The sequence below is a fragment of the Paenibacillus sp. J31P190 genome, assembly GCF_059692075.1.
Genome location: NZ_JCAUAS010000005.1, coordinates 57,672 through 115,342, shown reverse-complemented (window position 1 = coordinate 115,342; position 57,671 = coordinate 57,672). Strand labels below are relative to the sequence as shown.

47 protein-coding genes, 1 pseudogene and 1 riboswitch (2 of these 49 cut by a window edge) are annotated in these 57,671 nt (G+C 41.3%); of the genes and pseudogenes, 40 read left to right on the top strand and 8 right to left on the bottom strand.

Annotation, left to right across the window (positions count from 1 at the left end):
* From AC58U0_RS12145 to AC58U0_RS12120, 6 genes are all read left to right on the top strand, one after another.
* Window positions 1-662 carry the 3' portion of a VanW family protein gene (locus AC58U0_RS12145; RefSeq protein ID WP_497379287.1) on the top strand. Its footprint begins 142 nt before the window's first position, so only the last 662 of its 804 coding nucleotides appear in the window; its start codon lies off the left edge, out of view; it ends in the stop codon at window positions 660-662.
* A gap of 85 nt (window positions 663-747) precedes the next feature.
* Window positions 748-1,386, top strand: coding sequence for a DUF2238 domain-containing protein (locus AC58U0_RS12140; RefSeq protein ID WP_497379286.1), 639 nt, complete (start codon window positions 748-750; stop codon window positions 1,384-1,386).
* A gap of 166 nt (window positions 1,387-1,552) precedes the next feature.
* Window positions 1,553-2,638, top strand: coding sequence for a lactonase family protein (locus AC58U0_RS12135; protein WP_497379285.1), 1,086 nt, complete (start codon window positions 1,553-1,555; stop codon window positions 2,636-2,638).
* An 814-nt stretch (window positions 2,639-3,452) separates the two neighbouring features.
* Complete coding sequence (locus AC58U0_RS12130) at window positions 3,453-3,902, top strand: MarR family winged helix-turn-helix transcriptional regulator (protein ID WP_497379284.1); 450 nt, start codon at window positions 3,453-3,455, stop codon at window positions 3,900-3,902.
* Complete coding sequence (locus AC58U0_RS12125; protein ID WP_497379283.1) at window positions 3,899-5,167, top strand: MFS transporter; 1,269 nt, start codon at window positions 3,899-3,901, stop codon at window positions 5,165-5,167. Before AC58U0_RS12130 ends, AC58U0_RS12125 begins: the two co-directional genes overlap by 4 nt.
* A 115-nt stretch (window positions 5,168-5,282) precedes the next feature.
* Window positions 5,283-5,681: a hypothetical protein gene (locus tag AC58U0_RS12120; protein WP_056836124.1), complete on the top strand. Its 399-nt coding sequence runs from the start codon at window positions 5,283-5,285 to the stop codon at window positions 5,679-5,681.
* A 105-nt stretch (window positions 5,682-5,786) separates the two neighbouring features.
* Here the strand turns inward: AC58U0_RS12120 and AC58U0_RS12115 are convergent, their stop codons facing one another.
* From AC58U0_RS12115 to AC58U0_RS12105, 3 genes are all read right to left on the bottom strand, one after another.
* Window positions 5,787-6,149: a LytTR family transcriptional regulator DNA-binding domain-containing protein gene (locus AC58U0_RS12115; RefSeq protein ID WP_497379282.1), complete on the bottom strand. Its 363-nt coding sequence runs from the start codon at window positions 6,147-6,149 to the stop codon at window positions 5,787-5,789.
* Between the two features lie 181 nt (window positions 6,150-6,330).
* A complete protein-coding gene (locus AC58U0_RS12110) occupies window positions 6,331-7,755 on the bottom strand; it encodes an NAD(P)/FAD-dependent oxidoreductase (protein WP_497379281.1) in 1,425 nt (474 codons plus the stop codon).
* Window positions 7,756-7,812: 57 nt separating this feature from the next.
* Window positions 7,813-7,911: riboswitch (purine riboswitch) on the bottom strand.
* 74 nt (window positions 7,912-7,985) lie between these two features.
* Window positions 7,986-9,728: a sensor histidine kinase gene (locus AC58U0_RS12105; RefSeq protein WP_497379280.1), complete on the bottom strand. Its 1,743-nt coding sequence runs from the start codon at window positions 9,726-9,728 to the stop codon at window positions 7,986-7,988.
* An 86-nt stretch (window positions 9,729-9,814) separates the two neighbouring features.
* Between AC58U0_RS12105 and AC58U0_RS12100 the strand changes: the two genes are divergently transcribed.
* From AC58U0_RS12100 to AC58U0_RS12055, 10 genes and pseudogenes are all read left to right on the top strand, one after another.
* A complete protein-coding gene (locus tag AC58U0_RS12100; RefSeq protein WP_497379279.1) occupies window positions 9,815-10,549 on the top strand; it encodes an MBL fold metallo-hydrolase in 735 nt (244 codons plus the stop codon).
* Window positions 10,550-10,788: 239 nt separating this feature from the next.
* Window positions 10,789-11,448 (top strand): FusB/FusC family EF-G-binding protein, encoded by a 660-nt coding sequence (locus tag AC58U0_RS12095; RefSeq protein ID WP_497379278.1) that lies wholly within the window; start codon window positions 10,789-10,791, stop codon window positions 11,446-11,448.
* Between the two features lie 288 nt (window positions 11,449-11,736).
* Window positions 11,737-13,059 (top strand): ABC transporter substrate-binding protein, encoded by a 1,323-nt coding sequence (locus tag AC58U0_RS12090; protein ID WP_497379277.1) that lies wholly within the window; start codon window positions 11,737-11,739, stop codon window positions 13,057-13,059.
* Between the two features lie 69 nt (window positions 13,060-13,128).
* On the top strand, window positions 13,129-14,028 hold the full coding sequence (locus tag AC58U0_RS12085; RefSeq protein ID WP_497379276.1) for a carbohydrate ABC transporter permease: 900 nt from the start codon (window positions 13,129-13,131) through the stop codon (window positions 14,026-14,028).
* A gap of 6 nt (window positions 14,029-14,034) precedes the next feature.
* Window positions 14,035-14,865 (top strand): carbohydrate ABC transporter permease, encoded by an 831-nt coding sequence (locus tag AC58U0_RS12080; protein WP_497379275.1) that lies wholly within the window; start codon window positions 14,035-14,037, stop codon window positions 14,863-14,865.
* Window positions 14,866-14,894: 29 nt separating this feature from the next.
* On the top strand, window positions 14,895-15,941 hold the full coding sequence (locus AC58U0_RS12075; RefSeq protein WP_497379274.1) for a glycoside hydrolase family 43 protein: 1,047 nt from the start codon (window positions 14,895-14,897) through the stop codon (window positions 15,939-15,941).
* 360 nt (window positions 15,942-16,301) lie between these two features.
* Complete coding sequence (locus tag AC58U0_RS12070; RefSeq protein ID WP_497379273.1) at window positions 16,302-17,456, top strand: extracellular solute-binding protein; 1,155 nt, start codon at window positions 16,302-16,304, stop codon at window positions 17,454-17,456.
* The gene (locus AC58U0_RS12065) at window positions 17,398-19,236 is read left to right on the top strand and encodes a cache domain-containing sensor histidine kinase (RefSeq protein ID WP_497379271.1); all 1,839 of its coding nucleotides are present in this window, start codon (window positions 17,398-17,400) and stop codon (window positions 19,234-19,236) included. The genes AC58U0_RS12070 and AC58U0_RS12065 overlap by 59 nt, the downstream gene beginning before the upstream one ends.
* Window positions 19,229-20,830 carry a response regulator gene (locus AC58U0_RS12060; protein WP_497379269.1) on the top strand — a complete coding sequence of 534 codons (1,602 nt, stop codon included), beginning with the start codon at window positions 19,229-19,231 and terminating at the stop codon, window positions 20,828-20,830. The genes AC58U0_RS12065 and AC58U0_RS12060 overlap by 8 nt, the downstream gene beginning before the upstream one ends.
* 183 nt (window positions 20,831-21,013) lie before the next feature.
* Window positions 21,014-21,262, top strand: a pseudogene (locus tag AC58U0_RS12055) (RNA polymerase subunit sigma-70); the annotation flags it as partial.
* 228 nt (window positions 21,263-21,490) lie between these two features.
* Here the strand turns inward: AC58U0_RS12055 and AC58U0_RS12050 are convergent.
* A complete protein-coding gene (locus tag AC58U0_RS12050) occupies window positions 21,491-22,828 on the bottom strand; it encodes an IS1182 family transposase (RefSeq protein WP_497379493.1) in 1,338 nt (445 codons plus the stop codon).
* A 269-nt stretch (window positions 22,829-23,097) separates the two neighbouring features.
* Between AC58U0_RS12050 and AC58U0_RS12045 the strand changes: the two genes are divergently transcribed.
* The 4 genes from AC58U0_RS12045 to AC58U0_RS12030 all read left to right on the top strand — a co-directional run bounded on the left by AC58U0_RS12045 (window position 23,098) and on the right by AC58U0_RS12030 (window position 31,246).
* On the top strand, window positions 23,098-24,993 hold the full coding sequence (locus AC58U0_RS12045; RefSeq protein WP_497379267.1) for an ATP-binding protein: 1,896 nt from the start codon (window positions 23,098-23,100) through the stop codon (window positions 24,991-24,993).
* Between the two features lie 126 nt (window positions 24,994-25,119).
* The gene (locus AC58U0_RS12040; RefSeq protein WP_497379265.1) at window positions 25,120-29,079 is read left to right on the top strand and encodes a P-loop NTPase; all 3,960 of its coding nucleotides are present in this window, start codon (window positions 25,120-25,122) and stop codon (window positions 29,077-29,079) included.
* Between the two features lie 441 nt (window positions 29,080-29,520).
* The gene (locus tag AC58U0_RS12035) at window positions 29,521-30,171 is read left to right on the top strand and encodes a hypothetical protein (RefSeq protein ID WP_497379264.1); all 651 of its coding nucleotides are present in this window, start codon (window positions 29,521-29,523) and stop codon (window positions 30,169-30,171) included.
* 28 nt (window positions 30,172-30,199) lie between these two features.
* Window positions 30,200-31,246: a hypothetical protein gene (locus AC58U0_RS12030; RefSeq protein WP_497379263.1), complete on the top strand. Its 1,047-nt coding sequence runs from the start codon at window positions 30,200-30,202 to the stop codon at window positions 31,244-31,246.
* Window positions 31,247-31,972: 726 nt separating this feature from the next.
* On the opposite strand, the gene AC58U0_RS12025 is transcribed toward AC58U0_RS12030, so the two are convergent.
* From AC58U0_RS12025 to AC58U0_RS12015, 3 genes are read right to left on the bottom strand one after another with little or no spacing between them, the layout of a single operon-like run.
* Window positions 31,973-32,935, bottom strand: coding sequence for a tyrosine-type recombinase/integrase (locus AC58U0_RS12025; protein WP_497379262.1), 963 nt, complete (start codon window positions 32,933-32,935; stop codon window positions 31,973-31,975).
* A 4-nt stretch (window positions 32,936-32,939) separates the two neighbouring features.
* Window positions 32,940-34,001: a tyrosine-type recombinase/integrase gene (locus AC58U0_RS12020; RefSeq protein WP_497379261.1), complete on the bottom strand. Its 1,062-nt coding sequence runs from the start codon at window positions 33,999-34,001 to the stop codon at window positions 32,940-32,942.
* Window positions 34,002-34,003: 2 nt separating this feature from the next.
* Complete coding sequence (locus tag AC58U0_RS12015; RefSeq protein WP_497379260.1) at window positions 34,004-35,134, bottom strand: tyrosine-type recombinase/integrase; 1,131 nt, start codon at window positions 35,132-35,134, stop codon at window positions 34,004-34,006.
* A 942-nt stretch (window positions 35,135-36,076) separates the two neighbouring features.
* Here AC58U0_RS12015 and AC58U0_RS12010 point away from each other — a divergent pair.
* The 11 genes from AC58U0_RS12010 to AC58U0_RS11960 all read left to right on the top strand — a co-directional run bounded on the left by AC58U0_RS12010 (window position 36,077) and on the right by AC58U0_RS11960 (window position 44,918).
* A complete protein-coding gene (locus AC58U0_RS12010) occupies window positions 36,077-36,841 on the top strand; it encodes a hypothetical protein (protein ID WP_497379259.1) in 765 nt (254 codons plus the stop codon).
* 76 nt (window positions 36,842-36,917) lie between these two features.
* Complete coding sequence (locus AC58U0_RS12005) at window positions 36,918-37,052, top strand: hypothetical protein (RefSeq protein ID WP_497379258.1); 135 nt, start codon at window positions 36,918-36,920, stop codon at window positions 37,050-37,052.
* A 151-nt stretch (window positions 37,053-37,203) separates the two neighbouring features.
* Window positions 37,204-37,539 carry a hypothetical protein gene (locus AC58U0_RS12000; RefSeq protein WP_497379257.1) on the top strand — a complete coding sequence of 112 codons (336 nt, stop codon included), beginning with the start codon at window positions 37,204-37,206 and terminating at the stop codon, window positions 37,537-37,539.
* On the top strand, window positions 37,530-39,212 hold the full coding sequence (locus AC58U0_RS11995; RefSeq protein ID WP_497379256.1) for a recombinase family protein: 1,683 nt from the start codon (window positions 37,530-37,532) through the stop codon (window positions 39,210-39,212). Before AC58U0_RS12000 ends, AC58U0_RS11995 begins: the two co-directional genes overlap by 10 nt.
* An 8-nt stretch (window positions 39,213-39,220) precedes the next feature.
* A complete protein-coding gene (locus AC58U0_RS11990; protein WP_497379254.1) occupies window positions 39,221-40,069 on the top strand; it encodes a hypothetical protein in 849 nt (282 codons plus the stop codon).
* 110 nt (window positions 40,070-40,179) lie between these two features.
* The gene (sigK, locus tag AC58U0_RS11985; protein WP_497379252.1) at window positions 40,180-40,881 is read left to right on the top strand and encodes an RNA polymerase sporulation sigma factor SigK; all 702 of its coding nucleotides are present in this window, start codon (window positions 40,180-40,182) and stop codon (window positions 40,879-40,881) included.
* A gap of 60 nt (window positions 40,882-40,941) precedes the next feature.
* The gene (locus AC58U0_RS11980) at window positions 40,942-41,616 is read left to right on the top strand and encodes an ABC transporter ATP-binding protein (RefSeq protein WP_497379251.1); all 675 of its coding nucleotides are present in this window, start codon (window positions 40,942-40,944) and stop codon (window positions 41,614-41,616) included.
* Window positions 41,617-42,070: 454 nt separating this feature from the next.
* Window positions 42,071-42,259, top strand: a complete 189-nt coding sequence (locus tag AC58U0_RS11975; RefSeq protein WP_497379250.1) for a hypothetical protein — start codon at window positions 42,071-42,073, stop codon at window positions 42,257-42,259.
* A 429-nt stretch (window positions 42,260-42,688) separates the two neighbouring features.
* The gene (locus tag AC58U0_RS11970; RefSeq protein ID WP_497379249.1) at window positions 42,689-42,973 is read left to right on the top strand and encodes a Gfo/Idh/MocA family oxidoreductase; all 285 of its coding nucleotides are present in this window, start codon (window positions 42,689-42,691) and stop codon (window positions 42,971-42,973) included.
* Window positions 42,974-43,471: 498 nt separating this feature from the next.
* Window positions 43,472-43,852 carry a cupin domain-containing protein gene (locus AC58U0_RS11965; RefSeq protein WP_497379248.1) on the top strand — a complete coding sequence of 127 codons (381 nt, stop codon included), beginning with the start codon at window positions 43,472-43,474 and terminating at the stop codon, window positions 43,850-43,852.
* Window positions 43,853-43,865: 13 nt separating this feature from the next.
* On the top strand, window positions 43,866-44,918 hold the full coding sequence (locus AC58U0_RS11960) for a Gfo/Idh/MocA family protein (RefSeq protein ID WP_497379247.1): 1,053 nt from the start codon (window positions 43,866-43,868) through the stop codon (window positions 44,916-44,918).
* Between the two features lie 17 nt (window positions 44,919-44,935).
* Here AC58U0_RS11960 and AC58U0_RS11955 read toward each other — a convergent pair whose 3' ends face one another.
* Window positions 44,936-45,868: a helix-turn-helix transcriptional regulator gene (locus AC58U0_RS11955; RefSeq protein ID WP_497379246.1), complete on the bottom strand. Its 933-nt coding sequence runs from the start codon at window positions 45,866-45,868 to the stop codon at window positions 44,936-44,938.
* Here AC58U0_RS11955 and AC58U0_RS11950 point away from each other — a divergent pair.
* From AC58U0_RS11950 to AC58U0_RS11910, 9 genes are all read left to right on the top strand, one after another.
* A complete protein-coding gene (locus tag AC58U0_RS11950) occupies window positions 45,867-46,865 on the top strand; it encodes a Gfo/Idh/MocA family protein (RefSeq protein WP_497379245.1) in 999 nt (332 codons plus the stop codon). The two genes, AC58U0_RS11955 and AC58U0_RS11950, sit on opposite strands and share 2 nt — an antisense overlap.
* 107 nt (window positions 46,866-46,972) lie before the next feature.
* On the top strand, window positions 46,973-48,292 hold the full coding sequence (locus tag AC58U0_RS11945; RefSeq protein ID WP_497379244.1) for an ABC transporter substrate-binding protein: 1,320 nt from the start codon (window positions 46,973-46,975) through the stop codon (window positions 48,290-48,292).
* Between the two features lie 50 nt (window positions 48,293-48,342).
* Window positions 48,343-49,239, top strand: a complete 897-nt coding sequence (locus tag AC58U0_RS11940) for a carbohydrate ABC transporter permease (protein WP_497379243.1) — start codon at window positions 48,343-48,345, stop codon at window positions 49,237-49,239.
* A 2-nt stretch (window positions 49,240-49,241) separates the two neighbouring features.
* Complete coding sequence (locus tag AC58U0_RS11935; protein ID WP_497379241.1) at window positions 49,242-50,072, top strand: carbohydrate ABC transporter permease; 831 nt, start codon at window positions 49,242-49,244, stop codon at window positions 50,070-50,072.
* Between the two features lie 124 nt (window positions 50,073-50,196).
* The gene (locus AC58U0_RS11930; RefSeq protein WP_497379240.1) at window positions 50,197-52,473 is read left to right on the top strand and encodes a helix-turn-helix domain-containing protein; all 2,277 of its coding nucleotides are present in this window, start codon (window positions 50,197-50,199) and stop codon (window positions 52,471-52,473) included.
* A 394-nt stretch (window positions 52,474-52,867) separates the two neighbouring features.
* Window positions 52,868-53,725: an ABC transporter permease gene (locus tag AC58U0_RS11925; protein ID WP_497379492.1), complete on the top strand. Its 858-nt coding sequence runs from the start codon at window positions 52,868-52,870 to the stop codon at window positions 53,723-53,725.
* 30 nt (window positions 53,726-53,755) lie between these two features.
* Window positions 53,756-54,628 (top strand): carbohydrate ABC transporter permease, encoded by an 873-nt coding sequence (locus tag AC58U0_RS11920; protein ID WP_497379239.1) that lies wholly within the window; start codon window positions 53,756-53,758, stop codon window positions 54,626-54,628.
* Window positions 54,629-54,685: 57 nt separating this feature from the next.
* Window positions 54,686-56,182 (top strand): extracellular solute-binding protein, encoded by a 1,497-nt coding sequence (locus AC58U0_RS11915; RefSeq protein ID WP_497379238.1) that lies wholly within the window; start codon window positions 54,686-54,688, stop codon window positions 56,180-56,182.
* 27 nt (window positions 56,183-56,209) lie between these two features.
* Window positions 56,210-57,671 carry the 5' portion of a glycosyl hydrolase family 95 catalytic domain-containing protein gene (locus tag AC58U0_RS11910; protein ID WP_497379236.1) on the top strand. It continues 1,067 nt past the right edge of the window, so the window shows 1,462 of its 2,529 coding nt (coding positions 1-1,462); it begins with the start codon at window positions 56,210-56,212; its stop codon lies off the right edge, out of view.

Here is a 57,671-nt window from a genome sequence, read left to right as displayed (position 1 = left end):
GCAAAAAGCACCAATCCTTACTGCGAAGAAAGCTCGGTTCTTCCGATCCTATTTTACAAGAAAACAAAATTACAAATCTTCGGATCAGCGTTGGACGTATGGATGGCATTGTGATTCGACCGGGTGAAACCTTTTCCTTCTGGAAATTAGTTGGGAAAACAACGTCGGCTAAAGGCTACATCGAAGGCCTGCTGTTATCGCAAGGCGGTGTGAAGCGTGGTGTTGGAGGCGGGATATGCCAGTTGGGCAATTTGCTATTTTGGATGGCTTTGCATACCCCTCTTCAAGTCGTGGAGCGGCATCACCACAGCTTTGATCCATTTCCGGATGATCATCGGGTTCTGCCTTTTGGGAGCGGAGCGAGTGTATTTTACAATTATATCGACCTGCGTATTTATAATGCTACCCAGCATACTTTCCAGTTCCGGTTGTGGCTGACGGATGAGCATTTGAAAGGCTCTGTACATTGTGACGTGCTTTTACCGCATGCCTATCATATCGAGGAGAGAAACCACCGTTTTCTTGAGAAAGAGGGCCGGAACTATCGTGAAAATGAAATTTGGCGCAAGGTTGTTGATAAAAGAACTGGAAACATAACTGCGGAGGAGCAAATGATTCATAACTTCTCTGAAGTGAAGTATGACTTGTTCAATACGTCTTAAAAAGGTACTAGTTGAAGTTAGTACTTTTGGAAAAGATAGTGGCGAGGTAACCTGAGTTTATAGAAATAACAAGGGGGACTAAGCCATGCAAACCATTTCATTCACTAAAAATTGGTTTTTGCAAATGATGATCGTTCTGTATGTAGGGATATGGATTTGGCTGGCGGTGGAGCCTTACAGCAGGTATGACTGGGTTCTGGAAAATCTGCTGATATGGGCAGCGCTAATTGGACTTGTAAGTACGTATAAGTTTTTTTCATTTACAAATCTGTCTTATGCATGGATTGCTTTGTTCCTGTTGCTGCATACGTTTGGGGCTCATTATTCGTATAACGAGAATTGGGTGGATGTTTGGTTGAAGCTAATTCTTCATACGGAACGTGATCATTATGACCGTTTGGTGCATTTTAGCTTTGGACTGCTCCTTGCCTATCCGATTCGGGAAGCGATGAGTGCATGGACGCGTCTAGGCAGTAAATGGCTTTATGTGATTACCTGTGTCATCGTGTTGGCAATGGGGGCTTTTTATGAGCTTATTGAAATGTGGGTGGCCCTGCTTGTAGCCCCTGAAATTGGAACATTGTTCCTCGGAACACAAGGTGATCCCTGGGATACGCACCACGATATGGAGCTTGCTTTGTATGGGGCGGTGATTGCTATGGTGGTCACTGCGGTTTGGCGTAAGGTGCGGGTGGGTAGCAAAGTCAAGAAAGCAGGATTATGAGATTAAGTAGGGAAATAGGAGAGCAGGTTAATGAGAAAAGTAATGCGGGATTTATGAGATTAAATAAGAGATAGTAAAGCTGGATTTATGAGATCAAGTAAGAAATGAGTACAATAGAAGTGACACAATTTATAGTAGAAATCGCTATCGTGGAGGCTGGTTGCCAATGTCAGTAGGAGAACAGAAAGAATTGTTTGTCTATGTCGGTTCCTATACAGATGAGCGCAATGCAAAAGGGATTTCATTATATGCGTTCAATCCTCTGAGCGGAGAAATGAGGTTGGTGGAATCGTATACGGATCTGCCCAATGCCTCCTTCCTTGCTATGAATGAGGCACGGACGCTGTTGTATGCGGTGAGCGAGACCGAAACGTATAATGGTCGTTTCGGAGGCTCCGCGGCAGCTTATGCGATAGAAACCGGCACCGGGAGGCTGAAGAAGTTGAACCAGCAGCCTACGGACGGAGCTGCTCCTTGTTATATCAGCTTGGACCAGACTAACCGAACGGTGTATGTAGCGAATTACTCAAGCGGCAGTGTGACCGTTTATCCGGTAGAAACGGACGGGCGGCTTGGCGAGCATGCGCAGTTGGTGAAGCATGAAGGCCCATTGGGGCCGCGTGCGGATCGCCAAGAGGCTCCGCATGCGCACTCGATTGTTCCGGCACCGAACAATCGGTATGCGATTTCAGCCGATCTGGGCCTTGATCGGCTGGTGGTTAGCAGCATCGACGCGGAGAGCGGCTTGCTTCTGCCGCATGGCGATGCGGCGATGAAGCCGGGCGCAGGCCCGCGGCATTTGGTTTATAGCGCGGACAGTCGGTACGTGTACGCGATCAATGAGCTGGACAGCACGGTTACCGTGCTGGGCTATGAGGCCGACGCGGGAGTTCTGACCGCGCTCCAGAGCATTTCGACGCTGCCGGAAGGCTTCAGCGGCGAGAGCACATGCGCGGACATCCATCTCTCTGAGGATGGCCGCTATGTGTATGCATCTAACCGCGGACACGATAGTATCGCGGTTTATGAAGTTGACCGACAAAACGGCACGCTGTCGGTCGTGGGTTGGCAGGCGACGCTCGGGCGGACGCCGCGGAACTTTGCCCTGTCGCCGCAGGGGGAGTTCCTCCTCGCGGCGAACCAGGACTCGAACAGCATTACAGTATTCCGCATCGATGCGGAAACTGGAATGCTGCGTGAAACAGGGCAAACGGTAGCGGTATCGCGACCGGTTTGCATTAAGTTTCTTTAGGACATAAAGAGCAAACACCCACGCAGCGTAGGCTGTTGGGTGTTCGCTTTTTTTTTGTCTTGTTAGGCAGGTGGCCAATTCCTGCTTTGCTAGGGTTTTCGCATACGATAGGTTCGGAAAACGAGCCTATCTCAGTCAACGGTAGAATAGGCTCGTTTTCCGAGTTATTCTTGTTTGCTTCATTCCTTACTTCACTTCACTTCACTTCACTTCACTTCACTTCACTTCACTTCACTTCACTTCACTTCTCCTTCCTTAATACTGCCCTAAGCTTTAGGGATTGCTGAACGGCCAGGAGCGGGACTTCTCTACCTCACTGTAGCGATGATTTTCATCGCTACAGTGAGGTAGAAGACCAATTTTGCCCTCATAGTGATGAAAAACATCCTTAAAGATGGCGGTTTTACATCTTTTGACCAAAGAGATGGTCTGAGACGATGTTTTTCATCGTTAAATGCATGAAAAAATGAATTCAAGTCTTGTTAACGATGAAAAACATGCTTAATGCCACAGAAGTTCCTACTCCATCTAAAACTCACTGATATAGCAGCAAATTTAGTAAGCAGCCGCAGGGAAGTAGGCTGTATTTTTGTAGGTGTAGGTGTAGGTGTAGGTGTTAGGTGTAGGTGTTAGGTGTTAGGTGTTAGGTGTTAGGTCTTGCCCTTGCTCTTGCCCGTAATATCGCTCTTATCCTTGGTCATAAATTAGGCAAGAAAATTAGTTGCACATGCAACTAATCGGGCGTATGATAAAACAGTATCAAGTGCAACGATTCGGAAGATTACTACAGCTCAAACGAAGGAGACATGTTTTTATGATCGAAAATAGAAATTCGATACCAAGGTGGGTCTCACTCATTTACCGTTACGGGCAGATGTATATTGGTGAGCATTTGAAGAAATACGACATCGGCAGAGGGCAGCATATTTTCATCAACGCGCTGTATAAAGAAGATGGTCTTACGCAAGAAGAGTTGGCGGATTATTTGAAGATTGATAAAGGTACGACAGCAAAAGCGCTTAAAAAGTTAGAAGAGCAAGGCTACATAACCCGCACGGTCAGTAAAAAAGATAAGAGATGCAACGAAGTTCATCTAACGGAAAAGGCGCTGCTGATTAAGGGGGATGTGCGGAAGGTGCTAACAGATTGGCGAGAACGTCTTACGTATGGTTTAACGGATGAGGAGAAGCAACTGGCTTTGACGATTTTGGAGAGAATGGGAGATAATGCGTCCCGTTTCGCAGAGGAGCAGGTGAAGCCATGAATATGAAACTTGCAGGTTCACTGTTTGTTGATAAGCATTTTCATGCTTTAACGCATCGTAATTATCGGTATCTTTGGTTAGGTCAGTGTGTATCGCTCATTGGAACCTGGATGCAAAATATTGGGCAGTCTTGGCTCGTTCTGACGATCACTGGCTCGCCTCTTAAGCTTGGCATTGTTGCGGCATGTCAGTTCCTCCCCATCCTTTTATTTTCCTTGTTTGCAGGCATTATTGTCGATAAGTTTCCAAAGAAGAACATCTTGCTTGTTACCCAAACGGTCGCGATGATTCTAGCCTTTACGTTAGCTATACTCGTCTTGACGGATACGGTAAAGTACAGCTACATTATTGTGCTAGCGCTGCTGCTTGGACTTAATAACACGCTCGATATGCCAACAAGACAGTCTTTTAATATAGAAATTGTGGGAAAAGAAGATCTTATGAATGCCATAGCTCTTAATTCAACGACATTTAACATGGCAAGAATCGTTGGTCCTGCGATTGGTGCGGTGATGATGGCTTGGCTGGGTGCTGGTTGGTGTTTCTTGCTCAATGGGGTTAGCTTCCTAGCTGTTCTGTATGGATTGTTTCATATTCAAGCAGCACCTTATGTTAGGAAGAAGAACTCACGCGATGGAATAATGAAGGAAATTAAAGATGGAATTGTCTATATTGCGAGGGATCCTTTACTAGCACAGACTGTGCTTCTCGTAACGGTGATCGGCACCCTCGCTTTTAACTTTAATGTACTCATTCCGGTTTTTACTAAAAGTGTGCTGCACATGGGAGAGACAACGTATGGCACGTTAATGTCATGTCTGGGTGTGGGTTCTTTCGGGGGGGCTCTTACGATGTCATTTCGCAGTAAGCAAGGGCCAATGCTGAAATTAAGTATTGTAGCTAGCTTAGTGGTTGCGGTTTGTTTGGTCTTAAATGGACTAAGTACCTCCGTTTGGGTCTGTGGCGGATTGTTAGCTTTAACTGGATTTTTCAACATCATATTTGCAACAAATAGTAATTCTTCCCTTCAGATGCATGCCAAAGAAGAGTATCGCGCGCGCGTAATGAGTGTGTATTCACTTGTATTTGCGGGCTCCACGCCGATAGGAAGTATTTTTGCTGGTTTTGTTGCAGATCGATATGGTGCAAATGGGGCTTTCGTCTGTTGCGGAGTGTTAACTGGTGTGCTTTGTCTGATTATTATTTGGAATTATAGGAAGAAATCTCCTGGAAAATCACTAGGGGAGATAGGCACTGCGTCATAAAAAAAGAGGATATGTTATTTTTTATTGCAAAAATAACCATTTTTTGGATTGTCAATTGTTGGTGTATCCGCTACAATATGAGTTATATTCATGTCGTTATTGGGGAGGGAATCTTGTGCTGGGTTTTTTGAAAAAATGGATGCATACACCAAAGCAGGAACCTACGAACGCTGTGGATTATAAAACGATGGAAATCGACGTTGTTATCAAGTGCTTTGTGTCGGATAAAGACAAGCCGTTTCGTGTGATTTTTAAAGTGGAGAAACAAGGCTCATTCTTTTCCAAAGATATTTTCGTGAAAAATGTGGATATTAAGACACCCTACGAACTGGTTTATAACTTCTCCACACTTGGAATGAACTATGAAGAGCTGAAGAAGTACGAAAGCACAGATCATGCTGAGTACAGCTTCGCGACTTTGGAAGAAGCCAAAAAGGTGAAAGATACAACAGTCGACTACATACGCTTTCTTATCCGTGAGCATCAACAAGAAACACTCGCAAAAATTTCATAGGATTCGACCAAAAAGGAGCTAGCGAGGATTCTCGTTAGCTCCTTTTCTGTATAACCTCGCGGCCGCTGTAGTTTATTATAATGCTGCGCTTTAAGGAAGGTTTCTTTATTTTGCTGATTCACCTGCAGCTGCTTCCGTTTTGTGCTGCTGCACGATTTCTTTCAGTCGGAATTGGCGAAGCTTCGTAATCGATGCGAATTTGGAATCAGCACCCTTGATTTCGAAAAATACTTTGCCATCCTGAATCTGTAGAATTTTCCTTGTATTCACATAGCAATCCGTATTGACCTTGAAAAAGGAGCTATTTGTAGTAATTTCTTGAATTTGCTCAGTGGTCATGCGTTTTTTAATGTGATAGTTTTTCCCATGGAAAGAGACGAGCCCATGTTCTCCGACACGGAAGTACATAATATCCTTCTCCAGTGTGAAATCTTCATAGGTGTTTCTAGTTTCGAGCGCTACATTCATTTTGTAATCCCCCTTTTAAAATGATAACGCTTACATTGAGAACGTTTTCATCTTACCATATTTTAAAAGAGATTTAAAGTAGTTTTAAACGTAAAAATATCATTGTACCAAACTCTAATGAGTTAGGTACAATGGATAACTGCAGATTTTGACGAAAGAAATCGTATTTCCCCGGAAATAATTAGACGACTACGTTGCGTGCTACCCAGACACCTGCAGCCCCAGCTTGGGCCAAGCCTCTTGTAATTCCTGCCCCGTCACCGCCGCAGAACAAGCCTTGTATCTCGGTTTCGAAACTTGCACTAAGTTTAGGTCGAGCGGAATAGAATTTCGCTTCAACACCATAGAAAAGCGTATGCTCAGAAGCGATGCCTGGCGTTACCTTCTCAAGCGCTTGAATCATTTCAATTAGACTTTTCATTGTATTGTAAGGAAGAACAAGTCCTAGATCACCAGGAACAGCTTCTGATAATGTCGGCTCAAGGAAGCCTTCGCGAATCCGATCAGCCGTTGACCTGCGTCCGCGCATGATGTCTCCAAATTTCTGCACGATAACACCGCCGCTGGATAAGTCATTCGCATGTTTACATATTTCCCGCGCATATTCATTCGGCTTATCGAAAGGCTCAGTGAATTTATGAGAAACGAGCAGGGCGAAGTTCGTATTACTGGAACCTAGGGCTGGATCCTTGTAAGAGTGGCCGTTCGCTGCCATGACGCCGCTGTGATTCTCGACCACAACATGACCGGATGGATTGCTGCAAAATGTACGTACTCGTGTACCCACCGATGTATTATAAATGAACTTACCTTCATAAAGATGCTCGTTGATCTCGCGCATAACGACATCCGACGTTTCTACGCGGACACCTACGTCGACTTGATTGTTATACATTTTAAGTCGGCGCTTTTTAAGTACTTGGGTTAACCATGCAGAACCGTCTCTACCTGGAGCTAACATCACTTGTTTACTATGAATTTCAGTGCCATCCTTCATACGAATACCTTGGATGACATGCTTGTCTTCCCGTTTGAAAGTTAGGATATCTTCAACTTCAGCTTTGAACTGCATATCAATACGTGTTTTCAAATGTTCATAGATGGATTTCAAAATCATCAAGTTTTGCTCGGTTCCCAGGTGTCTAACCTGAGCGCGAAGCAGCTTTAAGCCTGCCGCATAGGAGCGCTGTTCTATATCTTTTACGGCCTCTGTCGTAGGATCCGTAATATTCTCGGTTGCACCATGCTGTAGATTAATGCCATCCACATAACGAATCAGATCGATCACTTTGGTTGGTGCCAAATAATCCGTCATCCAGCCGCCGAATTCGGTGGTGATGTTGAATTTGCCGTCGCTATAAGCGCCGGCGCCTCCGAAGCCAGCTGTGATGGAACAGGCAGGAAGACAGCCTGAGAAGTCCTTTTTGCCTGCTGGGGGAGGACACAGTTTGATTTTACTTTCCAGGATCGGACAACTGCGATGGTAAATATCATGGCCTTTGTCTACGAGCAATACTTTAGCGTTAGGGTGAAGCAGTGTCATTTCATAACAGGCGAAAATACCGGCAGGTCCTGCACCAACAACGATAAAATCATATGTTTTCATTGCAATCTCCTCTGGATCATTCTTTTTGGACACAAAAAAACCCAGCCACACGGGTATGCGAAAGCAAGTACCCGTCGTAGCTAGGAAGTTATGGCTCCCTCTAGAGACCCTTAAGCCAATCCTCAAGGATATACGAACGATTTATACGTATGTGGCTATTACTAACTGCCTTGACTATCATAATACGAACATTAAATGATGTCAAATAGATATTGTTCGTGTAATTTCAATTATACAACAATTGAAATCGTAAAGCAGGTTTCGGCTTCTGAACTGCTGACATGAACGGTTCCGTTATACTTGTCCACTAGTTTTTTGACAATGCTCAACCCTAAACCGGCGTGGAGGCCTGATTCTTGTTTCGTAGAGAAGCCAGGCTCGAATATACTTTCTAGACGATCGCTGGGGATTGGATCTCCGTTATTGATGACCTTGAATGTAAGTACATTTCCTTCCAAAATGCCAAGTAAACGGACTTCTTTGTCCTCTGCGTTTTTGGAAACAGTAACAGCATCAAACGCGTTATCGATTAAATTGCTGATGATTCGAACCAAATCTGTCGCTTTGACAGCTCCAAGGTTGATCTGATTTAAATTACCGACTTCATGAATGAATGTAATTTTGCGCTCGACGGCCTGTATAACCTTAGATTGTACAATCGCGCATAAAGCGGGCACGTTAATTTGAATAATGTCATTCAAAGCGGTTGTTTCACCAATAATCTCGGTGGTGTAACGATCTAATTCCGTATATTCTTTCAAATGAACGAGAGAATGTATCGTAGCCACATGATTATTGAAATCATGGCGCTGCTCTTTCATGGAACGGAACAGTGAACCGATATGATCCACATAAACTTCTTGGATGCTTTCCGCGGTCGCTTCACGATTCCGATTGATGAAGCGGATGCTCAGAATAACTAGGATGAATGCGATTACTGCGGTTGATCCGATCAGAATGAGCAGGTTCATTTGCTGTTGTTGAATTGACTGTTGTACGGTTTCGTAATCGGCTGTCAAACCGATAACAACAGGGGAATCCAGTTGAAGCGGAATGAACATTTTGAGATAAGTTTTTCCGTCGATCGTGGTGATAAGCTGCTTTGTTTGCTTTGATTGCATGACGGCTTGCACCATCTCTTGATCCCGATTATCTTTCATCGTATAGGAACCGAACAATATTTCCCGATCTGTGAACCAAGTGTAGCCTTCCTTTTTATACTGTTCCTGCTGCTTCAGGAAGATCGGTGGATTGTATACGGCAATTTCTTTGGCGCCATTGTTGGAATAGCCATGAATCATTTCATTAATAACAGCATCCACACCCGTTTCCCGTTGATAATCTCGGAAGAACGTATCATGCACGTAGGGATCGAGAATATAATTCGTGCGGCCATCGTAATAGTAGCCCCATTTGTCAACAAACTGAGGACTCGTCATGGATGTATTCATGGGTCCTGACCAATAATGAGGCAGCGCTTGGCCGCTTTGTACATTCGTTTCTTTGGTGTCTAGAAGCTGATTGAACGCTTGAAACCAATCTCGGCTCCAGGTTTTGGTACTCATATTAATTTCCTTGGGCTCAGAGGATTTGTAGCCAATAATGTCATCACCGCTGCGTTTCATTAGTGTAATATGATCGATCATTAACTCCTTACTGAGAACGGTAAGCTCTTCATTCGTTACTTTCTCAATGTCAGGATCGAGTCGGTATTGTGCTGCTAAGGAAGCTGTACGCAGATTTTGACCGATTAGAGTTTCAACATATTTCTCACCTGTTTTGGAATGTTTAATGGAGATGGCGACGTTATCGGCGATAAGCTGCAGCTTGGTTTCAAGCTCAGAGGTTAGTATTCTCTTCGTATAATAGTAGAATACGCTATCCGTAAGTAGTACAATTATTAAGGATATCATTAGGATAAAGATCGAGGAGCGAAGGTGGATTTTCGGTTTTGGTTTATGTGGTCTATTCATGTTATCCTCCTAAAAATGTCCATATATATCAACTATCATCATAGTATATAAATACATAGAATCACATACGAAAAATGGAGGTATTTATGAAAGTAACATTTCTGGGTTGCGGGGACGGTTTTAGTATCGAGCAAGGGCATAATAGTGCTCTTCTTACTTTTGCAGATACGAATTTATGTATAGATTTCCCTGAGTCTAATCATCTTGGGCTGCATCAATTGGGAATGAAGCTCAATCAGATCGAGCACATTTTTATCACTCATCTGCATGAGGATCACGTGAATGGCTTGCAGAAGCTCGGTTTGTATCATCGGGTCTATCCTGGAAGAGTGAAGCCGAAGCTTTATGTACCTACCGGTTTAAAAGACGATTTGTGGCAAATCTTGCGCCACGGATTGGAGCTGACAACGCGGGGCAAGCGCGTGTTTGAGGACTATTTTGACGTCGAATGTGTGGAAAATGAGTTTACGGTAGCGGGTGTGAAATTCGAACTTGTCTCTACCTTGCATGTACCAGACATGCTTAGTTACGGCCTCCTATGCAAGCCATACTTCTACTTTAGCGGGGATACTAGGTTGGATGAAAGCTGCATTCGGAGTATCGCTGATGAGGTGCAAACCATTTATCACGAATGTCATATGCAAAATGATCAGCTGCCGTCACATACGTCACTTGAGGAACTGCTGACGCTGCCAGAAAGCATTCAAGCGAAGATGATTCTAATGCATTACGTGGATGATTATGTGCAGACGGATCGGCGTAAGAAGTTTCATCAGGAGTATAAGTTTCGGCTGGCTGAGCCTTTGCTAGGGTATTCGTAATAGTCTATACCTTGCAGCTAATGAAGGACCTACCTTATAATAGTTCTTACAGGGGAGGCGGTAAATATGGCAAATCAATTTGCCGGAATAAGTAACGACTCATGCAAAGCCTTTCATTAGGGCGATCTTTGCATGGGGTGATTGGGAAGTCGTGATCGCCCAAGAAAGCTTAAATCGTTTCTAGTAATGGGGCTTTGCAACTTATTTTGTTTTTATCAAAAATAAGGGGCTGAAAAGCAATGAATCAACCATTCATTAGAAACCATCAATACAATGATATCAAGAAGCAGGTCTCTCTGCTGCAAAGTACTTGTAACTCCGTTTCCGATCGGAAAGTGGTAGAGTCGGTGCGATATAACGCGCAAACCAAACTGAACGAGGTGTTCCCGGATGCGAATGATCTGCAAAAGCAAGCACTGGGGAATATAACGTTACTGCAAACAGCAGAAGAGTTCCAGCGCTATTTGCGTTCCTTGGAGCCTTATTTGGCGGAATTTGCGCACGTGACGGAAAATCAGCTGAAGAAGCTTTTTCCCAAAATTAAAAAAATGAAGGTGCCCGACTTAACGGCCATCGACTATCGATACGTGACGTATCTCGGCTGGATCGATATCGCGACGAATAAATTGTTCCTCGTGTATTATCTGAACGGGAAGCTCGTTGGAATAGAAGGGAAATATACGCCGACGAATAAGAAAGGCGTTTGCTTCGTATGTAATCGGCATGAAGAGGTTGCGTTATTTACGGCGGTGACCAAATGGAAGCCGGCAAGCGCTACGCCTGATTACTACAGAGCAATCGGCAATTACTTGTGTGTGAACAGCGAGGCTTGCAATAAGAATATAACCGATGTTGCCGTGTTGGAGAAATTCATACAGGATGTATTGGTTGGTCCGTAATCGCCGCGCAATGTATAGATGAGGAAGGAATCAATAAAGGAGCTGCCCCGAAGGTCATCAGACCTGAGGGGCAGCTCCTTTTCTCATATGTGTGTCTTATCTGAAAATATGTCCAATGGTCCTTGAATATCGTCATGGTAACGTTTTCGCAAAGTTATTATAGTTAGGTTGTGGTAAACAATTGAGCAACGGGGTGATGAAGGATAAGCGATTGTAAGGTTAGCGTAAACGTTCTAGTGGTACGGGGAGTCCATTATTCTGTGTTCAAATTGAAGGGAGATTATATACATGGTTAAGATGAAAAGTTTTCAAATGATGGGTTTAGCTGGGCTATCCTTGGCAATGGTGCTATCAGGTTGTTCTTCAACGAAAACGGCAACTTCGTCTCCAGCTGCGGCAACACCAGCTGCTTCAGCGGCAGCTACCAAAGCGCCAGAACCTGCGAAAAGCGCGGAAAAAGTTACGGTAAACTTCTGGACGCCATTCTCAGGTAATGATGGTCCATTTATGAAAAAAATCGTCGACAATTACAATAAATCACAAGAAAAATATACTGTGAAAATGACGATTCAGCCCAATGCCGATTACTATAAACTGCTGGATACAGCGATCGCAACGAAAAAAGGAGTTCCTGATGTAGCGATCATGCATCTTGACCAAACACCTACTTATATTGCTAAAGATTTGCTGCAGCCATTGGACGAAGTAGCAAAATCCGTTGGTGTTGAAAAAAGTAATTTTCCTCCTGCGACCGTAGATTATGCAACAAAGGATGGCAAATGGTACAGCATTCCACTTGATGTTCATCCATTGATTATGTACTACAACAAAGATTTGTTCGCAGCTGCGGGAATTAAAGCGCCCCCAACAAACCGACAAGAATTTGTAGACGCTGCGAAAAAGCTAACGGACCCTTCCAAAGGTGTTTGGGGAGCTGCGATGCCGACCTTCTGGATTCAAAATTTCTTGTTCCCAACGATTCTTTTCCAAAATGGCGGAAGCTTTTTAGATGATAAAGGGAATATTGCTTATAACTCACCAGCAGGTGTAGAAGCCGTTACATTTATGAGAAGCTTAACGGAGATGAAAGTATCCCCTCCTACTGTTGCGCAAGATGGTGACTTTAACTTGTTCCAACAAGGGAAAAGCGCTATGCACTTCAATGGTCCTTGGTCCAAGGATGGTTTCGACAAAGCCAAGATCAACTATGGTGTTGCACCCGTTCCACAACTAGGAACCGTTAAACAAGCCGTTTTCGGCGGATCACATAACTTCGTCATTCCTAAATCAACTACTGATGCCAATGTTCTTGCCGGTGCAGGTGATTTCTTGAAATTCGTATCAGCCAATTCGATTGATTGGGCAGAGTCCGGTCAAGCGGTTGCTTCGAAAGTCGTACGTGACAGCGCTGCGTTTAAAGCAATGACACAACAACAAACAGAAGTTGCTAAGGAATTTGATTATGTTCAATTTGCTCCTAAAGTATTAAATTGGGGCCCAATTTCCGACAGTATTTGGACGGAGTTAGCGAATGCTTTGCAAGGTAAAAAGGATCCGAAAGGTGCGCTTGATGATGCAGCAGCCAAATCTACACAAGCGATGAAAAAGTAATTCATAGTGAAAGGAAGGAAGGCGGGTATCGTTTACCCGTCTTCAATTCTAAGTATAGGAGGGAATTCGTTGTCAACAACATCCAATTGGAAATCAAAGCTGACTTCAAGCTTATTCATATTGCCGTATTTTCTAGCCTTTTTAGCGTTTACGCTCTTTCCAATCATTTATGGCTTTATCATTAGTTTAAAGCAATATAATTTACTGGATCCTGTACATCCGTTTGTAGGATTAGACAATTATAAGCAAATTTTCACGAAGGGTACGCAACCTAATGACCTCTTCTTCATTGGGATGAAAGCGACTTTGAAGTTTGTCGTCTTTTCGGTTCCATTTTTAGTTATTGTAGGCTTAGGCTTTGCTTTGCTGCTAAATGCACTTCCCTCAAAACTTCGGTCACTTTTTCGGTCGATTTATTTTATTCCTTATGCGGTTTCGGCAACGGTAATGGCCGTAATTTGGAAGCGAATGTTCGATGTTACCGGCGGATTTATCAATATGTTTATAGCAAAGCTGGGAATTCGTGAGTTCGACCCGGTTCCATGGCTGCTGGATAGCCCCTTCGTATGGTTCGCATTGGTTGTTGCTACGCTTTGGTGGACCATTGGCTTCAATATGATTATCTTTGTAAATGCACTAAATGGTGTACCTGAGGATCTTTATGAAGCAGCAAAAATAGATGGAGCGAATGGCTGGGACAGACTTAAAAGCATTACAGTCCCGTTTATTAGACCCGTAATTATTTTTGTACTCATTACTTCGACCATTGCATCCTATAACGTCTTCGCCCAGCCCAATTTAATGATGGGGGATAAGGTTGAAGAGACGAAGGTTTTATTAATAGGTATTCTGCAAACGGCTTACACAGCCAGAGAGATTGGTTCAGCTTCTGCCATGGCTATTTTGATGGGATTAATGATTATGATTGTTTCTATTATTCAATTTAAAGTCACAAATAGAAAGGAGTAGAGGACGATGAAACCTTCGAAGATTTTTTATGTGCTGTTGGCTTCGCTGCTAGGCATTATTTTTATCCTTCCAATGCTATGGATGTTTTCAAATTCATTTAAAACAGATGCTGAAGTGATGGCGCCCGTGTTTCATTTGCTGCCTAAAGAATTTACATGGGATAATTTCCATACGATTTTTGTAGGCGGAGATGTTGAGGTTCCGATCTTTCGCTGGATTTTTAATTCATTTTTTGTAGGCTTTGCCGCAACGGTCTTGGTTCTATTTCTGGATACTATGGCCGCTTATGCGTTAACCAAGCTAGATATTCCTTTCAAAAAAACATTGTTTGCTTTATTCATTGGCTCATTAATGGTCCCAGGGATTATTTCATTCCTGCCTCAATATTTGAGTTTCAGTAATTTGAATTTGATCAATACGTATTATGTACTCATTTTGCCATATTCCGGCGGAGCTCTCGGTGTATTTTTGTTAATTCAGTTTTTTCAATCCTTTCCACATGAAATTATTGAAGCTGCTAGAATCGACGGGGCTAATAAATGGCATGTTTTCACGTCCGTACTGCTGCCTTCTTCCGTTTCAATTGTTACAACACTTGCTATTTTCACCTTTATGAATGTTTTTAATGATTACGTGTGGCCGTTCTTCACAGTTACAGACTTGGGAATGCGAACACTTACAGCGGGAGTTGCCGTTATGGCAACCGGAAGCTTTACAGCTTCCTATGGTAAATTAATGGCTTTAGCCACATTATCAACGATCCCAACACTAATTATTTTTATAATTGGTCAGAAGCAATTCATTCAATCTATTACAGCCACAGGAGTTAAACAGTAAAAAGGAACACTGTCAAAGGTGGTTTTCATATGCGCATGTTGATTACTTTACTAGGTTGTATCCTGCTATTGGCGGGATGTTCGAAAGGGGTTGTAGAGGAAGCTGTGAAGGAAACCAAAAGTACGGTATCGCCATCCAAGGAAGCGAAAACATTTACGAACCCTATACTGGACAACGGAGCCGATCCATGGGTCACTTCGAAGGATGGGACCTATTATTATACGCATACAACGGGAAACTCGATTCGAATTTGGAAGTCTCATACGTTAACAGGGCTTTCAAATGCTGAATATAAAGACGTCTGGTTTCCACCTGTTTCAGGACCTAATACTTCAAACATTTGGGCACCTGAATTACATTTTCTCAAAGGCAAATGGTATATCTACTATGCAGCAGATGACGGTCAGAATGAGAACCATCGGATGTTCGTGCTGGAATCGGAGACAGAGGATCCTCTAGGAAAATACATAGACAGGGGAATGATGGACACTTCTGGCAGATGGGCTATCGATGGAACAACGCTGCAAAAAGAAGATGGATCGTTATATTTCATTTGGTCGGGCTGGGAAGGTACGGTGAACGTGAGCCAACATTTGTACATTGCACCGATGAGCAATCCGTACACGATTAGCGGAAAACCAGTAGAAATCTCAAGACCCACCTATGACTGGGAGTTGGTCGGGAATCCTACGATTAATGAAGGTCCTCAGGTATTGATGCATAAGGATCAAATTTTTGTTATTTATTCGGCAAGCGGCAGCTGGACCGATGACTATTGTTTGGGGATGTTAAGTACACAGATGAAAAGTGACTTGTTGAATCCTGCCTCATGGAAAAAACATGAGAAAGCCGTATTTTCAAAAACAGATCAGGTATTCGGACCTGGTCATAACTCTTTTGCGAAATCACCAGATGGGAAAGAGGACTGGATTCTGTATCATGGTGCGAAAACGCAAGGCTCTGGCTGGAATCGCAACGTGCGTATGCAGCCTTTTGGGTGGAATCCTGATGGATCGCCTAATCTTGGGACTCCGATTGCGGAAGGCATTCCAATTGCGGTGCCTAGCGGTGAATAGAATTTGATAAAACAAGGCTGTCCTCAAGGTCTATGACCTTAGGGGATAGCTTTGTTTTTTTTCTGTTAAATGTGCGAAGATCTGCCCATGATATCTAAAAATATGTCCATTACTGGAGTAATTAGGTCATTGGATTCATCTGTCCTACTTTGTATAATTAAGAGATACTATATTATCAATCGGGGGATTCAAGTGAGCGGTAAGCAACGATCAAGATTAAGCGCCACATTACTCCTTATCCTAATGAGTTCATTCACAATAAGCTGCAGTCCACAACCGAACACCCATACCGAAGAAGCCAGCTCTAATAAGCTGAGAATCACCTTTTGGTCTCCGTTTAGTGGAGGCGATGGACAATTTATGGCAGAATTAATCCAGCAATATAATAATGAGAATAAAGATCACGTTAAAATAGAACAGATTAATAATAATTCAGGAGATTATTACCCCAAGCTCTCAACGGCAATCGTGACAGAAGAAGCGCCTGATATCGCGATTGTACACTCAGCCAAGTATTCCCAATATGCGCCAGCGGGCTTCCTGACAGATTTGAATGAACTGGCAGTCGAGGCTGGCGTTAATTGGAACGATTTTAATCCGACGATTTTGAAAAGCACGGTTGCCGAAGATAAGCATTTGGGCATTCCGCTAGATACGCATCTGGAAGTCATGTACTATAACAAAACTTGGCTGAAGCAAGCCGGCCTTCTAGATGAGAAAGAAAAGCCTATCTTATCCAATGGCGAAGAAGGGTTTATTCAATTTTTACAAAAAATCCGTGCGAGTGTACCGGAACATATATCTCCTCTGGCCGAGCCGAATGTACGAATTGACTCCTTCTGGTTATGGTATTCTTTCTATAATCAGATGAATATGGATGGTGGACGATTCTATACCGACGATGGAAAAGCGGCAGCCATTGATAATCCTTCTGCGCTGCAATCCTTGAAATTTGTGAATTCTCTTTATGCCAGTAAGCTCATCCATCCTAATATTAACGATACAGTTCAAACCTTTGCTAAAGGCAACGCAGCCATTTTAATTACAGGCGTATGGGCAACGGGTACTTTTGAAAAAGCTGCAGATTTGAATTTTGGTGTCACCAAAATACCTCAAATCTACGATCATCCAGCAGTATGGGGAGATTCTCACACGTTTTCTCTTCCCTATCATGAGAAGCCGGATAAGCAAAAGCAGCTCGCAGCCCTTAAATTTGCCAATTGGGTAGCGGCTCACGGTGCAAGCTGGGCGAAAGCCGGTCATATCCCGGCTGTTAAGAAAGCTGTAGAATCAAAGGAGTTTCAGCAGCTTAAATATCGTCCGGATTATGCCAGCTCGGCGGATGATGTGAAATATTTTCCGAATCAACCGCGACAGGGAACGATTAATGATGAACTTGTGCGTGAGTTTGAAAAGATGATGGTGGGACAGACAACACCACAAGAGGTGCTGCATAATGCGCAAAAGATCATTAATACCAATCTTCAGATTCAGCAGAATACAGCTCCGAAATAGAATGCAGTGGATCAAAAACCTGCCTATTGCTGCAAAGCTCATTGTTATTAGCTTTATTCTAATTGCTGTTCCGCTTGGTATTGCCAGCTATTTGACTTATACGAGCTATTCAGCATCGATTCAAAAAAACACCGGCAAATATCAAATGGACGTGGTGAAGGAATTAACAGCTAATATTGATACCTATATGAATGAACTCAATTTATTAACCTTGCTGCCTTACCAATCGCAGCAAATATTGAAATATATGGAAGCTGGCGGCTCGAATGCGAATCTTTCGTTTAACGAAAGGGTAACGATCGAGGATTTTACGAAGCGTGTCTTTGCTAATGGAAGAGTGGATATTTCAGGCCTAACCCTGTATAGAGTCTCTGGGGGTACATACACGGCCATGTTGGAGGAGCAAGCAAATTATTCGTTAAAACGTGTAGAAGATGAACCTTGGTATGAAAAAGTATCCAAGACGGGAAAAGTCGTTTATATCGGTACTTACAGCAAAAATGGTTTAGATACAAATAACCAGGTGTATTCCTTTGCCAGAAAAATACGCAGTGTAGACACGGGGAAGGTTTTAGGCTATTTGGTGCTGGATGTGGATAAAAACGTTATTCGCAACAAAATAGAAGCTATTTCCAACGATAAGAAGAACATTATGATCGTCGATAGCGAGGGATCGATGATCTATAAAAGCATGGAATATTGGATTGATTCCGATAAATTGCTGCCATATAAAGGTGCGGGAACTGTTGTTTATAAGCAAGACAAGGATACGGAGCTGTTATCCTACTATACTTCACCCTTTACGGGCTGGACGATGATCGAAATGGTACCGCTTGCCACTCTGCTTCAGGATACCGTTTATGTTAAGAACTATATTATCCTGATCGGAGCTGTTTGTTTGTTCCTTGCGTTCATCATTTTCACTATTTTCGCCTTGCGCATTACGAATCCGATTAGTGAATTGCGAAATTTAATGAAAAAGGTTGTTGTTGGAGACTTACATGTATCGATTCCCATCAGCAGCCGTGATGAGATTGGGCAGTTAAGTCAATCTTTTAATATCATGGTGTCAAAGCTCAGTGACTTAGGTTATCGTCTCTATGAATCGGAAATTAGAGAGAAGAATGCGCAAATATCTGCTTTGCAGAGCCAAATTAATCCGCATTTTTTGTATAATACGTTAGGTTCGATCAGCATGTACGCAGAAATACAAGGCAACCGCGAAGTGGTTAAAATGACCAATAACTTAAGCAAGCTGCTGCGCTACAGCATCAATAGTCACAAAAGCCAAGTGCCGCTTAATTTGGAACTAGACCATGTGAAAGGCTATATGGCTATCCAGCAAATACGTTTTGAGGATAAAATTCAGTTCCACATAAATATTGAGCCGGAGCTGCTCTCTTATTCTGTAATTCGGTTTATTTTACAGCCGATCGTTGAGAATAGTATTGTGCACGGCATTGATAAGGGGAATGGATATGGCAACATTATTCTTACAGGAAAGAAACAGGAAGATAATATGCTGATCACCATTCAAGATGATGGTGCAGGCATGAGCGCGGTTCAATTGCAACATTTACTTGATAAAAAATTCGATTTTGCCTCATCTGAGGAGGGCACAGGCGGTCATGGTTTAATGAATGTACACCGAAGAATTGCTTTGCGCTATGGCAATCAGTATGGCATTAAGATAGAGAGCAGCCTTAAACAAGGAACAACCATTTTCCTTACTTTACCGCTCATAGAAGACCATCTTGAAGGGGGTAAAATGGATGCCTAAAATACTAATCGTAGATGACGAAACGATTTTTCGTAAAGGTATTCGGCTAATGATTGCAGAGTTGCAATCTGAATGGATTGTTATTGCGGAAGCCATGGATGGCGTGGAAGCCTTGGAAAAAATAGAAGAACTGCAGCCCGATTTGATTATTACAGATATCAAAATGCCACGGATGGACGGTATCCAGCTGCAATATATTGTGAAAGAACGTTACCCGCAGATTGCTTGCGTTGTGATGAGCGGGTATAACGATTTCCAATATGCTCGTGAATCCCTAAGATTAGGGGCAAAAGACTACTTAATGAAACCTTTTGAAAGAGAAGAATTATATGATTTGCTTGGCAAGCTGCAGGAAGAGTTGGCGCTAGAAAAGCAGCAAAATAAAGTCAATGCCAAAGATAGACAAGTACAGAATCAAATGCGTCACCATGTATTAGCAGGTCTACTAACGGGGAGTATTCATCATGCAGAGACTGAGCTGCTTGAGAATGTAGGCATTCTATTTCCACATCCTAATACTAGCTGTTTAGTTGCTAAGCTTGATCGAGACTCAGTAACGGATGAGAGATATTACCAAATGAATCCATCTTTGTTTACCGTCTACATGCAGCAATTTATTCAGGAGAGCATCGACAAATCCTTCCTAGGGCATGTCTTTATTTTACATGATAACGAGGTTGTCGCTTTAATCAATCATGAGGAAGGAGAATCCTCGTATTCAGAAATAGAGAAATTAACGAACCGAATCCGCAAGGAAATTCGCGGGCAATCCAATTTTACAATCACCTTCGGCCTAGGCAGTCCTGCGAAGGACTTGGAATCGATCTCTAAATCCTACAAGGAAGCGGGATTAGCTTTATTGTACCGATTGGTTATTGGCGGAGATCGCTTGCTTTCTAGCGAGAACATCGCCGAGATGAAAATGGAGAAGCTCGAATGGCATTCCTCCGATTGGAACCTGCTCAATCAGTTTGTCCAAGAAGGCGATTTGGCTAATGTACAATACCAAGCAAGTCAATTCGTAACCAAGCTTTGCCAACAATGGCATGACCCCGAAATCATTCAACAGCAAATATGCAAAATGCTGCTTCACTTCTACGAACAGGCTGTCAATTTGGCAGTGGTTAAACAGTGGCTGCAGGCTACCGATGTGAAGCAGGTATTGATGGATATTTACTCCATTTCGTCCAGTAAAGAATTGATTGAACGCTGCCAGAAACTGTTAGGTGATTTAAGTGTTTGCATGGCGAATCGCAAGAAAAAGTTTGTAACCAGTCCAGTTGAATTGGTTGTGCGCTATGTCGAAGAACACTATGCAGAATCGATCACCCTAAACATGATGGCAGAAATCGTTTATCTGAGTCCGTCCTATCTAAGCAGCTTATTTAAAAGCAAGCAAGGTCAGTCTTTCATCGATTTTCTTACGGAAAAACGAATCGAAAAAGCGAAAACGATGCTGCTCTACTCGGATGAAAAAATTCAAGTGATTTCGGATTCAACGGGCTTTACGAATATTCGGCATTTCAATCGCGTGTTTAAAACGCTTACGAATCGAACCCCTTCAGAATACCGTGAGGGTAAGAATACGATATAACCTGAGCCATTCAAAGTCATTTAACTTTGAATGGCTTTTTCACTTTTTGAAGTATCGAAGTGAATAGGTAAACTTTTGTGTACGTGCACTTCTAGGCATTCCCCCACATAGACTAATAGTAATCTCTAAGCGGAGGCTACCGAAGCAGTCATGCTCCGCAATACGCTCAAGGGGGTAGCTGGAATGCCTGGATTGTTTGGTACAATTGCTTTATTGATCAAGCAGCTAACGCTACTTGTGTCCTACGTCAAAAATAATGCGTTTCCACAACCTCTCACAGAGGAAGAAGAAGAAAAGCACTTACGGTTAATGGCTGAGGGGAACGACAACTCCCGTAATAAGTTAATTGAACATAATTTAAGACTCGTTGCGCATATTGTTAAGGAGTTGTGGACACGAAACGATGTAATTTTTGTTGGACAAGCAGGGATATTTCTTCATTCGACACATGTGGAGTACTGTGTGTCGCTCGTGAGAACGCAGTGATGTAGAGACACATTTACCAATTTAAAAAACACAAGCGCTTTGTCGAGGCCACTGAAAAGCTTGTGTCTTCCTAAATCAAGTTAATGCTCTAAAGAAAAAGACGGCGTTTACCCCCATATTCTGGGGGTAAACGCCGTCTTTTTCCCTCTGTAAAGCTCTGTTCGGTCATGGTTTTTAGTCGTTCAGTTTCAGAATTCGCTTTAGATTCACTGCGAATATGGCCATTGCCCCTTGCAATTCCATACCTAATAGACCCGCGGAAGTGGCTACATCATACCCGTGCCTGTGCTTAAGTTCGCTATTCTTCGCTTCGATCTTGTAGCATCCTTCTTTGAACGGACATCGCTTGCATTTCTCTACATCAAAATAGTAGGTATCGGATTGGTTTTTCCCAAAGCCCTTTTTCCCTTGCCGCGCTTTTCTTATCGCCATATGACCGGCCTTACACACATACAAACCCGCGTCTTTGTTAAACTCAAACTCATCCTCTCGACTGCGTCCACCTTGCGTAATCTGTGGATGTAACTTCGACACTAGCTCGATGTTGTTTTCTTTGCTGTAACCAATGTTATCCTTCTCTGAATACGCCGTGTCACCAATAACGGTACTTACTTGCATACCTGCTGCCTTGCTCTTTTCGATCAATGTCTGCAATTGCTTCCCGTCATTCTTTTCTCCTGTTGTGACAATGGCCGCCGTAATGATTCGTTCCTTGCTCATCGCTAAATGTGTTTTGTAACCGAAAAACGCAGAGTCTGCACTTTTGTGACCCACTCTGGCATCTTGGTCTGCAGAGATACGAAGCTGCTCCAAGTCATCTTCAACCGTCTCTTTCAGCAAATTCAGTGGTTCCATGATCTTCGGCAATTGTGCAATCCCAGACTCCATTTCAAGAAAGTCGATGAGTTTTTGACAGTAGTCGATCTCGTTTTCAAGTTCATCGGTTGTGTTTTTCGCTGGGAACTTTGCTTTCATGGATTCATCGATGGCGTAGACGGCTTTTCTCAATTTCCGGGAACGATCTTGCAAGATTTCTCGTGGGGATTTCTGATTATAACGAGCTTTCGTATGCGTGGCATCTACGATGATCGCTGTGCTTTCGATAATATTTTTCTCGACGGCAATTTCTACCGTTTTCCCAATAAGCATGTCCAGTAGATTCAAATCTTTCAACCGCAGCTTGCGAAACTTTGTTAAGGAACTGGGATCGATGACTGAATCTTCAGGAGCCATGTCCAGCAAATATTTGAACGACATGTCGTATCTAGAGCGCTCAACAATATCCACGTCGGATAACTCAAAAATCGCTTTTAAGAGCAGGTATTTAAACATCCGAATCGGATCAATGGCAATTCTACCATTTTCCAGACAGTAACGTTCATTTAATTCTTCGTACACAAAAGAGAAGTTGACCAATTCATTGATTTGGCGCAACATGTTATCTTTAGGAATTATTAAATTATATAGTTCTATATATGGACTTAACATCGTGGACCGCTGTTGTTGAATCAACACACTCACCCACTCCAGATTAATATCCTAATCATACCGAAAAAAAGGTACAGCTTCCTCAATTTTTTTGAGTAGCTGTACCTTTTGATGCAATTAAGGAACTTTTTCAGTGGCCTCGCTTTGTCGCTTGTGTTTTTATTTTTTTAGTGTAAAAAATTTTTTATAGCTCTTTATATGTGGGGATAGGTATTTATGACTTCTCTGGAAGAAGGAAACAGGTCGCATTTTGGCGAATATTTACATTAATGTCTCATTTGGAGGTGTCCAACGTGAAGTTAAAGAGAGTCATTATAAAAAATTTTAGATCATATAAAGAAGAAATTCAAATTCCATTTGATAATTTTACAGCGTTTATAGGAAGGAATGATGTAGGTAAATCAACAATTTTAGAAGCCCTAGAAATATTCTTTAACAACAGCACTGTCAAGATTGAGCAATCTGATGCATGTGTTTACAGCACTACGAAAGAGGTTGTTATAGGTTGCGTCTTTTCAGATTTGCCTAGTCAGGTTGTCTTGGATTCGCAGACCCCTACTGATTTTGCTCAGGAAAACTTGCTTAATCAAAATGGAGAGCTTGAAATCCATAAGGTGTACAATTGTAATTTGAAAACTCCTAAAGAAATGGTGTTTTCTTTCGCTTTTCACCCTTCAACGAATGAAACAAAAGATCTGATAAAGTTAAAAAATGCTGAACTTAAAAGCCGTGCACAAGCACTTGGAATAGATCTAGGGAATATTGATCAGCGTTCTAACCCAACACTTCGTCAAGCAATTAGAAATCATGTGGGTAATTTGCAGTTAGAAGAACAGATGATTCCATTAAATGAAGAAAACGCTAAAGCTGTATGGGAAAGTATTGTGAAGTTCCTGCCACACTATGCACTATTTCAAGCTGATCGTCCGAGTAATGATGAAGATTCTGAAGTCCAGGATCCAATGAAATATGCAATAAGTGAGGCCATTAAGACAGTTGAAGCAGACCTACTACGGATAAAAGAAACTGTACATAGTCAGGTGCTTGCCGTCGCATCAAGAACACTTGATAAGTTGAGACAAATGGATCCAGCTTTGGCGAATGAGCTAGCTCCTCGTTTTAAATCAGAACCGAAATGGGAAGGATTATTCAAATTATCGTTGACAAGTGATGATCAGATACCCATAAATAAACGGGGGAGTGGTGTTCGAAGACTAATCTTACTAAACTTTTTTCGTGCTGAAATCGAACGCAAGCAGTTAGAATTAAGTTCTTCTGGAATCATTTACGCCATTGAGGAACCTGAAACAGCTCAACACCCGAATAATCAAAAAATGTTGGTAGAGGCGCTGACTCAACTTTCGCAAACTGATAATTGTCAGGTAATTGTTACAACTCATGTACCTGGTCTTGCTGGATTACTTAATGTAGAACAACTACGATACATAGAAGCTCTTACAGATGGAAATAGAAAAATCACATATGAAGATGCCGGTGTATATAAAAGGATTGCTGATCAATTAGGAGTATTGCCGGATAGTCGGATTAAAGTATTTATTTGTGTTGAAGGGCCACACGATGTTAGGTTTTTAAATATTATTAGTAAAATTCTGCACAAAGTTAATCCACTTTTTCCGGATATTGAGAATGATCCTAGAATTGCGATGTTTCATTTGGGCGGCAGCACACTAAAGGATTGGGTATCATCAAATTATTTAAGTGGGCTTGGGATACCAGAGATCCACATTTATGATCGGGATGAGGGTGCGCAGCCAAAATATTTAGAACAATGTAATATTGTCAATCGTAGGCGTAATCGTTCGAAAGCTTTTATTACCGAAAAAAGAGAGATGGAGAATTACCTTCATCCTGCCGCTATAAAGGAAGTGTATGAATTAGATATTTCTTTCTCCGAAATGGACGATGTTCCTACTTTAATAGCAAGAGCCCTGCAAGAGCAAGGTTCAGAGCAGCCATGGGAAGAACTTTCTGAAGAGAAAAAGAAAAAGAAAGTTTCAAGAGCAAAAGCCAGACTAAATACAGAAGTCGCTTCAAGGATGACCTATGAAAGGCTATGCGAGATGGATGCATGTAAGGAAGTTGAAACTTGGCTTGGGGCAATTAGTGTGCTTCTAACACTCCAAGATGCCCACGACATGGCGGCACCTGCAGGAGAGGAAGAGGTATAAATGAACCATTTTTTTGTTCTGATTTTGGAGTTATACTTGAGCTTTTTTTTGAACCGCTTTAAGAACACCGATTATCAGAACAAATTTTAAAGCCTGTGAAATTGTTATTTAAACGAGGGATAATTTATGGGGAAAAAGAAAACGTCAAAAAAGAAAAAAGAAGTCATAAATCCAATTAGAGCTTCTATCGAGGAATTAGAACAATCTCGTACTGGTGGACAAATTGCTCTTTCAGGATTTAGCTATCAATTTTTGTATTCTTGCTACTTAATTTTGTCGGAATCTAATGAAAACACAACTTTTCACCTTGAAGGAATAGAGGACATCGATCATTACAAATGTGAGGTTTCTTCTAAAAGTAGCACTCATATTCAACTAAAATATTCCACCCAAAAGCAAGATGCGAGTTTCCTAAAAGATGTTTTGAAAAATTTTTTAGAGGCTTATTTGTTTGATGCCAGTCGTAATTTTAAGCTGGTTTACGATTTTTCTGTAGCTAAAGGAAACTTAAGTAAAATCTTTGACAACGGTTTAGATGAAAGTTCTACTAAGTACTGGAAAGGAATAGTTCAAGATATTAAGGCTGAAAACTCCAATTGGAATTGGATTGGATTTTCTTTTGATAGCTTTATAAAAAAACTTAGTTTTGAAAAACAAAATAAAAATGATCTCTCTGAAAAAACTGAGAAGTTGTTAATTGAAAAATACGATATTACAACTGGAAATATTGCTTTGTTTGCTAATGGTATAAAAATATGCTGCCTCGAGAAAATGGAACGAAGGGAAAGTATCAATCAACAACAATTAAATACAATAATTCAGAGCATTAAAGATGATATAAGTAAAGGCTCTTATAATCGTGCTCATAGCTGGATTAAGAAGCTAGATTTTAATATTTCGAACTGTGAAAATGATTTCAGCTACTATGAAGGAAAGAAGGCTACACCGCAAGATATCGTAATGCAATTGCCTGTTAGACGCATACATACAGAAAAGGAAATTGAGGAATCTATTCAAAATAATAGAGTTACAGTTATTAAAGCATCTAGTGGACAAGGTAAAACTACCATGGCTCTACAAGTTGCTTTTAATTTGTTTAGTGAGTATGCAATTTATCAGCTTGTGTGGTGTAATGATTCAAAAGAATTAGACAATATCGTCCAGTATTTTAAATCAAGAGTGAAACTAGGAGAAAAACCATTAATTGTTATTGACAATTTAGATTCACAAACAGGTGAGTGGAATAGATTAGCTCAACTTTTACAGGAAGAAGTTTCATATCACTACAAACTTCTGCTTACTACACGAGAAGATGATTGGTATAACTACAGTGGCAATTTAAGTAATGTAAGATCTTTGCAAATTGTTAAACTGGTACTTAACGAGCAAGAAGCAAAAAGCATATTTGAAGTGCTGCAAAAATCCCAAAAACTTCATCAATCTATAACAGGCTGGAGAAGTTCCTGGACAAAAGTTTCCGATAAAAAACTTCTAATTGAATATGTGTATCTTCTTACACATGGTGAAATGATTTCGGAGAGGATTGCTCATCAAATCTCTCAAATTAACAAAACGGATTACGGAAGAATAAAATGCGAAATTCTTCGAAAAGTTTGCTTTGCAGATATTTGCGGAATAAAAGTTCCTGTTAGTAAGCTAGTCGGAAGTATACTAGAAACAACAAATCGCGATTATGGTGATCTATTAAAAAGTGTTGAAAATGAATTTTTAATCCGCGTTAATACAACAGAAAAATATGTAGAAGGACTACACCCCGTACGTTCTCAACACATTGTTGATAAGTTGCACGAATTTGCAGAAATAAGTGATACAGCTCTTCAAGTAGTTAAAATAACAGATGTTACATACTTACCAAAGCTATTTTCAAATCTTCCTCACCTAATTATAAACAAGAGGAATTTTTACTCTAATATTATTGAGATTCTTTGGGATGCAAAAAATATGTCACCATATGTATTGGCACTAAAAGGCTTGCTTTCTGGAGGCGTCATGCAATACTATGTGCAAAATCAATCAGCATTTGATGATGCTAATAACCATGGTGGACTTTACCTTTTGTCTACGGATCTAAATCCATTTACACAATTTGAAGAGTTTGAATACTCAGTGCAAACCCTGAGCGAATTAATGAAAATAACTCCAGTTAACGCAAACATTAAATATTTATGTGACCTTAGGGATTCCGTTCCTAAAATCGTATTGTCGGAAACAGATCTTTACTATTTTTGCGAGGCATTATTTATTAAGCTAAAAACTATAAATCTTAATGAACTTATTGATGACATTCATTCTTATGCAACAATTGTGTACTGGTTACTTAATATTGATCGAAAATTTAATCTATCAAAAAACATTTCATTGGAAGCTATATGGGCAGCTAACGAGAACTACACAATCAACGATATATCTAACATTATGTATACTTGCTTTTGTGGCGACAAGGAGACGTATACTTCATTTGTGAAAGACAATTTGCAGAAGATTATGACTTACCTTAAGAAGACTACTACATCTTTGAACCTGTTTTTAAGTGAAGATGGGAATAAAATTCATGTTGAATATATACTTTTGCCGAGTGAATCTCGAAAAGGGAACGAGGAAAGCGTATCTAGATTAATGGTAATCTGCAAAACTCTTCCTATATTTGAAGTATACTGTGCTGATGCAATCAAGCCGACACTTGATATTATTTCTGGATATAATATCCCTGATGATGCACATAAGGCTATGCCACTTAGAAACATAATAATAATGTTTCATCAAGAATTCGCATCATTATGGAATAAAACAATAATGAGCAATTATGAGTGCGACAGTATATTGGAATGGCTAAATCGTTGGTTTACTGTTCGAAAAAATATTGCAATATTATCTGAAAAGTGTACGGCGAGTATCTGTAAACTACTTGAAGATAAACCGTTGGGTAATCTCGCAACTGAAATAGATAACCTAAGAACAGAAATAAACAAGGAACTCATCAGAGAGTATAGTTACCCACATCAAGACAGACCTTTTGAACAAAAAGCTGTCCTCCCTAAGGGTTTCAGTAAAATCAAAGCAGATTATTTTGGAGGTATACAAAATTTTTGTAATCAGCTAGTCAAATTCTTACTACGTGAACCAGAGCAAAGTAGGTTAGCTCTGATCAATTTGACAATAGCACATAGTTCATTGCATGGAATGCAAAAATACTTTGGAGCCATTGTTGATGAGCATGGAATGTTATTACAAGAACATAACGAATTATGTGTGATCGAAGAACGAAGTCTGCAGTTCCTTATCATTTCATGTGAATACTTTAAAGAGCACATGCCCAGCAAATATTTCAATAAATATGCGATAAAGTCTTGGTATAGCAAAAAATATAACGATTTGATGATAGATTCTAGAACAGCATTGAGTGGTTTGACCGAGGACTTTTTGCTTACTTACCCAGTAAAATATTTAAATGATGGTATATTAAAATTTTACCCTATAATTGTTGATAATCTAGATATAACAAATCCTGAAGTGTTTATGAATTTTTTATACCTATGCACCCCCATTGCTACTATGGACTACAGTTATTTAGTTATAGCTAACAAAAATAAACAAAGCCAAATTATTCACACCGGATTGAGGGTTCCAATTCAGTTTTTGAAAGACCTTAAAGTTGCTATTGACACTGAAGACGAAGAATTGATACAGAGTTTATCACCACCATTTCCTGAAGAAATAGCACAAGAATTTTTAGACTGCTTTGAACAGAAATATGAATTATTCATTCCTGCTCGCTCTGAGTACGAAGGAGTGGACAGCATCTTAGAATTACTATGGGCATATTCTAGATCAAGAAAAGAATTGACAGCTGACTCCGATTCGAAATATCTGTCCTCTATTGAGAGTGATTTAAAGGAAAATATAATTTGCCTGCTAAAAAAAATCGAAGCTCAAATGCCGTACAATGACTTTTGTGAGTTAACACAAATTTGTGATGATACATTTAAGGGCAGTCCATTTGACGATAATAAGTTAAACGCATTCAATAAAAAATTAATCACAAGGGTTCTTGAGCAAGTTAACTAGAAGAGCTCAGCGTTTGAGACGTAGAGGTCAGAGGTTCATTGACCTAAGCTTCATATCCAATGCCGAACAACACTTTCGTAGTTAGAGTTATCTGAAAATTTGACAAAATAGATTATTCTATTACCTTCTAAATAAGTAATATAGTGTTGAGCATCTTAATTCTTGGAATTGGGTACGCAGCAATTATTAAATTAATATTTGAGTGATTCAGGGGAGTCGTTGACATCACATAACTCCGTATTCAGGCTGCGGACCCTGGCGTTTCCTTGATTTGCTCGAGGTTTTTCGGGGAAGTGGAGTCAGTCAGATAACCATGCGAACCTAAGTCCGCAAGCGGACCTGGCCAGCAAGCTGACCTTAAGGTTCTGGAGTTCGTGAATATAAGAACGTTATGTAAAATTACAAGCAAAGAAAAAATCCTATAAATATAAAGAGGTAAATATGAATAAAATCGAAGAGAACTATAAACTACTTGTTAATAACATTAAGCATAAATGGAATAGTATTAGCACTGAATTAGACTCAATATTAGATGTGATGCCAGATGAATTTGAAATTGACATTAACAGCAGAACAGTGTTAAATACTTATTTCAAACCTGAGACTGAAACAGAATTAAATGAGTTTGAGGGATATTTCTCTTCATTTGGAGAACAATTAAATAGAACATTAATAGAAGAATATTCAAACGTATATTCTTTTATTGAATCTAGCACGCAATTAATTATTAAAGAAATGAATAAAGAACTTGAATATAAGAGATATAAAATGAACCTAAAATTTCCCGCCAATTCAGAATTTTATAAAATGATTAAATTCATTGACGGTAATATTTATAAGTTTAATGAGAGTGATCACCTAACTATTAGATTAATAGAGATATATATAAGAAAAGTCAGAAACGATGTGGTGCATAAACCATACGAAAGTATAGGGGATGAGATAAAAAATGCAATTTTAATAGATAACAATAATGTTGATCGAAGACTTAGAGCTGTCTATGCTCTTTTTGTCGATAATATTAATTCTTTATATGGAGTGGCAGAAGATTATAAATTTATTTTATTAAAAATAATTCCTGACAAAGGATGAAAAATTAATCAAAAAGGAGTTGGAAAAGATGAGCATAACATATAGCTCAGCATTCCTTAATCAACAAGTCAATTCGATAAACGAACTAACTAAGCATGTTCCTTCTTCTAGGGTGAAACTGGTACTTGATACAAATATTTGTATTAGTATTCGTGAGTTTTATCAAAGACCGAGAAAGCTCCCGGAGGATACATGGAATTTTCTAAAACAATTTATACTAGAGGTTCATTCTAACAATATACTAATTGACTATTCTTTAGGCTGTGAAGAAGCGTGTAGGTCAAATGATAAATTCCAGATAAACGAAGCAAAACTCAGTCAAATGACTGATCATTTGAAGCAAGTGTTTAATATGAGCTACGATCAATTCCTTTCATATAGAGGCTTGGAAGTGGATATTGCTCCAATTAAAGATGAGACACACAAGCCCGATACGAAGTTTGGAGCCCTTAATGAACCCAGTTCATTTCAAAATATTATGTTGATTAATTATGCTTGTTTGTTAAAAGCTCTTTTAATTCAAAAGTTCGATTTTGATGATAACTTATCAAAACTTTTGAGGTTCTATTCATTCTTAGATAACGAAGTTGATGTAGTTGGGCCAAACTTGATGTTTGGTATTTATTTATTTGGTGGCGACACAAATGTAAGAAAGCTTTTATTTAAGAAATATAAAAGTGTAGAACAGCTGTTGCACAATATTCTGAACGCAGCAATTGATCTTTCTTTCTTAACACTAGTTACCAACCGGTTTGAAGTTGACAAATACATTCCAGTTTTTGCAACAAGGGATATTGGTTTGGGGGTTATGTTTAAAACTATGAAACTTAGATTTGCGATTACTGATGAGAATGAGATAAGTAAGCTTCCGCAAGTTGTCCAAGGTGATTATCCAACTCACATATGGAAGGACGAGGAAATAAAAAAAATAGATGAATATATAACTGACTTGCAAAGTAGGAGACTATATAAAAGTTTAGAGATAGATGATTCTAAAAAAGTTAATGTTTTAAATAATCTCCGGCTTTTGTGTTGCGGATTGGAAAAACAGATTAAAGCAAGAATTAATAATTAGTTTTTATTCCAAAGAAGCCACCATATAACTCCATATTCACACTCGGGCCATTTAGCCCTCGGTCCGGCCGAAGAACGAGGCATTTCGGAGATGAATTTCAGTATTTGGAGAAGCGGAACCATTCGGATTATGCACCGACTAACCGCATCGCAGCCGCTCCCGTTGGTCGCTTAAGCCGGTGGGACGTCGTGAATACAAGAACGTTATATGACATTGTTGATGTAGAATCAGGATGAAAGCCCATCTAAAAGCGTGATCATGAAGAATATTGCCATGAAGATAATTCGAAGAAGTAAATATGAATCAAGTCGTACTTGGACAACGATAGGTAATTTGCCTATGCCAATGTGTACTTTGATTCATAAAGGAAACTATCAATTTGTTTCATGATCGGAAGAGCTTTCAGACCGAAATCGTCCTGCTTTTACCTGTCTTGTATTTCCAATAGGAATAAGGGTAGATCAGGGCTCATCCGAAAGACAAATAGTAAGTATGCAAAAAATCATTCAATCATTTTAATAGACGGAAAGCCATTAGACGAATTATTAAATTATATGAATAAAAAAGTGCTGGCTGCTGCTGTTGTAGTGTGGTGGTAAAAGGTGACGATGTGAAGATTAACCAAGAATTACATCTTCACAAAACACCTGATTTTGTGTACAAGTAGGTCACAAGCAACCCCATGGAAATAGATGCCATGGGGTTTTTTATGATGTATTTAAGAAGTTAATATATTCTCAATCGCAATTTACGATAAAACTCGTCATGTTCCTTTATTCGTATATTTGCGTTTCTTGTGTAATGCTGCTGTGTGTAATTCAGGGTAGATTGCATTTTTTCATGACCGAGCAACTCCATCAGTGTTAACAAATCCACGCCCTCGTTCCTCATATGGGTTGCGTAAGCATGGCGCAGGCTATGGACGCGCATATCAGGTAAATTAGCTTTACTTAATAATTTTTTGAAAAGGTTACTTACCATCTGTCTGCTTATCGGGATTTGTTTATTTCTTTTTCGGAAAAGGAAATCGTTTTCGGTTAGTTCATTTATAGTCTGGTATTTACGTAATACCACACCAAAGCCTTTCCGAAGAACAACAACTCGCTGAATCTTGTTTTTTGTTTTCAGTAATGTAATCATCTCATCATTAAAATTAATGTTAAATATCTTCAAATTTGTTATTTCAGATATACGGCAACCCGTAGATAAGAGCAATGAAAACAAAAGAGTGTCTCGAATCAAATTTTCACTGTTTGATACTAGGCTGTTTAGAAACCGTAATAATTCATGCCTGCTTAAAATTCTTATCTGTTTAGCAAGAGGATTATAATCGTTAAGTTTGAATGTTATATAAGGGACGATATCTGGAAAGTCTCGATTGTTCGTTATAAATCTAAAAAAGCTTTTTAATGCATGAGTATATATCTCTAACCTGGAATAACCGATGCTTACGCTATTTGAAAGAAAATAATCAATGATTTTAGCATCTACCGGTTTGTAAGCAATGACTTTATCACCGCTTTTAAGCGTATAGATTCGATCTAAATAAACTTCTTCTGGCTGACATCCAAGTTCCTTTGCGAGGAAATGACAGAATTCATTAAGCGCTCTGATATATTTCTTTAACCTGTCTATTGATAACTTGTTTAACTTTTGATAGTTATCGATTTCATGAAAAAAATTAATCATTGTGTTACCCTCCTATGCCCATTACATTCGCTACCAATTTCTCGAGTGGGAAAGGGAAGCGGTTGACTGAATCTCTTAAGTCCGCAGGGCGTCGTTTCGTATATATTCTTGTGGTTTCAATACTATTGTGACCCAATACCTCTTGCAGGTCGTATATGGCCATGCCAGCGGTTAAAGCATTGTAAGCAAAGGTGTGACGCAAACTATGGACAGTATATAATCCCTTTACGTCAAGTTGTTGGTAAATTCTTGAGATCATATGTTGGATATTATCTATTTTTATTGGTTCGCGTTTTTCATAGAATCGCTTGGAAAAAAGGGGAGACTGATCACGAAGATCCCATTCATAAACGCATGTTCGTTTTAAAAAGTCTAGAATAACAGTTTTTACCTGAGGATACATCGGAATGTATCGTTCTTTTTGCCCTTTTCCCTGGCGGATAAAAATAAGGTTTTCGTTTATCATGAAATCACAAATTCTCATATTAGCGACTTCACTTACTCGGCAGCCGGTGCCTAGCATAAAATAAATCATAGCATAGTTCAAAAATGGCCAATTTGTTTTCTTAGCGTGGTTTAATAACTTAGGAACTAACTCATCGGGGAGATACCTTGGAAGGATTTCACCTCTTTTTTTCTCGATGGTATCACGTAAGTCTTTACTAATGTATTGCTTGGTAAGAGCAAATTCCATCAAATTTCGAATGATTGCTCGATAGGTGTTATACGTGCCCGCTGAAATTTCATCTAATTTAATAGGCTTACAAGTTTGAATAAATTTGATGAAGATTTCTTCAGATAAATCAGCCATTCTATATTCGGCTTCTTTACTTGAAATAAACCTTCCAAACGCTCGAAGAATGGTGATATAAAGATTAATCGTTAACTCTGATTTAGCCTCATTCATTTCAAGTGTTCTAATATATTCTTCAATAACAAATAAGATTGTCTTCTCATTACGGACAGTTTGTTTTCCCTCGACAAGTACAAGGAAATCATGGATATCAATTTTGTATAAATCGCATATCGTTTCAGGGCTAATATCGACTTCAAATTCAAAATTCACTTTTACACCTCTTCTATGTGATCTAATGGGTTATGAGGGAGGGAACGTGAAAGTAGCCTCTGGACACTTCGATGGATATACCATTCAGTAGATCGTCTATGTTTGTGTCCTAACGATTCTGAAACTTGATCGAAATCATTCAAGTTATCAAGTGCATTTGTTGCATAGGTATGCCTTAATGATTTTGCGCTAAATCTTTTTTCTTTAAAACACTTAAGGTTTCTTTCCCTAAACATACTGGTGATGGCAGGAGAATCCATAGGGGTTCCTCTTGGCTTTATAAAAAGTACGTTATGTTCGCAATTAAAAGGAGAACGGATTGTTTCTAAATACTTTTTAATTATTTCAGATAAGTCCTTACTCATTTGAAGTGTTCTTGTTTTGGACTTTACGGATCGAAGGGTAACAAGTCTGTCCGTCAAGCGAATATCATCAAGACGAATATTACCTACTTCAATTGGGCGACAGCCTAATTCCATAATCATCAAGACGATACTCATATCTCTTATTTTCATTTTTGATTGGCTTTTTTCGATGCTTTCTACTAATGCAGCAATATCCTCTGTATGGACATACTCATTTGCTCGTTTACCTTGAGCACGTAGTTCAGGAGTGATGATGTAACGAATGTGATTCACACTAAGTATAGACAACATGTCCAAAAACAATTTCATCGAAAATAAATATCTGTTAAGTGTACTTTTTTTTAGTTTGCCAAGGTGCATATCATTAACATGGTGCTCCTGATATGAGATAACCATAGCTTTAGTTATTTTCTTACAATCATGAATTGATTGTAGTGGGGATATGTCTGGAAAAGTCCGAAGAATGTATCCCAAAAATTTCCCAACGTGAAAACTATGGTTTTTAAGACTTGTGTCTGCGTACCGTATGGAATAATGATTTTCGAAAGCTTTAATTAAATCAGGACTCTCGTTACGAATTCGGTTAATTACTCTCTTTTCGTTTCGAAGTCGGATATGGCTCTCGATTTCCTTAAGTATGTTTTTCACGAATTCTTGATTTGCACCAGATCTTTCTAAAATTGTTTGAAGTGTTGTAAAATTGATCTTTTTTTTGCTCAATGTTTGATTTGAAAGCTTAACGATATTTTCTTTTAGTTGCGGAATCATAAAATCACCTCTTAAACTAGTATTGGTAAATTGATAGATTTTATTCTTACTAGATTTGTTGTATTATTTTGTGAAAAATGTTGCTCGAAATTGGATAATCATGCTAAAATCAATTTATTATGATAGACACTAATTTTCATTGCCGTCACATATTCGGCAGTGAAGGGGCGTCCGGCAACGGACAATAGGAACTAAGGTTCATTGCGTATTAAGGATTATTATGTGAAATTATGGTTTAAATAAAGCAATTGCATAAATTGTCATATTTATCCATTTGTCCCATAATATTTCTTTTTTGGAGAACACGCTGTGTTCCGCTAAAGGGGAAAATAGGTATTCTTGTTTGATCTAGTTTAAGATTTGTGTGCCACTCTCTGTATTTAATAAAATGGAGAGTTTATTTTTAATGGACATAAAGAACTGAACTAGGTCATCTAATAGATGGTGGTAATTTGAACACGCGTTTATTGGCAAATTTGTGAATGAGGGTTTATTTTGATACGGACGGAAACCCGAAATTCTACTGTGCAGCAGGAGGAGTGTATTGAACTAGCACAGTTGTAAATTGCATGCGTGAAATATGAAGGCAATCTTTCTCAATTGAGAAGGGTTGCCTTTTTTTATTGGGGTTTGTCCTGTTTCAGTAAAGTGACATTGAGGTATTGGGTTTATTTTAAAAAGAAGGGAGGTGACTGAACATGCAAGAGAATTGCACATTTATTAAATGTAAGAATAATTTTTTACTGCTCAAAATTAGTAATGACTACTCTTTGTTCAGTTATCTTTTTAAAGTTGAGTGCCCAAAAATCAAGACCTATAAAATAAATAGGTATCACTTTAAAATTATGCCTCAAATTAAGAATCATAATGTTACAACTACCAATTGGTAGTTGTAACCGAAGAAAAGAGAACAAACCTTATGTTTAACCCAGGTGAGATAACTTGGGAGTAAAAAAAGGTGAAGACTTTTGGTTTGAGGACCATCGAAAACAGGCAATTAGGTTTCTTAAGGGAGAAATTACTGAAGAAGGATTAATGCAATATCATAAAGAAAGACCATCCACTTACATTTTTACTTTGCGAGGACTTTTACAAATGGGAATATCTTATGTGGGTGGGTTTCTTCTAAAACTTAAAAAGAAGGAAAACCGTAGATTTTTTCTAATAGAGCCAGACTTCGTGGGATTAAGTTATAAGGAACTAGAAGAGATTCTCTCTGTAAGTTCAAACAAAATAAAAAAATTCCGTTATTCTGAGAATGTTTCTAACGAGTACGGAAGAGAATTTGAGGCCACGTTAGCTTTAATATGTAGAGTTCCATATCATTGGTTAATTATTGATGACATCAAGAAAACCTATGATGATGATCATTTGCTTTACATTCAAAATAAAGACGAATCGAAAAATGCTTTTTTAAACTTGTTGAAGAATAGTACAAAAAGAAATTTAAAGGGCATTCGATTGGTATTAGATGAAGATAAATATATTTCTCTAAGAGTTGAGTCAGGTAATGGACAAATTATCATAGAAGTCCTAAAGGATTTCTCGAATAATGAATTATTGGTTAGATTTGAGGACCTAATAGGAGAATTCAATCAAATAAAGGGAAGTATGTTAACTGTATTGGAGGGAAGAACACATTGGGGCTATATAATAAAAAGTGAAGATTCAGTATTGACTGAGCCATTGTATTTTAAACGGCAATGAGCTATTGGTAGTATAAAATTACGAATAATAAAAATTGAGAAACCTCCTGATATGAAACAATCAGGGGGTTTTTGCTTTGGAGGAGAATCGTAAGCGAGCATTAGAACTTCTAGAGAAATGGATCAAAGAAGAGGAAGAGCGAGTAGAGCGCTCCGACAACGATCCGAAAGAAAACGATGCAAACTCAACTGCTCATGACAACGAAGAATGATGCTGCAATAGCAGCCAAGAAAAGAGTTATTGAGCTGATTATCAAAAGGCTGCTATCCAAACCGACTGAATAAAGTCGGTTTATTTTTCATATTTAAGGGCATAACAGTAATGGGAACAAATGTTCTATTACTTGGAATGTAGGTGTTTGAATGTTTGATTTTGAGGAAGGTTATGCATTGCTAACTAATAAGGGCATTGATTTTCAAGGGAGATTCTACTCAAGTAGTATAGCTCTAAAAAAGCAATGGTTTAGATTAAAATCAGGATCGATTTGTAATGAGGTAACGATTTATTACGCTCCTGATTGCCTTGATTGTATTTACATACTTAATCCTAATTCAGAGTTGATAGGTTGTAATTTACTGCCTATTCCTGAAGTGCTTCCAGAAGAGTATCTGAACCAATACTATGTTCGTTTTCAAGAACTGAAGGATCAGAGAGCTCAAATACATGCAGCTAAGAGAGGAAAAAGAAAATGGCTATAGCAATATACCCACGCGTTTCTACTGGAAGCCAAGCAGCGGATGGTACAAGCCTTGACGCACAAACTGAACTTTGCTTAAAGCGGGTCGCTGATCTGGGCCATTCCTTAAATGATGTAATCGTGTACCGTGAAGAAGGTGCAAGCGGCGAGGACATTGAACGCCCGCAGCTTAACCGTCTTCGGCAAGATATAGCAGCTGGTTTAATAACTCACGTTTTTGTTACTCATCCTGATCGGCTCTCTAGGGACCTTACTGATAAGTTGTTTATCTGCAGAGAGTTTGAGTCGAAGGGTGTTGCGTTGCTTTTCGTAGATACCGAATACTCTTCTACACCGGAAGGGCAATTATTTTTTAACTTAATGAGTGTTATTGCTCAGTACGAGCTAGCCCTCATTAAGAAAAGAACTGTGCGCGGCAGGCTTAAAGCAGTTGAACGTGATAAGAAGATTATGCCAATGCGCGTTCCACCGTTTGGTTATAATTTCGAAAACCAAAATCTCGTAATAAACGAAAAAGAGGCAGAGGTTGTTCGGAATATTTATCAGTGGTATATCTTTGATCACTTAACGCTTCGTGAAATTGGAAGTAAACTTTATGATTTGGGCGTATCACCAAAAAGGCAAGAAAGTTGCAATTGGGGATCTTCTTCAATTTCGCGTATTTTAAATTCAGAGGTTTATATCGGTAAATACTATTACAATCGCCGAAAATTCAAAAAGGTTAAAGGTGAGAAAACCAAAGGCGGTGCACCTAAAAAAACTTATGAATTTCGTGAGAAAGGTGACTGGATTTTGGTTGAAATTGAGCCTATCGTTGATTCGGCAATTTTTGAATTAGCACAAGAGCAAAAAGTGAAAAACACTACTAGATCCGGAAATACAAAATATGAATATCTTCTTAAATCAATAATTAGATGTTCACATTGTGGAAGAACTTGGGATTGTACAACCTATGCTTCAAAAGGTTTGTACGATGGTGTGAAAAGAAAGTATACCTGTTATCGATGTCCAAATAAAAACCCAAAGCGTTATGGAAATGGAGTAACAGCTTGTCCTGCAAAGACTTTAAGAGCTGATTTACTTGAGGATTTTATATGGAATCTCATAATGTCAGTGGTATCTGACCCAAATGAGTATATTGCACAGTTAGATATTATGTCTGAGTCGATTGCTAGTGAGATTAAACAAGCTAGTGAGTTAGCAAGAAATCAACTCAATGAAAAGGGGAAAGAAATTGAAAAAATAAAAATAATGTTTATGCGTGATGTAATTAATGAGGAGCAGATGGCAGAAGAGATTGCCAAAATCAATGTTTCTAAGTTAGATATTCAACGAATTCTAGACAATTATTTATTGCAACTTGAAGCGTTTGAAGAGGGGAATTTGAATGCTGAGAAGATTACATTAGCTACAGAACGCATTAAGGAGTTCATTGGAAGCGATGGCTCAGAACTATCATTTGAAGATAGAAGAAAAATCGTTGAATGGCTTATTGATGAGGTGAGAGTTCATTATCTAGGTAATGAAGTTCAAATTACAATGATTGGCCACTTAGAAAGCTTGTTAGCAGAGAAGACCAACAAAGAAACGGATGTTGGTGTAGTGCTGCATAGAAAGTTCAAGTTAAAGCAGGCAAATGTATATAGTCCCATGAAGATAGTTGAGTGGGAGTAGTTTATCAAATGACAATCTTTCATCTCAACTATTTTTTTGAGCAGGGCAAGTATAAGGAAATGAAACAGTGTGAATTCATTACGAGCAGTATTAAGGAAAATGTTCGTCTGTTTCAAATGAGTTCTGAAAAAATGAGAATTGAATGGAAGGAAACGGGTGTAGTTAGCAAGTTTATTTCTAACAAAGAATACGCTTGGGATAAGGATGCTCTAAAGGAGATGTTTTATGATCTAGGCATTTTGGTTCATGCATGTTCTATTTGTATAGAGAAGTTAAGTGAAGATCAGCTATTAAGATTAATTAATAAAGATATGCTATTAGTAGAGAAGTTTGTTCGTTTTAGCCCCAATAAACAATTGAAAGATACATATAACATTTGGTGGGCTGATATGGATATTCAAGATCAATTGGTGGTTTGGCATGAATATCATAAAAAACTAGAGATCTTATCTGGAGAGTGGTACAGACTTAGAAAACGTTCATGCTCTTCACTCCTTCAAAAAGAGAAAAAGGTTGTATCCGATTATGGGACAATCTCTCTCTTAGAGGCGAAGCCAGTCGTTTTAGTTCAACATTTTCTAAGTGTCTTTGGGATTAGTGAATTGTTGGATGTAGTTGTTATAGATATTTCTAAGGTAGAGGAACTTGCTGCCAGAGGATTTATTTGTATGTCAGAAATCAATAAGCATAGAAAGTTTAAGGACGTAAAATTGAAGTTTTTTCTGATGGAGATCTCAAAAGAGCAGGCGATTTATGAGTTCAATCAGAGGAGACTCAAGTTACTTTCTTATCTTAGTGTAACAAGATCCCCACAAGTTGATTTAAATGAGCTAGTTCCAGATGACTTCTTTGTCTAAGTTATTAGGTACAGGCACTTCTAGGCTCCAACCTACATACACTTATACTAAGCTTAAAGCGGAGACTTCCGAACAGCTAAGATCCGCTAACATTGAAGGGGGTGACTGGAATGCCTGGATTGTTTAGCGCAATAGCCGTATTAATCAAGCAGCTAACCTTGCTTGTATCCTACGTCAAAAATAATGCGTTTCCACAGCCTCTCACTGAGGAAGAAGAAGAACGACATCTGAGGCTTATGGCAGAAGGTAATGATAATTCCAGAAATAAACTGATTGAGCATAATTTAAGGTTGGTCGCCCATATAGTAAAAAAATTCGACAATACAGGAGAAGATTTGGAGGATTTGATCTCGATTGGGACGATCGGTTTGATCAAAGCTATCGAGTCGTTTTCGCCGAACAAAGGGACGAAGCTGGCGACTTTCGCAGCGCGTTGTATCGAAAATGAAATACTAATGCATCTTCGCTCGTTGAAGAAAACGCGCAAAGATGTATCCTTGCATGATCCCATCGGAACGGATAAAGAGGGGAACGAAATTACATTGATCGACATCCTCGGGACAGAAGCGGATGATGTCGTGGATAAGGTGCAGTTGAAGATAGAGAAGAGTAAAATATATCGGAACTTAGAAATCTTGGACGATCGCGAGAAGGAAGTCGTCGTTGGCCGGTTTGGGCTGGAGCTTGGCGGGGAAGAGCGAACGCAGCGTGAGATTGCGAAGGAGCTCGGCATTAGCCGCTCCTATGTTTCGAGGATTGAGAAGCGGGCGCTGATGAAGCTTTATCATGAGTTTTATAAGGCAAAACGGTAAGGGTTACAAATCAAATACTTCATTTATTTGGACTCTGTGCAAGTAATGGAGGTGAAGGTTATGACATTAATTCATATCGAAAATGCCAGTAAGTATTATACGATGGGTGAGGAAACGATTAAAGCGTTAGATGACGTCTCATTAGATATTGATCATGGAGAGTTCGTGGCAATCATGGGACCGTCAGGCTCCGGCAAATCCACACTGATGAACATCATCGGGTGTTTGGATATTGTAGATAAAGGTATCTATGATCTGGATGGTCAAGCAATAAACGTACTTAAGGATTCTGGGCTTGCTGAGATTCGTAATCAGAAGATTGGCTTCGTTTTTCAAAGCTTCAACTTGCTGCCGAGATTAAGTGCCTATGAGAATGTGGAGTTGCCTTTGATCTATCGGGGAGTGAGCAAAAAGGAAAGAGAGCCGCTCGTTTTACATGCACTAGAATCGGTGGACTTGTTGGATCGAAAGATGCATTTTCCATCAGAGCTATCTGGTGGACAGCAGCAACGTGTTGCTATTGCGCGAACATTGGCAGGAGATCCAGCAATTATTTTGGCGGATGAACCTACGGGAGCTTTAGATTCGAAGACAGGTGTGGAGATTTTAAACATTTTAAAGAGATTAAATGCACAAGGTCGGACGATTATTTTGATTACGCATGACTTATTGATTGCCCAACAGGCGAATCGGATTGTGCGATTTCGGGATGGGCGGTTGAATGAAGTTGTTTAGTGTTTATAAGACCGGAACTCCAATCTAGGGGTTCCGGTTTGTTTGTGCGCCTCACAGTCGCACAATCTAAGTGGTTCAAATCCACTCGGTAACTTTACCCTTTAAAGTGCCGTAGCCGAAATAGAGGTCCTAATCCCGCAGGGTTAGGATTGGCAGGGTGTCTCTCGTGAGAGGGAATCCGAAGGGCCTGCAGGTAAAAATCAGCTCGGAATGTGGTGAACCAGAGGTGGCGGCGATGTTGGGTGACCCGCCAAACAAACGGGGAAACTTATGCAAATATGTATATCTTGCAGGAAAACAAATAAAGGGATATGACCTGCAAGGCTCATCGACGTGATTAGGGTCAGGATGGATGGAATAGAATGTGCAGATAACTGAGGGAAGTCTTGTAGCGTCCTTGACGCAAACGTGGACAAGGTAGGGGAGGTATAACCTTATAGGGAAAGCCGAATCGATGGGCTGCGAGATCGCGGATCGATCCGAAGTAGCGAGTAAGTCCGAGCCGATGAAAGCTGGTAACAGTCTGGAGGGGGAAACTCGGATGAGTATGCACGCGAGTAAGAAGACTCAGTCGCATAACCTGCTTCCGCTTCAAAAGAGGGAAGACAGAGGCAAAGGGGACGTGCTTCGTCAAAGTCTGTGAGTTTGCGTGAGTGGAGATCGTAAGCGCCTTAAACCAACGAGAGTAGCTCCAAGTGGGTGCATTCCGCCAATGGCGAAGAACGCCAACGGATAAGGACTATTGGCGACCTGAGTACACGTCGGACCAATAGAGTGATTGACAATGAGTCTAAGACGCATCTGTTACGAAGCTTCCGCTTGCGAGCTTCCTCAAACGATAATTACCCAGACGGACTTCTCGAAGCTCGATCCCGAAACGGTCGCCAAGCTGTCAAAAAGGACGTTGAGGTCTTCGTAAATTTTTATCGGCGCATTGCCGATCTTGATCGTCTATCCGTTCCTGCATAAATATTTTGTTAAGGGTATCGTAATTGGTGCGGTTAAAGAATAGTTCTATGGATAAGGCTCATACATGAGATCAGGATCAAACGGAAAGAATGGGTGATTTTCTATGAAAAGAGTGAAGGTCGGAGTTATCGGCTGCGGCATGATCAGCGGGATTTATTTGAAAAACTTGACGAAGGCGTTCAATCATATCGTCGACGTCATCGCTTGTGCGGATTTAATGCCGGAGCTTGCCAAAAAGCGTGCGGAAGAATTCAACGTATCGGCTGCGAGCACGGTCGAGGAGCTGCTTGCGAATCTGGAAATTGCGGCACCCGCTGCCCACGCTTCGCTGAATTTGAAAGCGCTGCAGGCCAGCAGCATGTGTACACGGAAAAGCCGTCCGCTCTGACGCGGGAAGACGCGCATGAAGTACTGGCTCTTGCCGAGTCTAAAGGACTGCTCGTCGGCTTGTTGGATTACAAATAAGTTTTGAAGTAGACAATAACGTTTTGAAGTGGTTTTTTTATGGGGTAATCTGATGATCTTATTCGTTGGCAAGGCGTTGAGTAAAAAGGCGTTCACGCATCAATCATGATACGTGAACGCCTTTTTACTTACAAAAATGGTAATGTTGCTTGTTAGCACATGATAAACAATGACTGAAAAATAGGAGTTTGCTGTGCTACCAGCTTAACAATTTATTGGTGATTGTTAAATTGATTCGAAATATCAATGATGACTTTTTCGAAAATATTTTCAGAGATATTAGGGGGACAACCACTAAAATTAAAATCACGTTCATATCGATTTTTCACAAATCATATCGCCTTTTTACATTTACATTCCAGTTTGTCAAGCCTATGATTAATTTAGTAAAAACAACTCATGTTTGAAAAGGAGTTATATTATGAAAAAAACGGAATTTATCGAAAATAAGTCACAAGCGTATGAGACTCGTCAAAATTGCCATGGCGGCAAAGGTCCTTTTCAACTAAAGGATATTATTCAAACGGTGTCCTCAAGCGATAAGCAGTACATCAAATTCATTCATGATGATATCATCCCACCAGGTTCTACCTTCGGCTATCACCAGCATAACAGCGATGTTCCCATGGAAGAGTGGTATTACTGCATTTCTGGTCACGGAATCATGGAGCTTGATGGCGACCAATACGAGATGTCGGCCGGCGACATAAGCGTCTGCCGTGCAAACGGCAGCCACGGTCTTATTAATAACGGTCCCGAGGAACTAAGAATTATTGTGATATATGCTTCTGCAATAAAATAACGGGGGGATAAGCTTGAACAACAGAAAACTTAAAGTAGGTGTTGTCGGATTAACTGTGGGAGCAAGTCATGTTAAAGACTACGCCAACAGCGACACCGTTAAAGAAATTGTATTGTGCGACGTTGATGAATCAAGACTGAAAGAGATAGGCGATAAATATAACATTTCAAAAAAATATACGGATTTCGATAAGATGCTAAAAGAGGAAAATTTGGATGCGATCAGCCTCGCAGTTCCTAATTTTTTGCATATGAGGCTTTCCATTCAGGCGATGGAAGCAGGCGCGCATGTACTTTGTGAAAAGCCTATGGCAAGAAATGCGGCAGAGGGGAAGAAAATGCTTGAAGCTGCTCAAAAGCACAACAAGAAGTTGATGATCAACTTCAATCAGCGTTTTCAGCAGGAATGCCAAACGTTAAAATCCGTTATCGACGAAGGCAAGCTTGGCGATATCTATTATGTGCGTACACAGTGGCAACGAAGACGAGGAGTGCCATGGTGGTATCCGCTTTCATCTGGAAAAGAGCAATGTGGCGGTGGAGCAATCATTGATCTTGGCGTCCATGTGCTTGACCGCGCTATGTGGTTTTGCGGGCATCCAGATCCGGAATGGGTACTTGCTAACACGTTCTGCAAGGTCTCAAAGGACGAGGCAGCTCGCAGAGGCATTCAGAATTTTGAGCTTGAAGACATGGGTGTAGCGATGTTTCGTATGACAAACGGGCTTATGCTTGAATTGGAAGCATCTTGGGCCAGCAACCGGGAGAACGAGGTGATTACAACACGAATTTATGGCTCCAAGGGCGGTGCGGTCCTGCATAAAGTAGTTGGAGATAGTAAATCTGCAGGAAATAAAGTGTTTTTGGAAATCGACGGAGAAGTACACGATATTCCATTAGAACATATAGCGATTTCTAAGATGCCAAACATTCGGCAAGCGTTTCTGGATGCGATTGTCAATAATGAGGAGGTACCGTGCACGCCGCAACAGGGACTAAAGATTACCCAAATGTTAGATATGGCTTACTTGAGTGCTGAAAATAACACGCCGGTCAAACTCGAATGATTGATTGATGAAGCATATCAATTACGAAATCTGCTCGGAGAAATTCCTGTTTTTGACTGAAAAAAACGAGAAAAATTATAGATATCAGAAAAGCCGCAACTGCTCGCAATGTCCGTGATACTGAGAGTAGACATGCGCAACAGAGTTTTGGCAGTTTCCAACCTGCAGCGCTGCAGATAGGCGTAGGGCGTAACGCCGCGTTCCTGTTTAAAAATGCGAATAAAATGATCTGTCGTAAGAGAAAAGTTCTGGGCAAGTTCGCTCATATCATATTGCTGCTGTGGATGTTGTTGAAACATGCGGCATAGCTCATCAATTTTTATTGTATATGCTCCAGTTGATGTTGACGTTATATTTTGATATTCCGTAATAAGTGCTTGCAGCCATATTTCCATTTGAATCAAGTTATTTCTCTCTTCGGTTAAACGAAAGCGATTGAAAAGCTCGAGTACAAAATGATATTGATCAAAATGACGATGCTCAGGCAAGTCACACAAGATATCCGGATTTCGCAATGTAAAATCTATATAACGTACATCGAGACTGGCATGTTCATTTTGATAGGCGTCGACTTCCTTCTTATAATTGATAAAAAAAACATCACCGATGCTTAATTTGTAGCAGTTCTTGCCTAACATGATTTGACCTTCTCCACCCCAAATACTCCACAAGGTAAACCCTGGATGACAACCGACGGGAACATGCCACTTCCATTCTGGAACGCAGTGCTTCCCGTAATGCATTGATAGGATCTCCATATAATCACTCCGATTAATAGGTATCGATTTTTCATAAATAATTGTTTCATTTATAACCCGAATAGTCAAGTCGTTATTATCGTAATTGTTTTGTTTCCAGTGCTTGGGTGTTATTGAATAAACAATTTTTTGAAAACGCTTTACTAATGCTCCTCTATCACTGAAGTGAATGGAAAGCGAGGTAAAAAACATGAATAAAATCAGAATCATTCAAATTGGTACAGGATTGCACGGATTGCATTGGATCACAACGATCCTCTCAATGGAAGAAGTCGAATTGGCCGCGATCGTGGACATGAGCATGGACAATTTGGAGATGGCTAGGTCTTTGCTTGGGGGTAAACCTATCCCCACGTATACGGATTACAACAAGGCGCTTCAGGAAACGACGGCGGACATTGCTGTGGTGGTCACTCCTCCCGGCACGCACAAAAAAATCATGGAGGATATGCTGAAAGCGGGACTCCATGTCATTATGGAAAAACCGATTTCTCTGGATTGGAACGAATCCATGGAAATGGCGGACATTGCCGACAAAAGTGGAATGTATGTCATGATCAGCCAAAATTACCGCTGGAATCCCGCTATTCAGGCGGTCAAAGCCGCTGTGGATTCCAATATCGTCGGCCGCATAGAAGAAGTAGAATGGTTATTCGCCCGCAACCATACTGCAACCAGCTCGTTCGTCGTATGGCGCAAGCAAATGGAAGAGATGTTTATGAAAGAAATGTGCATTCATCATTTCGATTTGATGCGGTATTTGCTAGGTGCCAATGCGGTATCTGTTTACGCTGAAAGCGCAAGTCCATCTTGGAATTTTCTCGACAGCAATGGAGCGGTTTCCGCCATTATCCGATTTGAACCCGACGTGATGGTTCACTACTACGGGAGCTTTATCAATCGCGGAACCGATACGCCATGGCACGGCAATTTCCGTCTTATCGGCAGCGAGGGCGCGATCGAATCGCATGACGACACTCTCTATATCATAAAACTGGATGGGTCCAAACAACGTATTCCACTGCCAGATATGACCTACAAGGGATTGCAATATTCGCTGGTTGAGATGCTTAATTCGATCCGTGAAGGCCGTCAACCGATTACCCATATAGGCGATAATTTGCATAGCTGGGAAATTACGTGTAGGGCGGTCGATTCGATAAAGGCGGAAAGAAGGATCAGATTTTAAAAAAAGGAAATTCGGTCGGGAGGTGATCTTCGCGGGAAGAAAGCTGAGAAATATCGTTGCATGCCAGGTTTCAATTGAAAAATTACCATTCTGAGGGGGAAAAACGTATGTTGAAAAAAATGACGGCATTTTCTTTTAGTATGACAATTTTGTTCACTGCAGCCGCTTGCAGCGGATCGCAACCGGCCGGCAATACAAGTCCATCCAATATCAAAAGCTCAGCGACAGATGCCCCGAAAATCGAAGCCAAAGATGCGCCTGTGACCATCCGTTTCTCGACGTGGGATACGGCTAGTTCATTGGAAACGTACAAAGCTGTCGTGGCTGGTTTCCAGGCTAAATTTCCGAACATTAAAGTACAGGTTGAATCCGTACCGGACAGCTATGAGCAGAAAATATTCACGTCGCTTGCTGCTGGTAATGCTCCAGACGTTTTTTTGTGGTGGAACTACCCGCAGCTCGTGGCCCGAGGGGCTCTAGAGCCCTTGGACTCTCATATCAAAAGCGGTGAGATTGATCCAAATCAATATTACCCGGAGATTTTCAAGGCCTCTAAGGTGAACGATGTTCTTTATTCCATTCCTAATATTCCCTCGACGAGAGCGATTTTCTACAACAAAGCTTTGTTCGATAAAGCCGGCGTTCCTTATCCGAAAGACGATTGGACATATGACGATTTCTTGAGTGCCGCACAGAAGCTAACCGGCAATGGGGTGTATGGCTTCGTTACCGAGGCCAAAAATACGTACACATTGCAGCAGTTTGTATGGACCAATGGTGGCAAATTAATTAGCGAAGACGGTAAAACCGTTAACGGTATTATGAATTCTCCGCAAACGGCGGAAGCGCTTCAGTGGTATGCCGATCTGGTCAATAAGTACAAAGTATCGCCGTCCCCGTCGGCATCTACCACGATGGGCGGAGGAACAGAGATGTTTAAGACGGGCAAAGTGGCTATGTTCGAAAGTGGATTATGGCCGTTGAATGACTTAAAGAAAATGAACAACTTCAACTTTGGCACAGCGATGATGCCTCGTAAGAACGGCAAGCTCGTCGGTGTCATGCACACAAGCGGATTTGTCGTTTCCAAAACGTCCAAGAACAAAGATGCGGCATTCAAATTCGCCAACTATATGGGCAGCAAGGATGGCCAGACGGATTTCGTTAAGCTGGGCTTCGGTCTTCCAGAGATGCCGTCGATCGCGCAAGAGCTAAAGACGGCTGAGGATCCTTATTTCAAGCCGTTCCTCGAAATGATTAAGTATGCGTCGGTAACGCCTTCCTATTATACTACGCCGGAGTGGAGCAAGATCGACGAGAAACTCACGAATGCCATGGAAGCGACAATATTAGGGAAGATGACTGCGCAGGATGCCTTGAATAATGCGGTCAAAGAAATAAATACGACATTGCAAGTTGGTAAATGATCCCATGTCCCGATTCAATCTATATCAATAGAGTCGAAAGCGGTGAGCGGATGAAACGAAAGAATAGAATGATTCGACAGTTTGAGGGTTTCAGTTTTATCGGGTTGTGGATCATCGGATTTACAGCCTTTGCTCTAGGTCCGTTAATTTTTTCATTGATCATCAGTTTTTATAAATGGAGCTTGCTCGATAAACCCGTTTTTATCGGGCCCAAAAACTATATCGATATGTTTACTCTGGATCCGTTATTTTGGAAATCGATTAAGATTACGTTCACTTATGCCATTGTCTCGGTTCCTTTAGGACTGATTGTATCTCTACTTCTGGCATTATTACTCAATCTGAAAATAAAGGGCATGGGAATATTTCGGACCTTGTTTTATTTACCTTCTGTTATTACGGGAGTTGCGGTAGCTGTTTTGTGGATGTGGGTGCTGCAACCAGACTTCGGGATTTTAAATTATTTTTTATCGTTCGTAGGCATTAAAGGTCCGGATTGGCTCGGGGACCCGAAATGGGCGCTGTCTTCATTAATCATGATGAGCGTGTGGGGTTCCGGTGGAGGGATCGTCATTTTCCTAGCTGGATTGCAAAACATTCCGCAGCTGTTTTACGATGCTTCAAGCATTGACGGCGCTACAAAATTTAGGCAGTTCTGGACGGTAACTCTCCCGATGATTACGCCTACGATCTTTTTTAACTTGATTATGGGGATTATCGGTGCATTTCGAACATTTACGCAAGGCTATGTGATGACCAAAGGGGGGCCGCTCAATTCCACCTATTTTTATGCGCTCTATATTTACAATAAGGCGTTTCAGGATCTGCAAATGGGTTATGCAGCTGCACTGTCATGGGTTCTCTTCGCCATTATCGCGGTTTTAACGTTATTAGTGTTTAGAACGTCCAAATCGTGGGTCTACTACGAGACTGAGAGGAAGGGCTAACGATGACTCGGATGAACATATTCGGTAAAAGTATAACTTATGCCTTTCTTATTTTATCTTCGTTCGTATTTATAATCCCTTTCATCTGGATGGTGTCGACCTCGCTCAAGGAGCCGGGAGCGATATTCGTATTCCCGCCCCAATGGATTCCGGACCATTTCATATTCCAAAATTACAGAGCAGCCTGGACGGTTGCCCCGTTTACACTATTTCTTAAAAATACGGTCATCATTGTCGTCTTGACGACGATTGGGACTGTTATTTCTTCCTCAATCGTAGCATTCGGTTTCGCTAGGCTCGTATTTAGAGGTAGAAACTTCTGGTTCGCCATACTGCTTGCTTCCATGATGATCCCCTATGAGGTAACACTCATTCCGCTCTATGTGGAATTTAAAATGCTGGGTTGGATTGATACGCTACGTTGTCTCATCATTCCATCCTTCTTCGGCTCAGCATTCAATATTTTCCTGCTGCGGCAGTATTTCTTGACGATTCCCTATGATCTTGACGAGGCTGCCATTATCGACGGATGCAACACTTTCCAAGTCTACTCACGGATATTGCTGCCGATTGTTTCTCCCGCCCTTGTGACCGTGGCCATTTTTCAAGTGATGAGTTCATGGACCGATTTTATGGGACCGCTTATTTTCTTAAACGACCAACGAAATTATACGCTTACACTGGGACTTAATCTGTTCCGGAACAGTTACCTGACCGAGTGGAACAACTTGATGGCTATCGCAAGTTTAGTGACCATCGTACCCCTAATCATTTTCTTCATATGCCAAAAATATTTGATCGGCGGCATAGCCGCCAGTGGAATTAAAGGATAGATTCAGAACTTTATCTCATTAATCACCGCGTTAAACGCGGTTTTTTTGTTTTATTGCAGGGGATGATACAAGTGATATAGAAGATTCTTACAATGCGAATGTTATCTCGAGAAGGGGGATGATCATGAGAAGGACAAGTTACTTCGTAAAGCTGCTCTTCTTCAACATTGTACTGGTCATCATCGCCGTTTCGATTCTCGGTTACATTGCCTATTATAAGACATCCGCCTTAATGAGCGAGAAGATCGATAAAATAAATGCACAGCTTCTCCTTCAGACGCAGATTCAGTTGGAAAATTCGTTTCAATCCGTTGAAAGCGCCATCATCCAATTTACTTTGCTTCCGAGCTTTACTAGTATATTGAACGATAACCTTACTATGAACAGCTATGACAATTATGTGAAGGTTAAAAATATGGTGGCAGAGATTAGCTCTTTATATTCGCATTCCTCGATCATCAACAGTCTAGAAATTATTAATTTGGAAAAAGGGTGGGTTTTACGAAATGGCGGGGTACTCCCGATAACCGAGGTATACACCGGTGAAGAAATGAATCAACTTAGGCAAGTCACCTCAGGCTCAACATGGAGTAAAACGGATGATTCTGATTTTTTCCAGTACACATTGAAGGTGCCCTTTTCAGCATTTGACCGATTCCAGGGAATCGTGAGAACAAAAATTTCGAGCATCGATTTGTTTCGTGAGTTGATGGCGAGCAAAGACTTAGGCCAAATGACGATGATTGACGACAAGGGCAAAGGGATTCGGAGCATAACGCAGTATGACCTTCGCGATCAAGACTTGAACCAGATTGCCCAAATGACTCAATCGCAAGTGCAGCAAGCCCACCAAGGTAATTTCGTAACGAGAATTAATGGATCAAAATATTCCTTCACTTTTCGGCATTCTGAAAAATACAAATGGACCTATTTATCGATGGTATCGACCCTAGAGGCCGAGCAAAACTCCCGGTTCATCGGCCTATTTATTTTTATCACAGGTTTTGTTGTGATTGACGTGTTTTTCTTTTTTTCCTTTTACGGTACCCGAAGACTATACTCTCCAATCAAACGGCTGTACCATATGGTCGCATTCAACTCCTCGGATAAATTGAATGTCCAGTTGCAAAGCAACGAAATGGATTATATTAATAGTCGGATGCATGCTTTTTTTCAGGACAGCCAGAAGCTCAGAGGGCAGTTACATATTCAAAAGAATCAGCTGAACGATTTTTTTGCTTATAAATTGTTTCAAGGTGAAGTGGCACCCCAGGAAATCGAAAGTAACCTAGGGCCTGATGCGTGCTGGAACCATTATTGTGTGCTCACGGTGCAGATCGACACATTAACAGATACCGGTTATAAGGACACGGACAGCGATCTTTTATTATTTGCCGTAAAAAATATGCTGGGCGAAACCGCCTCGGAATTATTAGTGCTGAATCCCGTCATTATGAATCATATGCAAGTCGTTCTGCTCGGCGCTGAGCATCAAAATGTTGACGCCTTCAAGGAGGAACTTTATTTACTGTCTCGTTCTATCCAGCAGGTTGTTAAGCAGTATTTGCGTCTTCAAGTAAGCATTGGGATCAGCCGTCCGTTCTACAAACCGGTAGAAGCTTCTACTGCATATGGCGAGGCAACGGATGCGTTAAAATCAAGGTTTATCCAGGGCAGGGAAGCCATCCTGTATGCTTCCGATTTTGATGTGAACGAATCGGGCAACACTGGTAAATACCCTGGTTTTATGGTGAAAGAATTAATCGATGCGATCAAATTTGCCGACGTTGAGCAATCGAAACGCACGCTTCATAACATCATTGCAGAAATGTGTTCGGGTCACTTTGGCTATCGATATTGTTCCATGTTTATTTTTCTGTTGCTGATGGATTTGATCAAGATTTCGCATCAATCAGATGAAATGTTCATCTCGTTGTTTAAAGAAAAACCGATTTTTCAGAAGCTGGATCAGCTGCTGCAGACTTCCGTTCAAGAAATGGAGACTTGGATATACGGTCATGTCGTGGAACCGACCTTGGAGGAAATGTTGGCTCGTAGCGAATCCCAGCAGAAGAATATCATCAAAACATTGATTCAGATCATTCATGATGAATACCATTCCGAGTTGACGTTGGAAGCCTGTGCTTCCCGTCTTCATTATAACCCGAACTATTTGGGGCAAATTTTCCGAAAAGAAATGGGAAGCAGCTTTAGCGATTATTTATCCCATTATAGGCTGAATATGGCAAGAAGGCTGCTGGCAGAGAGCGATGATCAAATTCAGGAGATCGCCGAAAAGCTGCGTTTCAGCAATTCGCAAAATTTTATTCGTTATTTTAAGAAGATGGAAGGCATTACGCCTAAACAGTACCGAGATAATTTGGTGAAGCATCACGAATAAAGCACCTTGAACAGCGCAGGCCGGCCGCTCTCGAAAGAGCGCGTGGTATGCGCGTTTTTTTGCTATTAGGGGGCTCCCCCAAAAGTAATCGGATTCAGCTTCGAAGGCAATCGTCCTTTTGGGGGACTTTTTGGATAATCATTTCGTTACTGTGCTCGAGATTATCCACGAAAACCGGGGAAACGGAATGATCAGTAGAGTACTGCGGTGCGGATTATTTACAATCTGCCTCCCCTTCTAGTACCTTAGCCTTATCAAACAGGAGATGGGAGGAATCATATTGAAAGCGTTGACAGAAGTAGCGGAGAATAATCACCATCCTAACGTCGCCCAGACGGAAGGGGTATGGGGCAAGTTTTTAAAGGAAGTAAAAAGAGACTATTGGCTATATCTCATGCTGCTGCCGGGCGTCATTTATTTTCTGATTTTCCGTTATGTTCCGATGTGGGGGCTGGTCATTGCGTTTCAGAACTATATGCCATTCCTTGGAATCGCCAAAAGCGAGTGGGTGGGCTTCGCTCATTTTCATGCTTTGTTCAGCAGCCCCGATTTCTGGATGCTGCTGCGAAATACCGCGATCCTGGCGGCGTACAACATTTTTCTGTTCTTTCCGTTGCCTATTATTATCGCTCTCATGCTCAATGAAGTCCGGCATGAAGTGTATAAGAAGATCGTCGTTTCGCTAGTTTACGTTCCACATTTTCTTTCGTGGGTTATCGTTGTGAGCTTTTTCTATTTTTTCTTTACGATCGAGAACGGTGTAGTCAATGAGATCTTGCAGTCGCTCGGTTTCCAGAAAGTGCACTTTCTGGACAGCACCCGCTGGTTTAGACCGATGGTCACCCTGGAAGTCATATGGAAAGAGACGGGATGGGGAACGATTATCTTTATGGCGGCGCTGGCCGGCGTTAATCCTCAGCTTTATGAGGCGGCCCGTATGGACGGGGCGAACCGCTGGCGGCAGCTTTATCACATTACACTGCCTTCGATACGAAGCACCATCGTCATCCTGCTGATTCTGCGGCTGGGATCGTTTCTCGATACCGGCTTCGAACAAATCTATCTGATGCTTAATACGCTCAACCGAGAAGTTGGGGAGGTGTTCGACACCTACGTGTACACGGTGGGGATCTTGGGCGGCCAATTCGGCTTCAGCGCGGCGGTCGGCATGTTCAAGTCAGTGATCGGACTCGTTTTAGTTGTGATCACGAACCGGCTGGCCAAAAAATTCGGGGAAGAAGGCATTTACTAAGTTTACAGGAAAGGAGGAAAGAGCATAGATATGTACAGATCATGGGGCAGTAAGCTGTTCGATAGCGTTAATTATTTTCTTTTATTTCTAATGGCCGTGATTACTGTCGTTCCGTTTCTGCTCAACGTAACCGGCTCGTTCACAGCTCCCAACGAAGCTCTCCAGAAAAGCTTTGTGATCATCCCGGAGACGTTTTCCCTCGCCGCTTACCGGTACATTTTCAGCACGAATACGATTCCGCACTCGTTATGGGTCACGATTTTCATCACGGTTGCGGGAACGGCCATTAACATTGTGCTTACCGCCCTGATGGCATTTCCTTTGGCCAACAAACGGCTGCGGATTCGCAAGCCGGTCATGCTGATGGTCATTTTCTCCATGCTGTTCAGCGGAGGCATGATTCCGACCTATTTGGTCGTGAAAAATCTAGGATTGCTCGACACTTACGGCGCCCTCTTGCTTCCCGGGGCTATCAGCGCCTTCTATCTGATCATATTGAAAAACTTTTTCGCGCAGCTGCCGGATGAACTGGAGGATTCGGCACGAATCGACGGCGCTAGCGATCCACAGATCTTGTTCATGATCGTGATTCCGCTGTCGATGCCGGCGATTGCGACATTAACGCTGTTTTATGCAGTCGGGCATTGGAATCAATTTCTAAATGCTCTTCTCTATATTAATGATGCAGGCAAGTTTCCGATCCAGGTATGGCTGCGTCAAATTGTCCTTCTGTCGCAAACCGGCATAGGTGATTCCGCAAACAACTTCGAGGGGGTGCTTCCGCCGGGTAAAACGATCCAAATGGGCGTAACGGTCGTATCCACGGTTCCCATCCTGCTCGTATACCCTTTCTTGCAGCGGCATTTTGCGAAAGGCGTGCTGCTCGGGTCCGTAAAAGAGTAGGAAAGACGGCCCGGGAGCGGAAAATCAAATACAATACAAATATGGAGGTCATGCTTTATGAGAAAAGGGTTTAAGAGAATGGCACCAGCTGTGTCGATGCTGCTTATCGCGGCTTTGACTGGATGTTCCGGAAGCAGCAATCAGTCTGCAGCGGGCGGTACGGATTCGGCAGCGCCGTTTCGAATCAAAATGATGAGCCAATTTGAAACGGCGGAGCCCCCGACAGCGGACAACCCCATTGTGAAATACATTGAACAGCAGACGAATACGAAGCTCGATATCACATGGGTGCTGAACTCCAATTATACGGATAAATTGAACGTGTCGATGGCATCCGGGGACCTCCCGCAGGCGATGCTTGTTGTTAATCCGCAGGATACGGTCATAGTGAGCGCCGCACAGAGCGGGTTCTTCTGGGATGTCGAGCCCTTTTTGAAGGATTATCCGAACCTGAGCAAATTAGATAAAGATACGCTGAACAATACCCGGATCAACGGGAAAATATATGGTCTTTACCGGGGCCGTTATCCGGAAAGGATCGTCATGTTTTACCGGAAAGATTGGCTGGATAAAGCCGGAATCAAAGAGCCGCCTAAAACCGTGGACGATTATTATAATGTGCTAAAAGCGTTTACGTTGAATGACCCGGATAAAAATGGGAAGCAGGATACATGGGGCATCACTGAAAATAAAGATTTGGGCACCTATACGTTTCCACTCCTGTTCGGCGCGCCGAGCGGTTGGGGTTATATCAATAACCAGGCCGTCCCGGATTTCACGACCAAAGAATATATGGACTATTTGAAATTCATGAAAAAGCTGTACGATGAAAAGATTCTCAACCAGGACTTTGCCACTGTGCCGGGCGCTAAAGTATCGGAGGATTGGACTAATGGGAAAATCGGCATCAGAGGAAATATCGTCGAGGCTTACCGGGGCGAAACTTTCGTCGGACTTGGCAAGACACTGCCGGGCGCAGACGTTCACATCATTCCGGCGCTCGTATCGACGACCGGACAGAAGCGGGTTGCCAAGGGCAGCGGGTACCTAGGCATGTATATGTTCCCGAAGTCGAGCGTCAAAACGGAAGCAGAATTGAAGAAGATTCTAAGCTTCTTTGACAAGATGGCCGACGACAAAATGGTGAAGACGGTCATACTCGGCGTTGACGGGGTTCATTACAAGGAAGAGAACGGCGTACAGAAGATTTTGGACGACACCAAATACAACAAGGAAGTTGTGCCAGTCCAGCACCTCGCGATGCGTATGGACCTTGTCAACAACGGGACGCCGCTCGCGAAAGAGGCGGCGGATACGCTTAAGGAAATCAAGCAGTACGGAGTTGCGGACGTATCTCATGGACTCATCCTAAGCGATGATAGTAAGAAAAAGCTGTCGACGAACAAGAAAATCATCGACGATGCGAAAATCAAGTTCATCATGGGCGTCATCGACGAAGCGGGCTGGGGGAAAGAGCTTGAGAGATGGAAACAGTCGGGCGGCGCCGACGTCATCAAGGAATATACCGAGCTGTACAACAAATACAAGAAATAACGGAAGACTTGGAGCGTGAATTCAGCTATGAATTATCGAGAGCTTGTGTCTCGCGGAGATTTGCACTACGAACACACCGTCAAAAGAAGTGAAGGCGGACTTCCGATCGGAAACGGAAAAATGGGAAGCCTTCTTTGGACATCCCCGTCGGCTGTGAAATTGCAGGTGAATCGCGTCGATGTGTATGCCAATGACCGCTCCACGAACAGCTTCAATCAAAGGCATCTGGATTACGGCTATGCCTGCGGTTTCGTCGACATCGATTTTGTGGATTACGGGGAAGACGCGTTTATGGACGGAACGGTACGCCAGCATTTAAGCTTATACGATGCGACGGTCTCCATCCATGGTAACGGGGTCGCTCTCGAAGCGATTGCTTATGACCACAGCGATGTGTATGCCTTTAAGGTCGAGGATGGAAGGAAAAACCCGCAAGGCATCAACATCAAGTTGAAGATGATCCGGCCGGCGGAAGTCGCGACGAAGAGTCATACGGCGGTTTCCAAACTCATCATGCACAAGGACGTGATGATCTTGAAGCAGGAATTCAGGGAGGGCAGCTATTACTGCTCCTCGGCGGTCGCGGTCGGAATCTCCGGCCGCGACGGGATCATCCGGATGAACGATGAACTTGGCGGAAGGGCGCCGGTCACCGATTTTAGAGTTAGCAAAGTACTCGGGCAGCCGAATGAGAAGGAAATGCGCCTGTGTATCAAGCCGGGTACGGGAAGCTTCGAAATCTACATCGCAAGCAGCGCCACCTTTGATGAAACAGTGGACGTCGCCGCGTTGGCAGTAAATCAATTGGAAGCAGCAAGAAAAGCGGGCTATGAGCGCTTGCTGAAGGAGCATAAGCTTTGGTGGAACGAGTTTTGGCAAAAATCGTTCATTCGCTTAAGCAGCGATGATGGCAGCGCCGAATTTGTGGAGAAGCATTATACGTACTTTGTGTATCTGATGGCGTCAAATTCCCGGGGCGGTAAATATGCTCCCAACTTTGGCGGTATGCTGCTGAGCCCGCGCGGGGACTTCCGACACTGGGGAGCCATGCAGTGGTGGAGCAACCTCAGGTTATATTACAATGCGGTTCTGGCAACAGGTCACTATGAATTGATGCAGCCCTATTTCGACATGTACTCGGGCATGTACGATTCGTGCGCCAAAGCGGCGGAGCAGCAGTGGGGCAGCAAGGGGATCTATATTCCCGAAACCGTATGGTTTAACGGTGTGGATGAGCTGCCCGAAGATATTGCCTCCGAGATGAGAGAGCTTTACTTGCTGCATAAGCCTTGGGAGGAACGCTCCGAAAGATTCAAGCAATACGCGCATAACAAGCATCCGCATGAGAGCCGTTGGAACTGGAAGGGACACGAATCATGGGTAGACGGGAACCTGGTCTATTCCGATAAGAGCTGGGGCTCATTCGGATCTACGACCCATATGTTTTGGAATATAGCGGGCATCGCCTATCATTATTGGAATTATTATG

What these genes read in the sequence shown, in the direction of transcription:
- AC58U0_RS12080 (WP_497379275.1), top strand. Translation starts at nt 14,035, where the DNA reads ATGAAACCTTCGAAGATTTTTTATGTGCTGTTGGCTTCGCTGCTAGGC.
- AC58U0_RS11975 (WP_497379250.1), top strand. Translation starts at nt 42,071, where the DNA reads ATGGGCTGCGAGATCGCGGATCGATCCGAAGTAGCGAGTAAGTCCGAG.
- AC58U0_RS12025 (WP_497379262.1), bottom strand. Translation starts at nt 32,935, where the DNA reads ATGATTAATTTTTTTCATGAAATCGATAACTATCAAAAGTTAAACAAG.
- AC58U0_RS12065 (WP_497379271.1), top strand. Translation starts at nt 17,398, where the DNA reads ATGCGCAAAAGATCATTAATACCAATCTTCAGATTCAGCAGAATACAG.
- AC58U0_RS12125 (WP_497379283.1), top strand. Translation starts at nt 3,899, where the DNA reads ATGAATATGAAACTTGCAGGTTCACTGTTTGTTGATAAGCATTTTCAT.
- AC58U0_RS11935 (WP_497379241.1), top strand. Translation starts at nt 49,242, where the DNA reads ATGACTCGGATGAACATATTCGGTAAAAGTATAACTTATGCCTTTCTT.
- AC58U0_RS12140 (WP_497379286.1), top strand. Translation starts at nt 748, where the DNA reads ATGCAAACCATTTCATTCACTAAAAATTGGTTTTTGCAAATGATGATC.
- AC58U0_RS12105 (WP_497379280.1), bottom strand. Translation starts at nt 9,728, where the DNA reads ATGAATAGACCACATAAACCAAAACCGAAAATCCACCTTCGCTCCTCG.
- AC58U0_RS11955 (WP_497379246.1), bottom strand. Translation starts at nt 45,868, where the DNA reads ATGTTTTTTACCTCGCTTTCCATTCACTTCAGTGATAGAGGAGCATTA.
- AC58U0_RS12075 (WP_497379274.1), top strand. Translation starts at nt 14,895, where the DNA reads ATGCGCATGTTGATTACTTTACTAGGTTGTATCCTGCTATTGGCGGGA.
- AC58U0_RS11930 (WP_497379240.1), top strand. Translation starts at nt 50,197, where the DNA reads ATGAGAAGGACAAGTTACTTCGTAAAGCTGCTCTTCTTCAACATTGTA.
- AC58U0_RS12135 (WP_497379285.1), top strand. Translation starts at nt 1,553, where the DNA reads ATGTCAGTAGGAGAACAGAAAGAATTGTTTGTCTATGTCGGTTCCTAT.
- AC58U0_RS11980 (WP_497379251.1), top strand. Translation starts at nt 40,942, where the DNA reads ATGACATTAATTCATATCGAAAATGCCAGTAAGTATTATACGATGGGT.
- AC58U0_RS11940 (WP_497379243.1), top strand. Translation starts at nt 48,343, where the DNA reads ATGAAACGAAAGAATAGAATGATTCGACAGTTTGAGGGTTTCAGTTTT.
- AC58U0_RS12060 (WP_497379269.1), top strand. Translation starts at nt 19,229, where the DNA reads ATGCCTAAAATACTAATCGTAGATGACGAAACGATTTTTCGTAAAGGT.
- AC58U0_RS11970 (WP_497379249.1), top strand. Translation starts at nt 42,689, where the DNA reads ATGAAAAGAGTGAAGGTCGGAGTTATCGGCTGCGGCATGATCAGCGGG.
- AC58U0_RS12035 (WP_497379264.1), top strand. Translation starts at nt 29,521, where the DNA reads ATGAATAAAATCGAAGAGAACTATAAACTACTTGTTAATAACATTAAG.
- AC58U0_RS11925 (WP_497379492.1), top strand. Translation starts at nt 52,868, where the DNA reads ATGCTGCTGCCGGGCGTCATTTATTTTCTGATTTTCCGTTATGTTCCG.
- AC58U0_RS11945 (WP_497379244.1), top strand. Translation starts at nt 46,973, where the DNA reads ATGTTGAAAAAAATGACGGCATTTTCTTTTAGTATGACAATTTTGTTC.
- AC58U0_RS12130 (WP_497379284.1), top strand. Translation starts at nt 3,453, where the DNA reads ATGATCGAAAATAGAAATTCGATACCAAGGTGGGTCTCACTCATTTAC.
- AC58U0_RS12030 (WP_497379263.1), top strand. Translation starts at nt 30,200, where the DNA reads ATGAGCATAACATATAGCTCAGCATTCCTTAATCAACAAGTCAATTCG.
- AC58U0_RS12000 (WP_497379257.1), top strand. Translation starts at nt 37,204, where the DNA reads ATGTTTGATTTTGAGGAAGGTTATGCATTGCTAACTAATAAGGGCATT.
- AC58U0_RS12090 (WP_497379277.1), top strand. Translation starts at nt 11,737, where the DNA reads ATGGTTAAGATGAAAAGTTTTCAAATGATGGGTTTAGCTGGGCTATCC.
- AC58U0_RS11990 (WP_497379254.1), top strand. Translation starts at nt 39,221, where the DNA reads ATGACAATCTTTCATCTCAACTATTTTTTTGAGCAGGGCAAGTATAAG.
- AC58U0_RS11965 (WP_497379248.1), top strand. Translation starts at nt 43,472, where the DNA reads ATGAAAAAAACGGAATTTATCGAAAATAAGTCACAAGCGTATGAGACT.
- AC58U0_RS11995 (WP_497379256.1), top strand. Translation starts at nt 37,530, where the DNA reads ATGGCTATAGCAATATACCCACGCGTTTCTACTGGAAGCCAAGCAGCG.
- AC58U0_RS12095 (WP_497379278.1), top strand. Translation starts at nt 10,789, where the DNA reads ATGAATCAACCATTCATTAGAAACCATCAATACAATGATATCAAGAAG.
- AC58U0_RS12015 (WP_497379260.1), bottom strand. Translation starts at nt 35,134, where the DNA reads ATGATTCCGCAACTAAAAGAAAATATCGTTAAGCTTTCAAATCAAACA.
- AC58U0_RS12070 (WP_497379273.1), top strand. Translation starts at nt 16,302, where the DNA reads ATGGCAGAATTAATCCAGCAATATAATAATGAGAATAAAGATCACGTT.
- AC58U0_RS11920 (WP_497379239.1), top strand. Translation starts at nt 53,756, where the DNA reads ATGTACAGATCATGGGGCAGTAAGCTGTTCGATAGCGTTAATTATTTT.
- AC58U0_RS12110 (WP_497379281.1), bottom strand. Translation starts at nt 7,755, where the DNA reads ATGAAAACATATGATTTTATCGTTGTTGGTGCAGGACCTGCCGGTATT.
- AC58U0_RS12040 (WP_497379265.1), top strand. Translation starts at nt 25,120, where the DNA reads ATGGGGAAAAAGAAAACGTCAAAAAAGAAAAAAGAAGTCATAAATCCA.
- AC58U0_RS11915 (WP_497379238.1), top strand. Translation starts at nt 54,686, where the DNA reads ATGAGAAAAGGGTTTAAGAGAATGGCACCAGCTGTGTCGATGCTGCTT.
- sigK (WP_497379252.1), top strand. Translation starts at nt 40,180, where the DNA reads ATGCCTGGATTGTTTAGCGCAATAGCCGTATTAATCAAGCAGCTAACC.
- AC58U0_RS11950 (WP_497379245.1), top strand. Translation starts at nt 45,867, where the DNA reads ATGAATAAAATCAGAATCATTCAAATTGGTACAGGATTGCACGGATTG.
- AC58U0_RS12115 (WP_497379282.1), bottom strand. Translation starts at nt 6,149, where the DNA reads ATGAATGTAGCGCTCGAAACTAGAAACACCTATGAAGATTTCACACTG.
- AC58U0_RS12100 (WP_497379279.1), top strand. Translation starts at nt 9,815, where the DNA reads ATGAAAGTAACATTTCTGGGTTGCGGGGACGGTTTTAGTATCGAGCAA.